Source organism: Actinoplanes sp. CA-030573 (assembly GCF_050951115.1).
In the GTDB taxonomy this organism is placed as follows: domain Bacteria; phylum Actinomycetota; class Actinomycetes; order Mycobacteriales; family Micromonosporaceae; genus Actinoplanes.
In genome coordinates this window covers 4,637,732-4,693,732 of record NZ_CP192038.1, presented here as the reverse complement: position 1 = coordinate 4,693,732, position 56,001 = coordinate 4,637,732, and the positions used below count along the sequence as shown (strand labels likewise).

The following is a 56,001-nucleotide window of genomic DNA, read 5'->3' as shown; positions in this document are numbered from 1 at the left end:
AGAGGCAGGCGTCGGCCCTGCTCACGGTGGTGGCGCGGGATCCGGAGCACAAGGTCGTGGACCGGCCGTTCAGCAATGCCGCGGTGGAGGTGGCGTTGGGGTCGTATCCGGGCTTCTTCGCGACGACGCCGCCGGGGCCGGCGCATCCCTACGGGGTGTTCACGGCCGGGTTCGTGCCGCAGGACGAGCCCGTGCACGAGGTCGTGCACGACGACGGGTCGGTCTCCCGGATCGCGCCGCCGGTTTTCCGAGATCGCTTGGATACTGGTCGTGCCCGGTCCACCCCCACCCTGTTACGGGTGGGGACCAGTAGAGCAACCGGGTACGACAGAAAACCGGAGCCGTCCACAAGGCGGCTGCCACTCGGCACGATCGTGGGGGCGCGCTCCGGGGACAAGGGCGGCGACGCCAACGTCGGGCTGTGGGTGCGCGACCCGGACGCGTACCCCTGGCTGGCGAATTTGATCGTCGCGGAGCGTGTCCGCGAGCTGCTCCCGGAGACGGCGGACCGGCCGATCCGGATCACCGAGCTGCCGAACATCCTGGCCGTCAACGTCGTGATCGAAGGGCTGCTGGGCCAGGGGGTCGCCTACGGTGCCCGCTTCGACCCGCAGGCCAAGGGGCTCGGCGAATGGCTGCGCTCGCGGCACGTCGACATCCCCCTCGAGCTTCTGGAGGCGCCGTGACCGTGCTGCGGTCCACACTGGACACCGGGTCGGCCGAGGCGGTCGCGGCCCGGCAGGCGATGCTCGACGCGCTCGGCGAGATCGCGGCGGAGACGGCCAAGGCCGTGGCGGGCGGCGGCGAACAGGCCGTCGAACGACACCACAGCCGCGGCAAGATGACCGCCCGGGAGCGGATCGAGCTGCTGCTCGACCTCGACTCGCCGTTCCTGGAGCTGGCCGCGCTGGCCGGCTACGGCTCGTCGTTCGCCGTCGGCGGCAGCGTGGTGGCGGGCATCGGCGTGGTCAGCGGCGTCGAGTGCCTGATCGTGGCGAACGACCCGACGGTCAAGGGCGGCGCCAGCAACCCGTGGTCGCTGCGCAAGACGCTGCGCATGCACGAGATCGCGCGGGCCAACCGGCTTCCGCTGATCGTGCTCGTCGAGTCGGGCGGCGCCGACCTGCCGACGCAGAAGGACGTGTTCATCCCGGGTGGAGCGGTGTTCCGGGACCTCACGCGGCTGTCGCGGGAAGGCGTCCCGACCATCGCGCTGGTCTTCGGCAACTCGACGGCCGGCGGCGCGTACCTCCCCGGGATGAGCGACCACGTCGTGATGATCGAGAAACGCTCCAAGGTCTTCCTCGCCGGTCCGCCGCTGGTCAAGGCGGCCACCGGCGAGGAGTCCGACGACGAGTCGCTGGGCGGGGCCGAGATGCACGCGCGGATCTCCGGGCTGGCCGATCATTACGCCGCCGACGAGCAGGACGCGATCCGCATCGGCCGGCGCATCGTAGCGCGGCTGAATCACGAAAAATCCGGACGAAAACCGGCGGAAACCAAGCCGCCCCGGTACGACGCGGAAAGCCTGCTGGACATCGTGCCGAAAGGCCTGAGATCCCCGTTCGACCCTCGCGAGATCATCGCCCGGATCGTCGACGACAGCGATTTCGACGAGGTCAAGCCGCTCTACGGCACGAGCCTGGTCACCGGCTGGGCCCGGCTGCACGGCTACCCGGTCGGCATCCTGGCCAACGCCAACGGCGTCCTGTTCAGTGCGGAGGCGCAGAAGGCGGCCCAGTTCATCCAGCTCGCCAACCGGTCGGACACGCCGCTGCTGTTCCTGCACAACACCACCGGCTACATGGTCGGCAAGGAGTACGAGCAGGGCGGCATCATCAAGCACGGCGCCATGATGATCAACGCGGTGTCGAACTCGGCCGTCCCGCACATCTCGGTGCTCATCGGCAACTCGTACGGCGCCGGGCACTACGGGATGTGCGGGCGCGCGTACGACCCCCGCTTCGTCTTCTCCTGGCCCAGCGCCCGCTCGGCGGTGATGGGCGCGCAGCAGCTCGCCGACGTCACCTATCTGGTGTCGAAGGCGTCGGCGCTGTCCCGGGGCCGCCCGTTCGACGAGAACGGCGCCGAGGTCGTCCGGCAGATGATCGAGCAGCAGATCACCGCCGAGTCGATGCCGCTCGTGCTCTCCGGCATGGTCTACGACGACGGCATCATCGACCCGCGCGACACCCGGGACGTGCTCGGGATCGCCCTCTCCGCCATCCACAGCGCGCCGGTGCGGGGCACCGATGCCTTCGGCGTCTTCCGGATGTGAGGCCTCCCATGATCTCGTCTGTTCTCGTCGCGAACCGGGGTGAGATCGCCCGCCGGGTCTTCGCCACCTGCCGTCGCCGGGGCATCGCCACCGTCGCCGTCTTCTCCGACCCCGACGCGGGCTCGCCCCACGTGCGCGAGGCCGACAGCGCCGTCCGGCTCCCCGGCGAGACCGCAGCCGACACCTACCTGCGCGGTGACCTGATCATCGAGGCGGCGCGGCGGGCGGGCGCCGACGCGGTCCACCCCGGTTACGGCTTCCTGTCGGAAAATGCCCACTTCGCCCGGTCCGTACGCGACGCCGGCCTCACCTGGGTCGGCCCCGGCCCCGAGGCGATCGAGGTGATGGGCTCGAAGATCGAGTCGAAGCGGCGGATGGCCGTGGCCGGCGTGCCCGTGCTCGAGCGGCTCGACGTCGCGACGCTGACCGCGGACGACCTGCCGGTGCTGGTCAAGGCGAGCGCCGGCGGCGGCGGACGCGGCATGCGGATCGTACGCGCGCTGGCCGAGCTGCCCGAGGCGCTGGCGTCGGCCGCGCGCGAGGCCGCGGCCGCGTTCGGCGACCCGACCGTGTTCTGCGAGCGGTACCTCGAGGACGGTCACCACGTCGAGGTGCAGATCATGGCGGACGAGCACGGCACGATCTGGGCGCTCGGCGAACGGGAGTGCTCGCTGCAGCGCCGCCACCAGAAGGTGATCGAGGAGGCGCCGTCGCCGCTGGTCGACCGGCTCGGCGGCGACCTGCGGCAGCGGCTGCTGGCGGCCGGGCGGGCGGCGGCGGCCGCGGTCGGCTACCGCGGGGCCGGGACGGTCGAGTTCCTGGCCGACGAGAAGGGCGGCTTCTGGTTCCTCGAGATGAACACCCGGCTTCAGGTCGAGCACCCGGTGACCGAAGGCGTGACCGGAACCGATCTGGTCGGCCTCCAGCTCGACGTCGCCGCCGGGCGCCCGCTGATCGGCCGGGAGCCGGCGATGTCCGGGCATGCGATCGAGGCGCGCTTGTACGCCGAGGACCCGGCCGCGGACTGGCGGCCGCAAACCGGGACGGTCGTCCTCTTCGACGTGGCCGGCGTGGCGTTCGAGAGCCCCGGCCGCGACGGGATCCGGGTCGACGCCGGCGTGGCCGAGGGCAGCGTGGTCGGCCCGCACTACGACGCGATGCTGGCCAAGGTCGTCTCCTGCGCGCCGGACCGGGAGGCGGCGGCCCGGCAGCTGGCGGCGGCCCTGCGCCGGTCGCGGGTGCACGGCGTGACCACCAATCGCGATCTTCTCGTCGGGAGCCTTCTGCACCCTCAATTCCTTTCCGGTACGGCGAGCACCGCCTTTTACGACGCCCATCCTCCGGCGTCATTGATCGTTTCTTTCCCCCGCCCGGAAATCGGCGCCCTGGCCGCCGCGCTGGCCGATTCCGCCGCCGAACGGGGACCGTTGCTGCCGGGCGTCCGAAGTGGCTTCCGGAACATTTCCGTTGGATACCGCCATCGAGCCTATTTCCACGGTGATGACGAAATTTCCGTGCGTTATCGATTCGCGCGGGGCGGCCGCCTCGAGGTCGACGGCATCGAGGACGTCGCATTCGTCTCGGCCGATCCCGCCCGCGTGGTTCTCGACGTCGAGGGCGTGCGGCGGACGTGGACGGTCGGCCGCTTCCCCGCCGGCCCCGACTTCCCCGCCGGCCCCGACTTCCTTGCCGGCCCCGACACGCCCGCGGACGTGCGGCTGGTCGTGGACGGCCCGCAGGGTTCGCTCGAGCTGCGCCGCAAGCCGCGGTTCACCGACCCGTCGTCCCGCGTCCCGGCCGGCGCGCTGGCCGCTCCGATGCCGGGCACGGTGATCCGGCTGGCGGTGGCGCCGGGCGACCGGGTCGCGGCCGGGCAGCCGCTGGTCTGGCTCGAGGCGATGAAGATGGAGCACGCCGTGCACGCCCCCGCCGCCGGCGTGGTCGCCGAGCTGCCGGTCACCGTCGGTCAGCAGGTCACCCAGGGCACGCCCCTGGCCGTCGTGACGCCCGCCGATGACTGACGTCACCACGCCCAAGCAGGACCGCAGCCGGGCCACGCGGCAGCACCTGCTGGAGACCACGATCCGCTGCCTCGCCCGGCACGGGTGGGAGACGTCCACGGTCGGGTTCATCGCGTCCGAGGCCGGGATCAGCCGGGGCGCCGTCCAGCACCACTACCGGACGCGGGAGGCGCTGATCCTGGGCGCGCTCGAGTTCATGTTCGAGGAGCGGGCCGCGCTGCTCGACGCGCTGCCCGAGCCGCCGGCGGGCGGGCCCGGCCGGGTGCACGCGGTGGTCGCGGGCCTGGTCGACGCGATCGGCGGCGAGCTGTTCCGGGCCGCCCTGCAGGTCTGGACGGTCGCCGCCGCCGACCCGGAGCTGCGCGCGGCCGTGGTGCCCCTGGAACGGCGCTTCGCCCGGGGCGTGCACCGGCGGGCCGTACGCCTGCTCGGCGTCGACGACGCCGACCCGGAGATGCGCGCGCTGATCCAGGCCACACTCGACATGGCCCGCGGGCTCGCGCTCGCCGACGTGCTCACCGACGACTCCCGGCGGCGCGAGCGCGTGGTGCGCGCCTGGTCGGCCCAGCTCGCCGCCGCGCTTGACACGCCCGGCCCGGCCACATAACTTCGCCGACGATGCCCACACCCGCGAGACCGATCATCCGGGCCGCCGCCTCGGCGGCCGCGGCCGCCACGCTGGCGCTCGCCGGCTGTTCGAGCACGCCCACGGCCCAGCCCGCGCCCTCGGCCGCCGTGCCGGTCACCTCCGCGGCGCCGATCACCACCGGCGCGCCGGTCACGCCGACGGCCGAGAGCACGACGACGGCCGGCCCGGCCACCTCCGCCACCACCACGGCTCCGACCAGAGCGGCGGCCACCACCGCGCCGCCCGCCCGCAACCTCGGCGTGGTGCAGATCGTGCGGACCGGCGGCCTGGCCGGCATCACCCAGACGATCACCGTGCTGCCCGACGGGCGCTGGACGGTCAAGACCGACCGGGGTCAGCCGACCCGCACCGGCACGCTCACCGCGGCCCAGCACGCCCAGCTCAAGAAGCTGCTCGCCGACCCCAGGCTGGCCCGGGAGGCCGCCGCCAAGAGCGGCGAGGTCGTCCGCTGCGCCGACGCGTTCACCTACGTGGTGGCGACCGGCCAGGGCGTCGTGCGGTACACGTCGTGCGGCAGCAAGGACAAGCCCGAGGTCACCCTGGCGATCATCACGCTGCTCCAAAGCGCGACAAAAGGGCAGTAGTGATCACGCCGACGGGCGACGCCCAGCCGGGGTGCGTACCATATCGGGCTGCAACACCGGTGACGATGGGAAACCGAGGAGCACGATGCCGCTCACTCCAGCAGACATCCACAACGTGGCGTTCAAGAAGCCACCGATCGGCAAGCGTGGATACGACGAGGAAGAGGTCGACGCGTTCCTCGACGAGGTCGAGCAGGAGCTGATCCGCCTCCTCGAGGAGAACGGCGTGCTGCGCGACCAGATGCAGCGCGGGCCGGGCGGTCCGGCCCCGGCCGGCGGCCCGTCGAACATGGCGCTCAGCGCCGAGCTCAGCGAGCTGACCGCCCAGCTGGAGCGCCTGCAGGAGGCCCGCGCCCGGGCCGAGCAGAACGCGCGGAGCGTGCAGTCGCAGCTCGAGCGGGCCCGCTCGGCCACCCCGTCCGGCGGGTTCAGCCAGGTCGGCGACGACGACCGCAACGCACGGGTGCTGATGATGGCCCAGCGCACGGCCGACGAGCACATGCGCGACGCCCAGCGCGAGACCGAGTCGCTGATCACCACCGCCCGGTCCAAGGCCGAGCAGCTCACCAGCGAGGCGCAGCTGAGCGCGGCCACGATCGAGAGCGACGCCCGGCGCAACCACTCCGAGGCGATGAGCACGATCGGCGCGAAGCGGGCCGCGCTGCTGGAGGAGATCGACCGCCTCGGCCAGCTGGCGCAGAGCTATCACCACGCGCTCAACAACCATGTCACGCAGCAGCTTCAGGAGCTGAACAGCGCACCCGATCAGGGCTGACAAAAAACGATCAAGAGGCCGCCCGATCTATTGAAGATCGGGCGGCCTCTCGCGTACCGGAAAGTGTTGATTCTTTAAAAGCGCAAAGGCAAACAGCGGTGTTGACATTGCTATTCGGCAAATTGTACGGTCGACCCCGCGCTCTTGGTTTCGCCTGAGCAACCATCCGGTTCCGTCCACCCACCAGGCGAGACGTTCCTCACCACGCCCCGGGGTGATGACTCCCCCTCCCCGTGGTCGCCCTCTATCGCACTCTGCCCTGCCACGCACGGGCGTGGCGCCGCTGAGAGAGGCGAGGCACGATGCCCAAGATGTCTTCAGGCCGGGCTGCGGTCCGGTTCGGAGCGGTGCTGCTCATGGTCGGAGGTGTCGGCGTCGTCTCGGCGTCGACCTCGTACGCCGGCGGCACCGCGACCATCACCAAACAGCCCTGGGGCACGACGGCCGGCGGTGTCGCCGTCGACCGCTACACCCTGACCAACAACGGGATGCGCGTCAAGATCCTCACGTACGGCGGCATCCTCCAGTCCATCGAGGTGCCCGACCGCCACGGCCACCGGGCCAACGTCGCGCTCGGGTTCAACAATCTGGCCGACTACGAGACCAAGAGCCCGTACTTCGGCTGCATCATCGGGCGCTACGGCAACCGGATCGCCAAGGGCACGTTCACTCTGGACGGCGTCACCTACCACCTGCCGATCAACAACGACCCGAACAGCCTGCACGGCGGCACGGTCGGCTTCGACAAGCACGTGTGGGCGGCGACCCCGATGCGCACCCGCGACGGCGTCGCGCTGAAGCTCCAGTTCACCAGCCCCGACGGCGACCAGGGCTACCCCGGCGAGCTCAAGACCACGGTCACCTACACGCTGACCCGCAACCACGACATCCTGATGGACTACGTCGCGACCACGAGCAAGCCGACCGTCGTCAACCTCACCAACCACAACTACTGGAACCTCTCCGGTGAGGGCGCGGGCACGATCGACAACACCAAGCTCCAGCTCAACGCCAGCCGCTACACCCCGGTCGACGCCACGCTGATCCCGACCGGCGCGATCGACCCGGTCGCCGGCACGCCGATGGACTTCCGGCACGCCACCGCGATCGGCGCCCGCAACCGCGACAGCTTCGGGCAGTTGGTGATCGGCCGCGGCTACGACCACAACTGGGTGCTCGACCGGCGCGACCCGACCTTCCGGAAACTGGAGCTCGCGGCCAAGGCGACCGACCCGGCCAGCGGGCGGCAGCTGACCATCTACACCACCGAGCCCGGCATCCAGTTCTACGCCGGCAACTTCCTGGACGCGACGCTGGTCGGCACGAGCGGCCACATGTACCGGCAGGGTGACGGCTTCGCGCTGGAGACCCAGCACTACCCGGACTCGCCCAACCACGCCAACTTCCCGTCGACCGTCCTGCGGCCCGGGCAGACGTACCGCACCACCACCATCTACCACCTCGGTGTGGCGCGTCATGCCTGATCTGCCCCGGGTCGTCGAGGAGGCGGCCGAGAAACTGGATCCGCGGGGCACCACCCGCCGCCGGCTGCTGGCCGGCGCCGGCCTGGCCAGCGCGTCGCTGGCGGCGACCGGACTGCTCTCCGCGTGCAGCAAGGACAAGACGACCGCGAGCTCGGACGCGATCGGGAACTTCCCGAAGACGCCGAACTGGAAGTTCGTCTTCGTCAACCACGTCACCACCAACCCGTTCTTCACCCCGACCCAGTACGGCGCCGAGGACGCGTGCAAGCTGCTCGGCTGCTCGTACCAATGGACTGGGTCGCAGAACTCGGTGGTGGCCGAGATGGTCAACGCCACCAACACGGCGATCAGCGGCAAGGCCGACGGGCTCGCCATCGCGGTGGTGGACAAGTCGGCGTTCAAGGCGCCGGTCGACCAGGCCCTCGACGCCGGCATCCCGGTGGTGTCGTACAACGCCGACGGCGCGCGCGACGACGCCGGCACCAACCGGCTCACGTACATCGGCCAGGGTCTCTACGAGTCCGGGTACGCGCTGGGCCAGCGCGCGCTGACCCAGGTGCAGTCGGGCGCCGTGGTGGGCTTCATCGCCACCCCCGGCCAGCTCAACATCCAGCCCCGCATCGACGGCGCCCAGCAGGCGTTCAAGGACGCCGGTGGCGCGGTGCAGTTCACCTCGGTGGCCACCAACGCCGACGTCACCAAGGGCCTGTCCATCATCGACGCGTACGCGCAGGGGCACAGCGGCCTGGCCGGGATGCTCGCCGTGGACGCGGGGTCGACCCAGGCCGTCGGCCAGACGGTGAAGAAGTACAACATGCGCAGCAAGGGCCTGAAGGTGGCCGGGGGCTTCGACCTGATCCCGGAGACGCTCGCCTCGATCAAGTCCGGCGACCTCGACTACACCATCGACCAGCAGCCGTACCTGCAGGGCTTCCTGCCGGTGCTGTACCTGTACCTCTTCAAGATCTCCGGCGGCCTCATCTCGCCGCCGCAGACCAACACCGGGTTGCTCTTCGTCACCAAGGACAACGTCGCTCAGTACCAGAACACCCAGACCCGGTACGAGGGCTCGTCGACCGAGGTGAAGCTGGTCGAGCGCTCCGGACCGATCGCACACGCATGACCGGGACCCTTCCCCGGCAGCAGGAGACGCCGGCCCAGCGTGACCGGCGTCTCCTGACGCTGCTGCGCACCGGCGGCACCGTGCTCGTGCGCTGGCGCGAGGCGAGCGTGCTGATCGTGGCCATCGCCATGGCGATCTACTTCCGGGCGTCCAGCGACGTCTTCCTCACCCACGACAACCTGCGCAACATCGCCCAGGCCACCGCCCCGGCCGCCATCGTCGCGGTCGGCATCGTGCTGCTGCTGGTCTCGGGCGAGATCGACCTGTCGGTCGGCGTGGTGGCGGCGTTCGCGCCGTTCCTCGTGCACTACGCGGTCGACGACTACGGGATCCCGGTCATCCCGGCGTTCCTCATCGCGTTCGCGATCTCGGCGTTCATCGGGTTCTGCAACGGCGTCATCGTCACCAAGTTCAAGGTGCCGTCGCTGGTGGCCACGCTGGGCTCGTACTATCTGCTGCTCGGCATTCTGCTCACCACCTCGCACGCGTACCCGGCGCAGATTCCGGAAGCGGCGCAGGGCAGGATCCAGACGATCTTCGGAGCCGGGGACTGGTCGTCGCTGATCTGGTGCCTCGGCGTGGTCGCGGTCTACCACGTCGTCCTCACGCGTACGCGCTGGGGACTGCACACGATCTCGGTCGGCGGCAACCTGATCGGCGCCACCGAGGCCGGCATCCGGGTCAACCGCATCAAGATCGGCAACTTCATGATGGCGGCCATGCTCGGCGCGCTGGCCGGTCTGCTCGAGGCGTTCCGGATCAACAGCATCGATCCCAACATCGGCGGCGGCACCGCGCTGACCTTCACCGCGATCTCGGCCGCGGTCATCGGCGGCACCGCGCTCGCCGGCGGCTCGGGCACGGTCATCGGCGCGCTGCTGGGCGCGCTGATCCTGGCCGAGCTGCAGAACGGCTTCAACCTGATCGGGATCAGCGCGAACCCGTTCAACATCATCCTCGGCAGCGCGATCCTGCTGTCGATGATCGCCAACCAGTACCTGTCGCGGCTGCGGCGGACCGGAGGCGGCTGATGGACGTCCTGAACGTGGAGCACGTCGCCAAGCGGTTCGGCGCGCTGACCGCGCTGCGCGACGTGAACCTGCGCCTGGCGAAGGGCGAGGTGCTCGGCCTGATCGGGGACAACGGCGCCGGCAAGTCCACCCTGATCAAGGTGATCTGCGGCTTCCATCGGCCGGACTCCGGCCGGCTGCTGGTCAACGGCGAGGAGGTGGTGCTGCGCAGCGTCGACCACGCCCGCGCGCTCGGCATCGACACCGTCTACCAGGGGCTGGCCCTGATCAACGAGCTGTCCGTCTACCACAACATGTTCCTCAACCGGGAGCTGATGCTGGGGCCGCTGCTCAACAACCGGGCCATGCGGCGGCTCGCCCGCGACCACCTCGCCGACATGGGCGTCAACATCCCGAACGTCAACGCCGAGGTCGCCAAGCTCTCCGGTGGGCAGCGACAGGCGGTGGCGGTGGCCCGGGCCGTCTACTCGGACGCGAAGATCCTGCTGCTGGACGAGCCGCTGGCGGCGATGGGCGCCAAGGAGGGCGCCCTGATCCTCGACCTGATCCGCGACCTCAAGACCCGCGGCGAGGTCTCGGTGATCATCATCGCGCACAACTACGCTCAGGTTCTCGACGTCTGCGACCGGGTCAACCTGTTGCAGCACGGCACGATCACGTTCGACAAGCCGACCGCCGAGGTGTCGCTCGACGAGCTGACCGAGCTGGTGGTGGCCGAGTACCGGGCCCGCCGCCGCGGCGGCGGCGCCCACTCCGCGTAGTGAGGACGGGAGTTCGAGGGATGAGCACGCGCGACACGGCCCGGGCCGCCGAGCCGCACCGGGCGCCGGTGACGCTGCGCCGGGCGCGGGCCGCCGACGCCCCGGCGGTCGCGTCGATCTGGGCGGCCGGCTGGCGCGACGGCCACCTCGGCCAGGTGCCCGAGGAGCTGGTCGCCGCCCGTACGCCCGAGTCCTTCGCCGCCCGCGCCGCCGGCCGGGTGGCCGACACCACGGTCGCCGAGCAGGGCGACACGGTGGCCGGCTTCGTCATGGTCCGGGGCGACGAGGTCGAGCAGGTGTACGTCGGGGCCCGGCACCGCGGCTCGGGCGTCGCCGCCGCCCTGCTGGCCGAGGCCGAGCGCCGGGTGGCCGGCTCCGGTCACCCGGTGGCCTGGCTCGCGGTGGTACCCGGCAACGCCCGCGCCCGCCGCTTCTACGAACGGTCGGGCTGGACCGACGACGGCGGTTTCGACTACGTGGCCACCGGCATCCGCGTGCCGTGCCGCCGCTACACCAAGCACGTCGGCGGGTAGCCGTCGGCCGCAGGTGCGGCCGCTGGTGACCGCGCCCGGCCCCCCGTGCGCCGGGCGCGGTGGTCTCAGCTCTTCTCGGCCAGGAAGCTCAGCGTGACGGCCGCCAGCAGCGGCGACGTTCCCATCGAGTAGTGCGTGACGCCGGGCAGGACGGCCAGCGCGTGGCCGCCCTCGGGACGGCCCTCGCCCATCCAGCCGCCGTCCCGCCGGCCGCCGCCGAGCAGGGCGAAGACCTCGGCGAAGTGCGCGACCGGCCACATGTCGCTGTCCCCGGCGACGATCATCGTGGGCACGGTCAGGGCGCGTACCTCCTCGGTGAGGTCGAAGTCCTCGGCCATGTACCGGCCGATCTTGTCGAGCAGGCGCGGGAAGTCCTCGGGGCGGGGCGCGACCCGCTGGTAGAGCTCGTACATCGGCGTCTCCTTGAGGAACTCGGCCGCCGCCGCGTTCACCTGGCCCTGCTGCTCGAGGATCTCCGGGTAGGTGGCGTCGCGGCGGATGCCGGCCGACGCGACGACCAGGCGGCCGACCTTCTCCGGATGACGGAAGGCGAGCTGCAGGGCCACCCCGCCGCCGAGGGAGTAGCCGACCACGTCGGGCCGGTCGAGGCCGAGGTGGTCGATCAGCGCCGCGATGTCGTCGCCCATTGTGCGTACGTCGATCGGGCGGTCGACGTCGGCCGTGCGGCCGTGTCCCTGCAGGTCGGGCAGGATCACCTGGTGGCTCGCGGCCAGCGTGGCCAGGTTCGCGCCGAACATCTCGCCCGAGCCCAGGCCGCCGTGGAGCAGGACCAGCGGGCTGCCGGCGCCGTGGGTCTCGTAGTACAGGTTGATGCCGTTGACCTCGGCGTAGCTCATGACGCGCTCCTCGTTTCGTCGTTGCCGGTACAGACCGGCGGCCGGCCGCGAACTCATCGCCCGGATCTGGCAGTCTTCCCAGGAAACCGGAAAATGTGGAGGCAGGCATGCGGATCGCGGTCACCGGCGGTACCGGCAAGCTCGGCCGGGCCGTGGTCGCCGGGCTCAGGGCGAGCGGCGACGAGGTCGTCAACCTGGATGCGGCGGCGCAGCGGCCGGACATCCGGATCGACCTGACCGACTACGGTCAGACGATCGAGGCGCTCACCGCCATCGACGACCGGTACGACAAGATCGACGCGGTGGTGCACCTGGCCGCCATCCCGGCGCCCGGCATCACCGGCAACGCGGCGACGTTCCAGAACAACATCATCGCCACCTACAACGTCTTCGCCGCGGCCAAGGCCGCCGGCATCACGAACGTGGTGTGGGCGTCCAGCGAGACGGTGCTCGGCCTGCCGTTCGACACCCCGCCGCCGTACATCCCGGTCGACGAGGAGTATCCGGCCCGGCCGGAGTCCCGCTACTCGCTGGCCAAGCACCTCGAGGAGACGATGGCGGCGCAGTTCTGCCGCTGGAACCCCGAGCTGAAGATGATCGGGCTGCGCTTCTCGAACGTGATGGACCCCGAGGACTACGCCGAGTTCCCGTCCTTCGACGCCGACCCGCAGCTGCGCAAGTGGAACCTGTGGGGCTACATCGACGCGCGCGACGGCGCCCAGGCGGTCCGCAAGGCGCTCGACTACCAGGCGACCGGCGTCGAGATCTTCATCATCGCCAACGCCGACACGGTGATGAGCCGTTCCTCGGCGAGCCTGGCGGCCGAGGTCTACCCCGGCGTGGAGGTGCGCAAGGAGCTCGGCGAGCACGAGACCATGCTCTCCATCGACAAGGCCCGGCGGCTGCTGGGGTACGAGCCGCAGCACTCCTGGCGTCAGCACATCTAGCGCGGCACAACCTCGGCCGCCCGCAACGCGGCCATCTCCCGGGCCGGATGAACGGCCCAGGAGACCGCGTTCGACCCATCGGTGTGCCACCCCGCCGGCAGACGGCGCGGCCACAGGTTGCCGACGCCGGAGAGCACCCCCACCAGGGCGCACGCCAGCAGGCAATGCCCGAGCAGAGCCGGCCCCGCCGCGAACGCCCCGCGCGACAACCCGGCCGCGAGGCCCAGGTCCACCACCGGGCCCGCGAGATAGAACGCGACGAACCGCACCGGCAGCGCGGGCCCGTCGAGGCCGGGGCGGACCCGGACGTACGAACGCGGCCGCATCCGCACGCCCGTCACCCGGAGTCTGAGCGCGACCGCCGCCAGGAGATGGCCGCACTCGTGCAGCACCAGGAACAACGGCGCGGCGACCGCCACCGCGAGGACCGGCAGCACGAAACCCCACGGGCCGTCGTCCACACCGGCCAGGCCGACCGGCACGGCCAGGCCGAACAACAGCGCGGCGACCAGCCACGGAAGCAGCCGTTTCACCTCGGCATCGTATCGACGACGGCCACGTTGCGGAGGCACAGCGGCGTCAGCCGCAGATGACGTCGTCCATGAAGCGGCTCGTGCGGCGCTCCACCGCCGCGCTGTCGGCGAGCTCCGTCGTCAGCGACAGCACCGCCACCCGGTCACCGTCCGGGCTGACCGCGTTGGCCGTGCTCATGCCCGGGACGTCGCCGCCGTGGCCCCAGTACCCGCCGCAGCGGTTGGGCAGGAACGTGATGCCCAGGCCGTAGCGGGCGCCGGGCAGTGCGTCCTGGAAGGTCTCGGCCAGGACGGTCGTGTGCATCTGGGCCATCTGGCGCGGCCGCAGCAACTGGCCGCGCTGCAGCGCCTGCCAGAAGCGGGCGAGGTCGGCCGGCGTGGTGACCAGGCTGCCGGCGGCGTCGGCGGCGGTGGTGTTGAACAGTGTCGTGTCGTACAGCGGGCCGTCCGGCGCCCACTGCTGGTAGCCCTCGGCGTGCGGGTTCGGCAGCGTCGCCCGGTCGCCGGGGGCCGAGGTGTCGCGCAGGCCGAGCGGGCGGACGATGCGGTCGCGCACCTCGGTGGCCCACGGGCGGCCGGTCACCCGTTCGATGATCATGCCGGCCAGGATGTAGTTGGTGTTCGAGTAGTCCCAGTGGGTGCCGGGCGCGAAGTTCGGCGGGTGCTTCATGGCCAGTGCCACCAGGTCGGCGGCGTCGTAGTGGTCGAGGCGGTGCCGGAGGTAACCCTCGTAGGACGCCAGGCCGGACAGGTCGTTGGTGTAGCTGTAGAGGCCGCTGGTGTGCTGCAGCAGGTTGCGAACGGTGATGTGCCGGCCGTCGTTGCCGTTGCCGGTGACGACGCCGGGCAGCCAGTGGTCGACGGTGTCCTCGAGGGACAGCCTGCCCTCCCCCACCAGCTGCAGGGCGACGACGGCGACGAAGGTCTTGGTGTTGCTGCCCATCCGGAAGTGGCCGCCGAGCGGGACCGGCGTGCCGCGGGCCAGGTCGCCGACGCCGGCACGGGCCCGGGTCGTCACGCCGTCGATCCGGGTGACTCCCTGGACGCCGGTGATGCCGAGCGCGTGCAGGTCGTCGGCCGCCTGCTGGAGCTGGTGGTGGCGGCCGGGGCCGGTCGCGGCGGCGGCCGGTGCGGCCATGCCGCCGACCAGCGACACGATGACCGCGGCGACCACGAGGTGTCTGCGCATGTCAGGGTTCTCCTCGTCAAAATCGGGAGCCTTGACCGTACGAAGATGGTCGATGCGTTTCGATCCTGCAGCCCCCCGTGGTCAGGGTCGGGTTAACCCCACGCCCGCCCCGCAGAGGCACCGTCGAAGCGGGGTGTGGATGAGGGCCGCCCGCGGGGTACAGGATCGCCATGGCTCCCACCGCGGTGGTCACCGGCTCCGGCAGCGGGCTCGGCCGCCACATCGCATCGTTGCTCGCCGGGAACGGATACCGGGTCGTGATCGCCGATGTGGACGGGCGAGCCGCCGAGGCGTGCGCCCGGGCGATCGGGCCGGCGGCCCGGGCGGTGGCGGCGGACGTGCGCGAACCGGGCGACCTCGACCGGATCGTGACGGCCGCGTGCGAGCTCGGCGATCCGAGCGTCCTGGTCAACAACGCCGGCGGCTGGAGCCCACGCCGGCAGTATCCGGAGGCGCCGGCCGACGAGTGGACGGCGACGCTCGCCCTGAATCTGACCGCGCCGATGCGGCTCGGCCAGCTGATGCTGGAGCCGATGCGCGCGGCCGGCGGCGGGGCGATCGTCAACATTGCCTCCAGCGCGGGCGTCGGCGCCGAACCGTACGGCTCGCCCGAGTACGGCGCGGCCAAGGCCGGCCTGATCCGCTTCACCACGAGCGCGGCCGGCCTCGCGCGAAGCCACGGCGTCCGCGTCATGTGCGTCGTGCCGGGCTGGATCGGGCTCGACCGGGCGCACGCCGAGCAGGCGCGGATGGACCCGGCCGACCGGCTGCCGCTGATCCCGCCGTCCGAGATCGCCGGCGTGGTCCTGGACCTCGTCCGGCGCGGCGCCTCGGGCACGGTCGTCGAGATGCTGGAGCCCTGACCGTCAGTCGCCGGTCAGGGCGAGCGTGGCGGTCAGCGCGCCCGGATCGCCCGACCAGGCGGCGGCCTCGACCGTGACGACGGCCTGCGCCGGGGTGAAGCCCTTGTCGGTCCAGCGCATCAACGGCCGGGTCGATCCGGTCACGGTGACCGTGGCCGAGGCGCCGGCGTCCAGCTCGACGGCGGCGAAGCCGACCAGGACACGCGCCGGGAAGTCGGGGGCGGTCGTCGTCCCGTACAGCTGGACGACGTGCCGCCCGGCGCGCGCGCCGGTGTTGGTCACCCGGACCGTCGCCGTGAACGACTCGCCCTCCACCGGGGACAGGGCGAGATCGGCGAAGGCGAAGCTGGTGTACGAGAGCCCGAAGCCGAGCGGGAACGCGGGCGCGATGCCGTCGCGGTCGAGCAGCCGCTGCCCGTGCCAGCGGTCGTAGGTGATCTGCCGCGCGGTCCGGTCGAAGTACGGCAGGTGCTCCTCGCTGACCGGGATCGAGTACGGCAGCCGGCCGCTCGCGTCGACCCGCCCGAGCAGCACGTCGGCCAGCGCGTGGCCGCCCTCGGCGCCGCTGTACCAGCCGAGCAGCACGGCCGGCACCGCCGAGCGCCACTCCTCGGTGATGACCGCGCCCGCCGTCACGATGACCACGACCGTCCGGGGGTTGACCGCGGCCACCGCCCGGATGATCTCGGCGTCGACCGGCCGCAGCCGCAGCGAGGCCCGGTCGCCGCCGCCGGGGATGCCCAATGTGGACGCCGCCTCGAACACATCGGTGGCGCCCGGCGGCAGCGGCGGGAACAGCGCCCGCAACGCCGGGTCGGCCATCGAGTCGGCACCGAGATACTCACCCTCGTCGACCGCCGTGTAGCCGACCACCACGATCGCGGCGTCCGCGTCCCGCGCGCCTTCCGCGGCGGCTTGCGCGTCGTCCTGGGGCACATGCGTCAGCCGTACGCCGCCAAGTGCCGCCGTGAGACCCGCCAGTGCCGTGACCACCTCCGGGGACCGCACGTCGGACGAGCCATGGTCGCCGGTGTTGGCCACATCGGACAGTCGCCCGATGACCGCGACGTGGGACAGATCGCTCGCGCGCAGCGGCAGCACGCCGCCGTCGTTCTTCAGCAGCACCATCGACGTCCGGGCCACCTCGCGGGCCAGCGCCCGGTGCCCGGGGCTGAACACGACGTCCGGGGCCGGCGCCTCCTCCCGGTCGGAGGCGCAGTGCGCCAGCTGGGTGCGCAGGATCCGGCGGGCCGCCCGGTCCACGTGCTCCCACGAGGTCTCGCCCGACTCCAGCGAGGCGGGCAGGTGCTGGCCGCGCTGCTGGCGGAACGGCTCCTCGACGTCGAGCCCGGCCCGCAGGGAGAGCCCGGCGTCGCGCAGGCCGAAGATGAAGTCCGAGACGGTCACGCCCTCGAAGCCCCACAACGAGCGCAGGATCCCCTCCATGAGGTGCTCGTTCTGGCCGGCCCACTCGCCGTTCACCGAGTTGTACGCGGTCATCACGCCGTCCGCGCCCTCCTCCAGCACCCGGCGGAAGTGCGGCAGGTAGACCTCGTGCAGGGTGGCGTCGTCGGCCGTCACGTCGACGTGGAAGCGGGCGTTCTCCATGCTGTTGAGGGCGTAGTGCTTGACCACGGCCATGGCGTTGCGCCGCACCCCACGGGTCAGGGCCGCGCCGAACTCGCCGAGAAGGACGGGATCCTCGCCGTACGTCTCCTGCACCCGGCCCCACGCCGGATGGCGCGGAAGGTTGACGCAGACGCCGCCGAAGAAGTTCGCGCCCTGGGCGCGCATCTCCCGCCCGATGGCCAGGCCGACGCGCTCCTCGAGGCCGACGTCCCAGGTCGCGCCCCGGGCCATGGAGACCGGGAACGCGGTCGAGCTGCCCATCACGACGCCGCGCGGGCCGTCGCTGAAGCGCAACCCGGGGATGCCGAGCCGGTCGACGGCGCCCATCAGGATCGGCTTCAGGTTGTAGCCGGCCGCCATCTCGGCCATGCCCGGCCAGAAGTCGGCGTCGCCGTCCAGCAGCCAGAGCTTCTCGTCCGGCGTGAGCTGGGCGAGCAGGTCGCCGGCCTCGGCGTCGGTGTCGGCACCCGCTTTGATGCGGTCCACGGCGTCCTGGAAGGCGTTCACGTCCACTTCCTTACTGACACTAGTGTAGGTAGTGCGGAGTCTAGGCTGGTTGATCCGGAGGAGGCAAGGAGGTCCGGTGCCGGGCAAACGCATCCGCCTGACGGCCGAGACGCGTCGGGCGCAACTGGTCGACGAGGCCACGGCGCTGATCGCGCGGATCGGCTACCACCGCTTCTCGATCTCGGCGCTGGCCGAGGCCACCGGGCTGACCCGGGCCGGGGTGCTGCACCACGTCGGCTCCAAGGAGCAGCTGCTGCTGGACGTGCTGGCGCAACGCGACGAGCGGGACAACGCCGCCGTCTTCGATCCCGCGTTCTCCTCGCCCCGCGAGCTGCTGGACGCGCTGGTCCGGCGTAACCTGGCCCAGCCCGAGATCGTGCGGCTCTACACGGTGCTGGCGGCCGAGGCGCTCGACCCGGCGCATCCGGCGCACGGCTACTTCGCGTCGCGGCTGCGGACCGGCACCGCGCGGCTGGCGTCCGTGCTCGGCAGCGTGGAGCTGGCCGTCGCGGTCTACTCGTTCATGGACGGCGTGCAGCTCAACTGGCTGCGCGACCCGGCGATCGACATGTGGGGGCAGTGGTGCCGGTTCGCCGACGCGCTGCTGCCGGAGAGGACTGCCCATGCGGGCTGACGTCGCGGTCGTCGGGGCCGGCATGGCCGGGGTCTCGGTGGCGTACGAGCTGGCGGCCGGCCACACGGTGCTGCTGCTCGAGCGGGAGTCCCAGCCCGCGTACCACACGACCGGCCGCTCGGCCGCGATGTTCCTGGAGAGCTACGGCAGCCCCGACGTCCGGCGGCTGACCGCGGAGAGCCGTGCGGTGCTCGAGCGGACCGGCACGCTGCAGGCCCCGCGGCCGATGCTGTGGGTGGCCCCGCCCGCCCAGATGCCCCGGCTCGAGGCGATGGCGGCGGCGCAGCCGGCGCTGGCCCGGGTGACCGCCGCGGAACACTACTCCGCGCTGCGCCCCGGCTGGTGCGCGGGCGCGCTGCTGGAGACCGGCGCCCGCGAGATCGACGTGCTCGGCCTGCACCAGCACTATCTGGGCGGCGCCCGCCGCCGCGGCGCCGAGGTCCGCACCAACGCCGTGGTGTCGGCCGGGAAGTTCGACGGCGAGCGCTGGGAGCTGGCCACCTCGGCCGGCCCGGTGACGGCGACCTCGGTGGTGAACGCGGCCGGCGCCTGGGCCGACGAGGTCGCGGTCGCGCTCGGCGTGCCGCCGGTGGGCCTGCGCCCGCTGCGCCGCACGGCCGCGGTGGCCCGCTGCGAGGGCGTCGACCGGGCCTGGCCGATCGTCGCCGACGTGGGCGAGACGTTCTACTTCCGTCCCGAGGGCGCCGGCGTGCTGGTCTCGCCGGCCGACGAGACCCCGAGCGAGCCGTGCGACGCCCGTCCCGCCGAGCTCGACGTGGCGCTGGCGATCGACCGGGTGAACGAGGCGACCACGCTGGGGCTGCGCTCGGTGCAGACGGCCTGGGCCGGGCTGCGCACGTTCGCCCCCGACCGCGAGCCGGTGGTCGGCGCCGACCCGGCCGCGCCCCGGCTGTTCTGGCTGGCCGGCCAGGGCGGCTTCGGCATCCAGGCGGCGCCGGCCCTGGGCCGCCTGGCCGCCGCCACCGTGACCGGGAGCGAGGAGCCGGCGCCCGCGGTTTCGGTGGCCCGCTTCCGCTGACGCCGCCTGTCTTTCGCCGCCTGCCGCTCGCCTTTCGCCGCCCGCGTTTCACCGCCCGCCTTTCACCGCCTGCCGCCCGTCTTTTCGCCGCCCGTTGCCCCCGGTCGGGCACGATGACGGCGTGACGACCGGACGCTGGCTCACCGCCGAGGGCGCCGCCCTGGCCCGCCAGGTGCTCCGCCGGCTCGCCGACGACGGCGACCTCGCCGGGCTCGCGCTGCCCGTGGTCGAGGGGCGGCCCGACCTGCGCGAGCTGCCCGGCGGCGGCCTGATCACCGGCGACGCCCGGCTCGCCGGGCTCGACCTGCGGCGGGCGTGGCTGTTCCAGGCGCTGATCGAGCACACCGAGCTGACCGGCTGCCGGCTCGACGGGGCCGACCTCTCGGGCACCGTCCTGGCCGGCGGGTCGGTGACCGGTTGCTCGATGACCGGCGCCAAGGCGAACGACCTGCTCATCGCCGACGGCCACTGGGAGGGCGTCGACCTGACCGGCGCGCGGGCGAACCACGTCACCGCCGAGCGCACGACGTTCGTCCGCTGCACCTTTCCCCGTCTCGCGAAGGCGGAGTTCCGGGCCTGCTCGTTCGAGGAGTGCCGCTTCACCGGGCCGGTGCGCGACTGCCAGTTCCTGGCCGCGCCCCGGGACGTCTTCCGCGACGAGGAGCGCGCGCCGGGCGACCGCGGCGCGGCCCTCCGCGAGTTCGCGCCGGGCGAGCGCGGCGACGCCTTCCGCGACGTGGAGTTCGCCTCGGACGATCTGCGGGACACGGAGTTCCACGGCATGGACTTCGAGTCCGTACGCTTCCCGGAAAGCGACCGCCTCATCGTCATCCCCCGCGCCTTCCGGGCGGTGGCGCGCCGGGCCGACCGCCGGTCGGCGAGCCGCACCGACGAGATCGGGCGCGAGTTCCGGCGCTTCCTCTCGTCGCAGTCGCTGCAGCGGCCGGAGAAGAGCGAGACCGCCGGCTGGGCCATCGACCGCCGCGGCCTGGGCGACATCGCCGGCTTCGCGGCCGAGACCCTCTACGTCGCCCAGAACGAGCTGCGGGCCGAGCTTGTGGACAGCCCGCCGGAAAATGTCGTAGGCGGGCCGTAAAGTCACCCCACCCAGTGAACGGGGTGGGGTGGAGCAGGCGCGATCGACGCCGGCCGCGAGCAGACACCGGCCCGCGCGGACGCGACGGCCGGCACCGTGACGGCCCGCGCGGACGCGACGGCCGGCACCGTGACGGCCCGCGCGGACGCGACGGCCGGCACCCGTGACGCGGATGCCGGCCCTCGCGACGAGACCCTAGGACGCCGGGAACGGGGCGAGGTCCTGGGCACAGCGGGTGCCGGCCGGTGGCAGGGCGCCCCGCAGCAGGTACCTGCTGTACCAGCCGGTGATGCACGCGCTGTAGCGGGTGGTGTGGCCGTAGCCGTCCAGCGTGAGCAGGCGCGCGTTGCCCAGCTCGCGGGTCATCCGCACGGCGAAGTCGTAGCGGGTGGCCGGGTCGTAGGTCGGGTTGACCACCAGCACGGTCCGGGCCGTCCGGTTGTTCCACGGCCCGTGGTAGCGCTCGGCGATGCGCGGCCAGTTGGCGCACGCCACCTCGCTGAACGCCTCGGCCCGGCCGAACGTGGGATGCGCCTTCTCGAAGGCGGCGCCGATCGCCGGGTACAGCGCGGGGTTGCGCGGCAGCGGGGCGTCGGCGCAGTTCACGGCCAGGAACGAGTCGTTGCCGTTGTACGAGTACGCGTCCGGCGACCAACCCGGGCCGGGCCTGGACTTGGGCAGCTCACGGGCGGCCAGGGTGGACGCGGTCGCGCCGCCGAAGATGGTGTCGTAGGCGATCCGGAGCACGGCCGCCGTGTCCGGCCACTGGGCGACGTCGTACATGCTGCCGGTGATGAAGTTGGTCAGGTCGTCGATCGTCACCGTGCCGCCGAGGTCGGGCACCTCGGCCGGGCCCTGCCGGAGCCGGTCGCGCAGCCGGTCGAACCTGGCCCGGGCGTGGCCGGCGAAGGCGCAGCTGGTGGCGGCCTTGTCGCACTCGCGCAGGAAGGCCGACAGGACGAGCTCGAAGCCGCCGGCCCGCTCGAACTTGTTGGCGAGCCGGTGGTTGGTGCGCTGGTCGGGATCGACGTTGCCATCGATGATCACCGCACGGACCTTCGACGGGAACAGGTTGGCGTAGGTGGCGCCGATCAATGTCCCGTACGAGTAACCGATGTAGTTGAGCTTGGCATCGCCGACGCCCTGGCGCAGCCGGTCGAGGTCCTTGGCGACGTTCAGCGTGCTCATGTGCTCGAGCAGCGGGCCGGCGTGGGCGACGCAGCCCTTCGTGTACTCGAGGTTGGCCCGGATCGTGCTCCACACGTCGGTCTTGCTGATCGGGACGATCTTCATCCGGGCGTAGAGCGCCTCGGCCTCGGCGTCGGTGGCGAAGCACTCGACCGGGTCGCTGGCGCCGATGCCGCGCGGGTCGAAGCCGACGATGTCGAAGCGGGCCAGCACGTCGGGCGCGACGATCTGGTCGGCGACGGTCACCATGCCGCGGCCGGGACCGCCCGGGCCGCCGGGGTTGACGAAGATGGTGCCGATCTTGTGGGCCGGGTCGCCGGCCGGGCGCCGCGCGAGCGCGATCGTGGTGGTCGGGCCGTGCGGCTTGTCGTAGTCGAGCGGCACCTCGTAGGTGGCGCAGCCGAACCCGGTGAGCTCTTCTTCGGTGCAGGGCGACCACGAGACCCGGGCGGCGGAGCCGGAGGCGGCGGCCGGGGCGGCGACGAGGGCGGTGAGCAGGAGCGCGGCGCCACCGATGGCGGCGAGGCGGCGTACGGTCATGTCTCATCCTTCCGGAAATCGAACGGTGTGGATGCAGGACCAGCCGTCATGGTGCCATGTATCGATGGTGATCGTGGTCCCGCGCTAAGCCGGCCGCGGACGCCGGACGATATTCCGGACATGGGAGCAGGAAGCTGGGTAAGGGACCGCAAGGTGTCCTGGAAGATCCTCGCCGTCGCGGGCGTGGCGATCGCGGGCACGCTGGTCACCGGGACGCTCGCGCTGGCCGGCATCGCCGGGATGCGCGCCACACGCAACACCGAGATCCGTCAAGGCGTTCCGTACATCACCAGCCTCAACACGGCCGCGCTGACCGCGAAGGCGGCCGCCAACGACGAGCGCGGCTTCCTGATCGACGGCGACACCAAGTTCCGGGACGAGGCGCTCGGCCGGCAGAAGAAGGTCGACGACAGCCTGGCCGCGGCCCGGGCGCTGGGCAACCCGGCCGAGCAGGCGGCGATCGACAAGATCAAGAGCGCTACGGACGCCTGGTTCGCGGCGCTCGACACCGAGTTCACGACGTACAAGACGAACCCCAAGGCGGCGGTCGACGCCGCCATGAACGCCAACCGGGACCTGCGCAAGACGTACGAGACGGCGATCGGCAACGAGATCGACCGGGCCAACCGGGCGCTGATGGACGGGCCGAGCTTCGACGCGACGGTCCGGCACACCCGCGCGATGGTGGTCGTCGCGCTGGCCATCGCGCTCGCGCTGGGGATCGGCCTGGCCCTGGTCGTGGCCCGCATGATCGTCGTGCCGCTGCACCGGATCTCGGCCGTGCTCGACGCGATGGCCGACGGCGACCTCACCCACTCCGCCGACGTCAGCCAGCGGGACGAGCTCGGCCGGATGGCCGACGGCCTGCGGCGCGCGACCACCACGCTGCGGACGACGGTCGGCGACCTGGCCCACCACGCCACCGAGCTGAGCGCCGCGGCCGGCTCGCTCGCCGACACCAGCCGGGACAGCACGCGCAGCGCCGAGACCGGCGCGGCCCAGGCCGCCACCGTCGCCGACTCGGCGTCGATCATGTCGGCGAACATCGAGACGGTGGCGGCCGGGGCCGAGGAGATGGGTGCGTCGATCCGGGAGATCAGCCACAGCGCCACCCAGGCCGCCCAGGTCGCGGCCCGGGCCGTCGATGTCACCTCGACCACGAACGCGGTGATGGGCAAGCTCGGCGACTCGTCGGCCGAGGTCGGCAACGTGATCAAGGTGATCACCGCGATCGCCGAGCAGACCAACCTGCTGGCGCTGAACGCGACCATCGAGGCGGCCCGCGCCGGCGAGATGGGCAAGGGCTTCGCGGTGGTCGCCTCCGAGGTCAAGGACCTGGCTCAGGAGACGGCGAAGGCGACCGAGGACATCGGGCAGCGGATCGCGGCGATCCAGGCCGACACGGCCGGCGCGGTGGCCGCGATCGACGAGATCAGCGAGATCATCCGGCAGATCAACGACTTCCAGACCACGATCGCGTCGGCGGTCGAGGAGCAGACGGTGACCACCAACGAGATGAGCCGCAACGTGGCCGAGGCGGCCACGGCCGGGCGTGAGGTCGCCTCGACGATCACCGACGTGGCGTCGTCGGTGCAGCTCACGACCGTCGGCGTGGGCGAGGCGAACCGGGCCGCGGGCCGGCTCGCGGAGATGTCCGGCGACCTGCGCGCGATCGTCGGGCGGTTCACGGTCTAGATCACGGTGTGGCCGGCACCGACACCGATCCGACGGCGGCCGCGGTCGTCACGTCGTACCGCCGCTTGGCCTTCTTCCACCCGCTCGGGGTGAGGGTCGTGCCCGGCTCGACCTTGCGCCGGGTCCGGGCGGCGGTGACCGCGACGTCGGCGCCCTTGCCCAGCGTGAGCCGGACCGGCGCGGTGGTGAGCAGGCGCAGCTCGCTGACCGCGCCGGTGACCGCGACCTTGACCGTGCCCTCGGGCACCGGCAGACGCAGCGCGGCGCGGGCGGTGGGGCCGGCCAGCTGGATGCCGGCCAGGCCGCCGGCGGTCATGTCGACGTCCTGGTCGGAGGCGCCGGCGGTGAGCCGGATCGTCCAGGCGACCTTGGTCGACAGCCGGATCTCGGCGCCGGCGCGGTCGAGGTCGAGGCGCGGGCCCCGCCCGGTGTCGGTGACGCGGGGCGCGATGGTGGGGTCGGTCGAGACGATCGAGTAGAGCTGGGCCCCGAGGTCGGCGGCGGCGATGTGCACGACCGACGCCCGGCCGGCGACCTCGAAGGTCAGCGCCTTGGCGGTGCCGAGGGGGGCGGTGACCGGGCCGGCCACGACCGGCGCCGGCAGGGACGGCGTGGCCGGCGTGGCCGGTGCGGGGACCACCGCGGCCTGGGCGGTCGAGCCCCGGTAGACCGGCTGGAACGCCTCGGCCTGGCCGAGCACGACGCCGATCGTCAGCGCCACCAGGACGGCGGTGAACGCCCACAGCCGCCACGGCTTGCGCGGCGACTGCTCGTAGACCAGGACGGCGCGGGCCGCGACCCGGGTCGGCGGAGCCCAGACGATGTGCATCTTCTGGGTCGGCTCGTCGATCACGGGCGGGGGCGCGGCGGCGTCCGGCGGGACCTCCGGCCCGCTTCGGGAATGCAGCCTGTCCGGCATCGCGGCACCTCCGCCCAGCGTTCTCACCCGGGATACGGATCGGAAGCGCCAATGGATCGACGATCTTCGGTGCATTCTCCGGAGCGTACGCTCTTCGGGCGTGCAGCAGAGGTCGATCGGACCAGTGCTCTAGACCGCCGCCGCGAAGTGGTGGGCCAGGGCCTCCGGGGTGACCAGCGGCAACGTCGAGCCGTCACCGAAGGACAGGTGGATGCGGCCGCCGTGGAGGGAGGCGGCGATCAGGGCGCGACGTGGGCACTCCCAGCGGGGGGCGAGCGGCCCGAGCGGCTCGTCGTTCGGGCGGTTCTTCGCGAAATCGGCGGCCTTCTGGAGCAGGGACCGGCGCGGGCGGATCACGGCCGTCTTCTCGAAGGCGATCAGGCGGGAGTCGGTCAGGGCCAGCGCGCGGGCGATGGTGGGCTGGCTGACGAAGGCGTCGAGCTGGGCGGCGAGGCTGCCGGGCCGCGGACCGCGATCCTCGCCGTACGAGTCGGGGCCGGTGGACGCCTGCTCGATGCCGACCGCCTCGCCCGCGATCGACTCCAGCAGCTGCCGGGGGCCGAGCTCACGCCGGGCGACCTCGCCGGCCGACGGGCGTGACGTGGCGCGGGTGACCCAGATGGCGGCCGCGAACGCCTCCCCGGGCCGCAGGTGCTCGCCGATGCGAGCCCGGAGCTCGGCGTACTTGCGGGCGACGGGATCGGTCATGGCACGCGGTCCGCGATCGGGTCGACCACGCCGCTGAGCGCGTCACGGAAGCGGCTCCGGTCGCCGTCGTCGCCGGTGCGGCGATCGTCGTACTCGTCGGCGGCCGCGTCCATCACCAGGTCGGTGGCGTCCTGCCGGGTCTCGCCGAAGATCGAGCCGTCGAGGCCGGTGGTGGCCTCGATACCCATCTTGATCCAGTGCTTGGGGCCGAACATCTTGTTCAGCGTCCAGGCCGCCAGCTTGCCCATCGTGCCGAGGGCCTTGAGCGCCTCCATGAACGCCTTGTACGCTTCGAGCGCCCGGTGCAGCTGGGCGAGCAGGCGGGTGGCGCGGGTGACCGCGATGCCGGTCTCGGCGGCCGAGGCGGCGGCGGCCGCGGCCTCGGAGGCGCCGGCCGTGACGATCGCCAGCGCCTGCGCCGCCAGCCAGGTGATGACCAGCCACTCGACCAGCTCGCGGACGATCGTCTTGATCATCTCTTCGACGTTGCGCAGGTCCATGGCGCTGTCGCCGAGGCTGTCGGCGGTCTTGGCCATCTCCTCCGCCGCGTCCTCGAGACCCCGGGCCAAACCCAGGATCCGGGCCGCGTACGCCTCGGCCGCCGCCCCGTGCCACTGCCCCATCAGCGAGTCGAGGTCGGCCCGCTGCGCCGCCGCCACGTCACGCAGCGCCCGGGCGGTCGCGTTCCAGGTGCCGGCGTGGTGGTCGAGCTGGTCGGGGTCGCCGACGGCCTGCTCGAACAGCTGCAGCAACGGCCAGACGATCGGCGTCAGCAGCCAGTCGAGGCCGTTGTTCATGGCCTCGCCCATCGGGCTCAGGACCGCGCCGGCCGTGTCCCGCACGTTCTGGTAGCCGCTGACGACGCTGCTGCCGCTCACGAGCCGCTCCGGTACGACCTGGTGACGCGCTCGGCCGCGACCGAGTCGACCCCGTCGTAGTCGTCGGCGGTGAACGACAGCGCGTCGCCGAGGTCGGTGAGCATGCGGGTCAGCTCCTCCATCGAGCTCGCCTCCCCGTCCACCCAGGTCAGATAGGACGACTCGAGGCCCGCCATCTGCCCGACCTTGCCGAACGCGTTGCCGACCGTGGCCGCCGTGCGCACCTGGCACGCCAGCTCCGAGACCTTCGCCGCCTGCTCCTGCTGGAAGGCCCGGCTCTGCCGCAGCCGCTCGGCCTGGACGTGGAGCTCGTCGCTCATCGGGTCGTCTCCTCGACCATCCAACCGCCCCGCCCACCAGCCCCGGAGATGTCCGATGGCTCATCGCCGGACACGTCGCGCAGCGTGCGAGTGTCCAAACGCCGCTCGACCAGCGACGAGACGTCGAACGCGCGCCCGGTGGCCTCGTCGACCGCCGCCGCGTACCGCCGGTTGGCCTCGGTCGTGCCCTCGCGCTGGGCCCGCACGATGATCGCGGCGAGCTCGGCCGGGTCGAGCCGCATCGCGGACGGTGCCAGCGACAGATCGACCAGGCTGCCGCCGGGCGCCATCGTGACCGTCACGCCGTCCCGCTCGATCCGGCAGCGGAACCGGTCCGGCTCGTCCTGCAGCCGGGCCAGGTCGCCGAACCGTTGCTGCGTGTCGCGGACCAGGCCCCGGAACCACTCCTGCGTCGCCTCACTGACCATCGCTTCCTCCCCCGTTCGTTCTCCAGGGGGCACCCTAGCCGAGAAGATCCAGCACCGCGGCCCGGCTCGGGGCCCGCCCCGGGCGGCCGGCGGCATCGTGGGGCGCGCGGCAGACGCGGGAACAGGACGCGGTGCGGCACCGAACACCGGGCGAAGGGTCATCGTTCGCGCACCGGACGGCCGACGGTCCGCGCGCACGCGGGCGACTAGCGTCCCAGCATGATCGTCCCGCCGGGCTCGACCCCCGCGACCTGATTCGGCACCACATGCGGCGCCATGCCCCGGCAGTGCGGGACCGGGGCATGGCGCCGCAGCACCGTCCCTATCCGCGGTGGCGCCACCAGCGGCGCTTGCGGGCCGGCTGCCCGGCCCCGCCCTCACCGTCGCCCGCACCCTCGTCATCGGCGTCCGGCTCCGGCTCGGCGGCGCGGGCGGCCCGGGCCAGCACCGACGAGGCGGCGGCGTGGTCGTCGGCCGTGCACCCGGGCGTGACCAGCATGAGCCGGGCCAGCGACTCCTCGATGGTCACCAGCCGGGGCGCGCTCATCGCCGCGTCGAGGCGGGCGCGGACCAGGGCCCGCACCTCCTCGCGCTGGTCGGGTTCGCGGTAGGCCGTGGTCACCAGGGCGAACAGGGCCGCGTCGCAGACCCAGTCCTCGACGCCGAAGGCCAGGTCCATCAGCACCTCGCGCCGGGTCGAGACCAGCCACGGCTCGAACGCGTTGTGGTGCAGGATGCCCAGGCACACCCACGGCTGCATCAGGCGGTACCAGTAGGTCGGCGTGGTCGTGGCCAGGTGCTGCCAGCGCGGCGTGGCCGGCGGCGCGGGCAGGTGCGCCAGCAGGCCGAGCAGGTCGCTGAGCGGCAGCTCGCCCAGCGGCGCCGCCTGGACGTAGCCGGAGAGCGGCGACGGCCAGGGCTCGCCGGCGACCTCGTGCAGCGTCTGGATGGCGGCGCCGGACGGGGCCGGGACGGCGGCCACCGGCTCGGTGCCGTCGTAGCGCCACACCCCGTACCGCACCTCGCGCACCGGCAGCCGGATGTCGGGGGCCGGGAACATGTTGATGTCGACGGCGAGCGGGCCGATCACCCGGCGGCAGGCGACCATCGCGCTGGGCGGCTCCGCCGTGGACAGGCCGAGGCGGGTGACGTCGAGCTGCTCACCCTTCGCCCGGCGGCGGGCGACCTCGTCGGCGACGTTGGCGATCGCCTCGCTCGGCATCGGCACCCAGTTGAGCCAGGGCCGCTGGGAGCCGGCCATCGCGAAGATGACGTCGGTCATGCCGCAGGGATGCGCGTCGTCCTGGACCGCGACCAGGTCGGCCACGGCGCCCTCGGCGCGGAAGCGGACGGCGTGCTGCGCCGTCTCGCGGTGCGGGAAGCGGGGGTCACCCGCCATCTTCGCCAGGTCGGCGTCCACGTCGTCGGAGAACACGGCGGCAGCGTAGTGGATCGGCTCCACCGCCACGCGAGCTCACCGCTCCCGGCCGGCCACGCCCGTTCCGGATCGACGAAGATCGCGGTAACGTGCGCCGGGCGTACAAACTCTTGCCGGAGCCCGCAGGGAGCGCACCATGCGTCGGATCCTCGCCGCCGTCGCCGTGCTGGCGACGCTGTCCGCGGCCGCGGCCTGCTCGTCGGACGACAAGGCGGACAAGCCCGCCGGGACGAAGGTGGACGTCGGCGTCATCGCCATCATCGACGTCGCGCCGATCTATCTGGGCAAGGCGAAGGGCTTCTTCCGCAAGCGCGGCATCGACCTCGACCTCGTGCCGGAGCAGGGCGGCGCGCCGATCGTCAAGGGCGTGCTGGCCGGCCGGTACCAGTTCGGCTTCAGCAACGTGACCTCGCTGATGGCGGCGCAGGCCGACGGGGCCCCGCTCAAGGCGGTGGCGAGCGGGGTCGCGTCGACCGGCCGCGCAGGCCGCGACTTCTCGGCCATCGTGGTCCGCGACGACGGGCGGATCCGGACGGCCAAGGACCTGACCGGCAAGACGATCGCGGTGAACACCCTCAAGAACCTGGGCGACACGACCGTACGGCAATCGGTGCGCAAAGCCGGCGGCGATCCGGCCCGGCTGAAGTTCGCGGCGATGCCGTTCCCCACCATGCCGGGCGCGCTGCAGTCCAAGAAGGTCGACGCCATCTGGGTGGTCGAGCCCCAGCTGTCGCAGGCGATGACGATGGGCCTCGCGGTGCTCTCGTCCAACTTCGTCGACACCGCGCCCGACCTGACCGTGGCGCTCTACTTCACCAGCAAGGACACCATCGCCAAGAGCCCGGGGCTGGTCACCGGCTTCACCGAGGCGATCAAGGAATCGCTGGCCTACGCCGACGACCACCCCGAGGAGGTACGGGACGTGGTCGGCACGTACACGCCGATCAACGACACGGTCCGGATCGGCATGATCCTCCCGAACTGGCCGCAGGACATCAACCGGTCCTCGCTCGACCAGGTGGCCCGCCTCGGCGAACAGGACGGCATCTTCAAGCGGCAGCCGGCCCTGGACGACCTGCTGCCCTAGAGGATCGGCTGCCCTAAAGGATCGCGCCGAGGCCGTCGGCGCGGGGGTCGCTGCCGGCGGCCAGCTCGCCGCCGGCCAGGCGGCACACCTGCACATGCCCGGCGCGGTCGTGCGGCCCCGCGGTCACCCTCGCCCCGCCGAGCGACAGGCCCGGCTCGGCCAGCACCGCCGGACCGTCGAAGATCCAGCGCGGGCGGGCGAGCACGGCGTCGAGGTCGGGAGCGGTCAGGACGTCCCCGGCCACCTGGGCGAGGATCCACGGCTGGTTGCCGCCGCCCTGGCAGCCCAGCGCCACGACGGTGCCGCCGGCGAGCGCCAGCGTCGGGCAGAGCGTGTGCGGCGGGCGGCTGCCGGGGTGGAGGCGGCCGGGATGGTCCGGTTCCAGGCGGAACGACGATCCCCGGTTGTGCAGCACGACGCCGGTGGCCGGGTCGAGCAGGCCGGCGCCGAAGCTCTCGAAGACGCTCTGGATGAGGGTGACGGCGTTGCCCGCGTCGTCGACCGCGGTGACCGCGACGGTGTCGCCCTTCGGCTGAGGACGATCCCGCCGGGCGGCACCGGCCGGCTGGGCCGCACCGGCCGGCTGGGCCGCACCGGCCGGCTGGGCGGCACCGGCCGGCTGGGCGGCACCGGCCGGCTGGGCGGCGCCGGCGGCGGCGGGCGGCCCGGTACGCGGATCGCCGAGCGTCGCGTCGCGCACCAGCCGGGCCTCGCGGGACGCGGCGAGCAGATCGGGCGCGCCCACCACGGCGAGGAACGCCGGCCCCTGCACCGGCGGCGGCGCGGCATGCCAGCGGGCGCCGCCGGCCTCGCGGACCAGCGGATCGGCGAGCTCGGCCCGGTGGGCGGCGAAGTCGGCGGCGGACAGCGGGCTGCCGAGCGCCCGGACGCCGGTCACGAGCAGGTCGGTCTCGTAAAACGCGCGCCAGTCGGCGGCCACCGTGGCGAGCGTCGTGGCCAGGGCGGGCTGCACGAGGCGGTCACCGGCGCCGAGCAGCAACGCGGACAGGCCGGGATCGGCCCGGATCGCCGCCATCCGCCCGGACATCGCGCGCCGGAGGCCGGGACTGAACGGAACGCCGTCGCGCGCCAGCCGGATCGCGGGCGCCAGCAGGGCGGTCAGCGGCAGCCGGGCGCCCAGCGCGGCGACGGCGGCCCACCCCGCGACCACGCCGGGCACGGTCACGGTCTGCGGCCCCTCGCCGGGCATGGCGTCACCGGCCGCCCGCAGGGCATCGATGTCGGCGGCCGCGGCCGCCGCGCCGATCGACAGCACCGCCCGGGGCTCGCCGCCGGCCGGCCGCACGATGGCGACCAGGTCCCCGCCGATCGAGCACTGATGCGGGTAGACCACCGTCAGCGCGCCGGCCGCCGCCAGGACCGCGTCGAGCGCGTTGCCCCCGGCCGCGACCGCCTCGCGGGCGGCGTCGACGGCGGCGGCGTGCGGCGCGGCGACCGCCACCGCCATCAGCGGCTCACCTGCAGGATGCGCTGCAGCTCATCGGCCAGCACCCAGATCGCGCTGATCCGGCCCTCGTCGTCGATGGTGAGCACGTCGATGCCGAGCCCGGTGACTGTCCCGCCGGTCGGCGGGAGGTCGCCCAGCGGCGTCCGCCACACGCCGGTGTGCCGGGCCGTGTGCCGGAACGCGACGGTGAGCTTCCCCGGCGCCTCGACCCGGTCGACCACCTCGATGGTGTGCCCGGTGAACGCCTCGTGCAGCGCCGCCGCCCGCTCGACCAGGCCGGTGACCGCCATCGGGACACCGTTGATGATCACCGGGTCGGCGTAGAGCCGGGCGAACGCCGCGACCGGGTCGCCGTGCACGTCCGGCGGCACCCGCCACAGGTCGAAGAGCTGATCGTCGATAGCCACCCACGAGACGCTACGCCGCCCGGGGCCGGGTGCGCCCGGGGCGTTCGCGGTGTGGGCGGCCGGCGGCTGGTGGTACCGCCGGGGGCGGCCCTAAGCTGCACCGATGGCGCACATCGACCTCGGGGTGGACGAGAACGCGTTCCCCGGCATCCAGGGCCTGCTGCAGTACCGGCCGGAGACGGCGAAGCCGCTGATGATGCTGGCCGACGTGCTGCTGCGCGGGCCGGGCACGTTGTCGCGGGGCGAGCGGGAGCTGATCGCGGCCTACGTCTCGGACCTCAACGACTGCGCCTACTGCACGGCCTCGCACGGCGCGTTCGCGGCCGCGCAGCTGCCGGAGGGGGTCCGGCTGGTCGACGAGGTGCGCGCGGACCTGGAGACGGCCCCGATAACGCCCAAGCTCCGTGCGTTGTTGAGGATCGCGGCGGCCGTACGCGAGGACGGCCGCGCCGTGACCCCCGGGCTCGTCGGCGATGCCCGCGCCGAAGGCGCCACCGACCTCGAGGTGCACGACACGGTCCTGATCGCGGCGGCGTTCAGCATGTTCAACCGCTACGTCGACGGGCTGGCCACGCTCGCCCCCGACGACCCGGACGCCTACCTGCGCGGCGTCGACCGGGTCGTCAACGGCGGCTACCTCGCCGGCCGCTCGCCGGCCGGATAGGCGCGGCGGAACGCTCCGGGAGCGGACACCGTCGGGCGGCCGCAACCTTTGCCGTCGTGGGTCTTGCGCGGGACCCGGGCGATCGCGAAGCTGCTCGATATGACGGACACCGACGTCACCGGCCGGGACAGCCGATGGCCCGATGTGGACACTGTGCCCCGCGCGCCGCTGCGGGGCGCGGCCGCCGCGGGGGTGCTGCGGTTCGTCGCCGGCCGGGTGCCGCTGCGCGTCGTCACCCACGACCGGCCGATGCCGCCCGGGCCGCCGGTGCTGCGGCTGCGCCGGCCCGGGGCCTTCCACCGGCGGATCGGCGCCACCGGGCTGATCGGGCTGGGCGAGGGCTACCAGGCCGGCGACTGGTACGCCGACGACCTGGCCGGGCTGCTCAGCGCGACCGCCGCGGCCATGAGCGGCCCGCTCGGCGGCTTCCGCCGGCTGGCCAGGGTCCGGCATGTGCCCTGGCTGCGGTCGCTGCACGGCGCCGCGCCCCGGGCCGACGAGGAGAACACGGTCGACGGCGCCCGGCGCAACATCCAGCGCCACTACGACCTGTCGAACGAGATGTTCGCGCTGTTCCTGGACGAGACCATGACGTACTCGTCGGGCGTCTTCACCGGCCCCGACGACACCGACCTCGCCGCCGCCCAGCGCCGGAAGATCGACCGCCTGCTCGACCTGACCGGCGTCGGCGACGGCGCCCGGGTCCTCGAGATCGGCACCGGCTGGGGCGAGCTGTCCATCCGCGCCGCCCGCCGCGGCGCCCACGTGCACACCGTCACCATCTCCACCGAACAGGCGGCGCTCGCCCAGCAGCGGGTCGTTGACGCGGGGGTGGCCGACCGCGTCACCATCGAGCTGCGCGACTACCGCCACATCGACGACGAGCGGGGCTACGACGCGATCGTCAGCGTCGAGATGATCGAGGCGGTCGGCCGCGAGTACTGGCCGGCCTACTTCGGCACGATCGACCGGCTGCTCGCACCCGGCGGCCGGGCGGGCATCCAGGCGATCACCCTGCCCGATCGCCGTCTGCCGTACGCCGAGACGTACACCTGGATACAGAAGTACATCTTCCCCGGCGGGGTCCTGCTGTCCGTCGAGGAGGTCGAGCGGCAGCTGGCGGCCGGGACCGGCTTGCGGCTGGCCGAGAAGCGGGCGTTCGGCTCCAGCTACGCCCAGACGCTGCGGCAGTGGCGGCGGAACTTCCTGGCGAACGCCGACCGGGTCGCGGCGCTCGGCTTCGACGACATCTTCCGCCGTACGTGGGAGTACTACCTGGCGTACTGCGAGGCGGGCTTCGTCTCCGGCGAGATCGACGTCTACCAGCTCATCCTCGACCGCCGTCGGTGAGGGCCTCCCGCACGATCGCCGCGTAGACCGCGGCGCTGGCTTTCGGCGTACGGGCGAAGGTGTTCCGATCCACCGCGTGCAGGCCGAGCTTGGGCCCGTAGCCGAAGACCCACTCGAAGTTGTCCATCAGGGTCCAATGGAAGTAGCCCAGCACCGGCACGCCCTCGGCGACCACCTCGGCCAGGCCGTCCAGCGACTGCCCGATGAACGCGGCCCGGCGCGCGTCGTCCTCGCTGGCGATGCCGTGCTCGGTCACCAGCACGGGCACCCCGGTTACCTCGTGCACGTAGCGGACCGCGCCGGCGAGCGAGCGCGGGTCCACGCCGGCGAGCGGGCCCTGCTCCCCCACCGGGCCGTTCCCGTCGTAGTAGTGCCGCTCGTAGTTCTGCACGCCGATGTAGTCGTCCTCGCCGGCCAGGTCGAGCCAGCGCCGGTAGACCTCGGCCCGCTTGCGGTCGCGCACCGACGGGTCGTCGCCGGCCACCTGGTCGTCGACCACGGCCAGGGAGAAGCCGACCGGCAGATCGGGGCGGCGGGCCTTGATGGCGGCCCGGGCGGCCCGGTGCCCGGCGGTCATGCCGTCGCCCATGGCGTCCATGTCCTCGGGCAGGATGACGTTGGCCAGCCGGTAGCGGGGCACCCCGGCCGCCTCGGCGGCGGCTTCGAGGGTGGCGCGCTCCAGCTCCCGTACGGCATCGGGAATCGCCGCCCACCTCAGCAGGCGCGGCAGGTTGGGCTCGTTGAGGGTGACCGCCACCGCGATCCGGTCGCCGAAGGCGGCCATCACCCGGTCGCAGTAGCGGGCGAACAACGCCGGGGCCTCCGGGTCGAGCCAGCCGCCGCGGGCCGCGAACCAGTGCGGCGAGGTCATGTGGTTGAACGTCACCACCGGCGCCATGCCGCGCTCGCGGGCCCGGTCCACGATCGCCTCGTAGTGGGCCAGCTCGTCGTCCCGGAAGTCGCCCGCGCGCGGCTCGACCCGCGCCCACTCGACCGAGAACCGGTAGGCGGTCAGGCCCATGCCCGCGGCCAGGTCGACGTCCTCGCGCCAGCGCCGGTAGCCGTCGCAGGCCGGGCCGGACGGCTCGCGGAACACCGTCGGCGTGACGTGCTCGGCGTACCAGGTGTCGCTGGTCGTGTTGCCGCCCTCGGTCTGGTGCCCGGCGCTCGCGACGCCCCAGAGGAAGCCGGCCGGGAAGATCCGCGCCATCCGACCATTCCGCCAGCTGCACGCGGCCGGGTCAAGGGCCGGGTCGCATCACACCGGGTCGCATCACACCGGGTCGCATCACACCGGGACGCCGGGCCGCCGGGCGGGTGGGGACGACGGGGCGGCGTGACGCGCTCCGAGGCCGGGCTCGGCGACCGGCCGGCCGGCCGAAGTGGTAGCCCTGCAGCAGGGTGTAGCCGAGCCGATGGAGCGCGTCGGCCGGCTCGGCGGTCTCGACGCCCTCGGCGACCGCGGTCATGCCCAGCCCGGTGCTCACCTGGATGAGCGCCTCCGCGATTACGCTGTGCCGACCGGCCTTCGTGACGTTGTCGACGAACGACTTGTCGACCTTGAGGATGTCGACCGGCACCGTCTGCAACAGGCCGAGCGACGAGTGCCCGGTGCCGAAGTCGTCCAGCGCGATCCACACCCCGAGCTTGCGCAGGTCGTGCAGCGTCGTCGGCGTCTCGCCCACCGCGTACCTGCGTCAGGTCCGCCTCGACCGCGCCCACGAGGAGCTCCGGCGGGCGGACCCCGGCCAGACGTCGGTGGCCGAGGTCGCGCGCCGCTGGGATTCCCCCATCCCGGTCGTTTCGCGGGCGCCTACCGCGCCCGGCACGGCGTGTCGCCGTCCCGGACGCTCCACGCCGGCGTCAGGGCTTGAGGACCACCTTCTCGCAGTTGTCCTGCTTGTTCTTGAACATCTCGAAGCCGCGTTCGGCCTCGTCCAGCGGCAGCCGGTGGGTGATGATCCGGGTCGGGTCGATCTCGCCGCGCTCGATGCGCCGCAGCAGCGGCTCCATGTAGCGCTGGACGTGGCATTGGCCGGTGCGCAGGGTCAGCGCCCGGTTCATCCAGGCGCCGGCCGGGAACTTGTCCAGCAGACCGCCGTACACGCCGATCACCGAGACCACGCCGCCGCTGCGGCACGACAGGATCGCCTGGCGCAGGGCGTGCGGGCGTTCGGTCTCCGACCGCACGGCCTGCTTGATCCGGTCGTACGCGGCGATGTGCGCGCTGCCGTGGGTGGCTTCCAGGCCGACCGCGTCGATGCACTTGTCCGGTCCGCGCCCGCCGGTCAGTTCCAGCAGCCTCGACCGCACGTCGACCTCATCGAAGTTCACCGGGATGTGGCCGGCCTCCTCGGCCATCCGCAGCCGGTACGGCTCCTTGTCGATGGCGATGACCTTCGCGGCGCCGAGTACGCGGGCGCTGTCCATGGCGAACTGGCCGACCGGGCCGGCGCCCCAGACCGCCACCACGTCACTGGGCTGGATGTCGCACATCTCGGCGCCCATGTAGCCGGTGGGCAGGATGTCGGACAGGAACAGCACCTGCTCGTCGGTCAGGTCGGACTCGATCTTCAGCGGGCCGACGTCGGCGAACGGCACCCGTGCGTACTGGGCCTGCCCGCCCGCGAACCCGCCGGTCAGATGCGAGTAGCCGAAGATGCCGGCGACCGGGTGGCCGAACATCTTCTCCGCGATGCCGGCGTTCGGATTGGTGTTCTCGCAGCAGGAGTACAGCTCGTTGGCGCACGCCGCGCACGCGCCGCAGGCGATCGGGAACGGCACGACCACCCGGTCCCCGACCCGCAGCTTGTCCGCGGACACCCCGGATCCGACCTCGATCACCTCGCCCATGAACTCGTGGCCCATGACGTCGCCGTCCTGCATCGTCGGGACGTACCCATCGACCAGGTGCAGGTCCGAGCCGCAGATCGCGGTGGAGGTGATCCGTACGATGGCGTCGCGCTTGTTCAGGATCTTCGGATCCGGCACGTCGCGGACCTCGACCTTGTTGCGGCCCGCCCAGGTGTTCGCCCTCACGCGTCCGCTCCCTTCGCCAGCTCGTCGTCCGACAGCGGCTGCGCCGGACGCTGCGGGAACTCCTTGCGGGCCCGCTTGCCCCACGGGGCGCCGTCGGAGCGGACCACCTCGCCGGTCTCCAGCACCTGCTTGAGCCGGCGCAGGTCGTCGTCGAGCTGCTGGTGCGGCTCCTCGCCGAAGTACTTCGCGACGGCCTTGCCGATCGCGCCGCCCGGGATGTCGTACACCAGAGCGACGTACACCTCGGTGCTGACGCCGTCCGGGGCGGGCACGAACTGGATCGTTCCGGCGTTGGGCACGTCGGCGTCACCGGTCGAACGCCACGCGATCTTCTCGGCCGGCGTCTCGTCGGTGATCTCGGCGTCCCACTCGACGTCCTTGCCGAACGGGGCGGCGGCCACCCAGTGGCTCGTCCGGTCACCGGTGGCGCGGACCTGCTCCAGATGCGCCATGAACGTGGGCAGGTTCTCCAGGTCGCGCCAGAACGCGTACACCTCTGGGGCGGGTTTGCGGATGGTTGTCGTGGCGGTCAATTCCATCGATACTCCTCTGCCTGCTTCGGCGCGGCCGGTTCTCTCCCATGCACGTGACGAAGGCGCGGCTACCCGCCGCGATGTCGGCTAAACCGGCAATCGGCCACTACGGTGAGATTTCGGCACGGTGCGGTCAGGCACCCGCTGCGGCCATCGCCGGGTGCAGGACGACCTTGGTCCAGCCCTCGTCCCGGTTGTCGAAATGCTCGTAGGCCTCCGGCGCCTGTTCCAACGGCAGCTCGTGGCTGACGGGCCGACGTGATGCGCACCAGCACATCGGTCGGCCGCTCGATCCGCGCATCCGGCACATCCTCGACCGCACCGGGCCGGTATCGGGATCGCGGTGAAGAACGGGACCGGCCGACATGTATCGCGGAAATGGGGGTACGCCGCGAGCCATGACCACCAGTGACCAGCGCCGGTCGGAGATCGTCGTCGGACTGGTGGCGACCCCGCCGGACTACCCGGCCCAGGTGGTCGCGCGGCTCGCCGCCGAGCTGGCCGAACGGCTCGCCGAGCGGGTGCACGCGGAGGTGTCGTGGACGGTGCGGGAAGGCTGGGGTGAACTGGCGCCGCGCCGCGACGGCGGTGTCGAGGCACTCCTCGACGACCTGGCGAGCCGTTGCGCCGAAGCCCGGTGGGACGTGGCCGTCTGCCTGACCGACCTGCCGCTGCACGACGAGCGCGTACCGCTGGTCGCGTGCGTGTCGGCCCGGCGCCGGGTCGCGATGGTGTCCCTGCCGGCGCTGGGGTTGCGCCAGCTGCCGGCGGTCCGCGCGGCCGTCCCGGACCTGGTGAGCCGGCTGCTCACCGACACCTCCGACGACCGGGTGCCGCCGGCCGGCTGGGCACCGGCCGAGCTGGCCCGGCGGATCGCCGCCATCCGCCGGGTGGCCGGCGGGACCGACGCCGGTGAGCTGCGCTACGTCGCCTCGCGCCTAACCGGCCGGATGCGGCTGCTGACCGGGATGGTCCGGGCCAACCAGCCGGGGCGCGCCCTGCTGGGCCTGTCCAAGCTGCTCGTCGGCGCCTTCGGGACGGCGGCGATCGCGCTCACCACCAACACCATCTGGCAGATCGGCGACGCGCTCGGCGGGATCCGCCTCACCGTGATCATGCTGCTCGGACTGACCGCGCTGGTGGCCTGGCTGATCGTCGCGCACGATCTGTGGGAGAGGCGGGACCCGCAGACACCGGCCGAGCTCACCCGGCTGTTCAACCTGGGCACGGTCCTCACGCTCTCCCTCGCCACCGCGGTGTCCTATCTGGTGCTGTTCACCGGAACGGCGCTGGCCGCGGCCCTGCTGATCGACACCTCCGTGCTGCAGCAGACCCTGCAGCGGCCGGTCGGCGTGACCGACTACCTGACCCTCGCCTGGATCATCAGCTCGCTGGCGACCGTCGGCGGGGCGATCGGCTCGGGCCTCGAGGACGAGGACACGGTGCGGGCCGCCGCGTACGGCTACCACCCCGACCCCGGCGGCTGGCGGGACGAGAAGGACGGGTAGCGCGCCGGCCCGAGGCCGCCGCCAATCCGGCGCAGGCGCGTTCTCGTCCGGGCCGGTCGGCGGGCGTATCGTCGGGCGATGCCGATCGACGACCGTCTCAGCACACTCGACGCTCTCTGGGCGGCGTGGGCCGCCACCGGCAAGGCGCTGACCGACGAGGACTGGGCGCGGCCGACCCGGCTCGACGGCTGGGACGTGCGGGCCCTCTGGGCCCATGCGGCCGGCTGGCCGTTCGGGTTCTCGATCCTGGTCGGCCGGGTGACCGGCGAGCACGTCACGCACGAGTCGGCCGCCGCGCTGCTGGCCGAGTTCAACCATCCGACCGGCATCGCCAACACCATGCGCGACCGGGTGGCCGACTCCGGCCGGGAGGACGCGCGCAAGTACTCCCTCGATCAGCTCACCGACCAGTTCACCAGCGCCGGGCCGGCCGCGATCGCGGTGGCGCGGAAGCTGGGCGAGGTGACCGTCGACTACTTCGGCCGGGCGGTGCTGCCGCTGGCCGAGGCGGTCAGCATCGGCATCACCGAGGCCGTCATCCACCTGCTCGACCTGCAGCGGGCGCTCGGCCTCGAGCCGGAGGTGCCGGCCGCGGGGCTGGCACACACCGCGGTGGTGCTGGCCCGGATCGCCCCGCCGATCGACTTCATCGAGGCCGCCACCGGCCGCGCCTCGACCGATCTCTTCCCCGTGCTGTCCTGACGCGAGGGCGGCCGGAGTAGCCGAAAGGACCATGCAAAGAGGACACACACCGGCCGCGAAGAGCGTACTGTGCCTGCGTGCCTTCGCCGTGGAGGTTGTTTCTCACCTACGCCGGGGCCAGTCTGATCCCGGTGGCGCTGCTCGGTCTCGTGCTCTCGACGGCCCTGTCGGCCGAGGCCCGTGACCGCGGCGTCCGGGAGGGGCAGGCGCAGGCCACGCTCGTCGCCCGCACCGCCGTCGAGCCGCACCTCGACGGGCGGCCGCTGACCCGGCCGTTGTCGGCCGGCGAGCTCGACGGCCTGCGCCGGCTGACCGACCGCGTGATCGGCACGGGCTCGGCCGTACGGCTGCGGGTGCGTGACACCGGCGGCCGCGTGGTGTTCTCCGACGACGGCTCCGGCTTCGGCGACGAGCCCGAGGACACCGAGGACGACGCGATGCGGGCCGCCCGCGGCGCGACGGTCGCGCGCCTGACCCGCCTCAACACCGACCGCAACGACACCGGGCCGGCCGGGCAGCGCGTGGTCGAGGTCTACCTGCCGATCAGCACGGGCGGGCCGGTCCTCGGGGTCCTCGAGGTCTACCTGCCGTACGCGCCGATCGCCCGCGACGTCAGCTCGGGTCTGCGCACGCTCTCGGTGGTGCTGGGCGCCGGGCTGGTGACGCTGTGGGCGATCCTGGCCGCGATCTCGGCCTCGACGATCCGCCGGATGACCCACCAGGCCGGGCACGACGCGCTGACCAGCCTGCCCAACCGGGCCCTGTTCCAGCGGCGGGCGGCCGCGGCGATCAGCGCCGCCCGGCGCGACGGCGGCACGGTCGCGGTCGTGCTGGCCGATGTCGACCGGTTCAAGGAGGTCAACGACACGCTCGGCCACCGCAACGGTGACGCGCTGCTGCGGGAGCTGGGCGCGCGGCTGGCGGCGGCGGTCCGCCCGGACGACACCGTGGCCCGGCTCGGCGGCGACGAGTTCGGCATGGTGCTGCCGGCGGTCCGCGAGGACGAGATCCCGCCGCTGCTCGACCGCATGCGGGCGGTGCTCGAGGCCGAGATCGTGGTCGGCACGCTGCCGCTGTCGCCCGAGGCCAGCTTCGGCTACGCGCTGGCGCCGGCCGACGGCACCGACGTCGACACCCTGCTGCGCCGCGCCGACATGGCGATGTACCTGGCCAAGGGCAGCCGCAGCGGCACCGCCCGGTACGACCGGCGCCGCGACCACTTCGACCCGGCGCAGCTGGCCCTGGTCGCCGAGCTGCGGCGGGCGGTCGAGACCGGCGAGCTGGTGCTGCACTACCAGCCCAAGGCCGAGCTGCGGACCGGCCGGGTCGGCGCGGTCGAGGCCCTTCTCCGCTGGCGGCATCCGGAGCGCGGCACGGTGCTGCCCGACGCGTTCCTGCCGGTGGCCGAGCAGACCGGGCTGATCGACGCGCTGACCCGCTGGGTGCTGGCCGTCGCCCTGGCCCAGGTCGTCGAGTGGGGTGGCGCGTTCGACCGGCTGACCATGGCCGTCAACGTCTCGGCCCGCAACCTCGCCCGGCCCGACTTCGCCGACACCGTGCTGACCGCCCTGGCCACCGCGGGCGTGTCGCCCGGCCGGCTGATCCTGGAGATCACCGAGACCGCCCTGATGACCGATCCGGAGACGGCCGCCGACGTGCTGGGCCGGCTGTCCGGGGCCGGCGTCCGGATCAGCGTCGACGACTTCGGGCAGGGCCAGACCTCGCTGAGCTACCTGGCCACGCTCCCCCTGCACGAGCTGAAGATCGACAAGAGCTTCGTCGGCGATCTGCCCGGCAACGCGGCCCACGCCGCGATCGTCCGCTCGGTGATCGATCTCGGCCACAACCTCGGCCTGCAGGTGGTGGCCGAGGGGGTGGAGACGCGCGAGGTCACCGCGCTGCTGACGGCGGCCGGGTGCGACATCATCCAGGGCTATCTGCTCGCCCGGCCGATGCCGGGCGAGGACCTGCCGTCGTGGCTGGACGGCCACCGATCGGGAGCGCTGGCGGTCGACCGCTGAGCCCGCGGCGATGAAGGGCAACGACCACGATGGCGTACGCCGTGAGCAGCACCGCGTCGACAGCGGCGTACGGCCAGGGCATGTCGGCGGCGGTCTCGTCCACCGAGAGGTCACCGAAGGCGGCGGCCAGCCCGCCGGCGATCACGTTGTTGGTCGCGTGCCGTCGGACGGCCGGCCGGCGATCACGGCCGCGATGCCCATCACATCGCGAAGACGCAGGCGCCCGCGAACCCGGCGGCGACGATGGCGAGGGTGGCCAGCACGGTGCGGCGGGCGGGCACGCCGGCGGCGAGCCGGTGATAGGCGACGTCCTGCATGGCGACGATGGTGGCCGATGAGCGCACCCGGCCCGGCTACGCCGAGCTCAGGTCGGAGCCGTGCCAGGAGCGCCACAGGGCGGCGTACTCGCCGTCCGCGGCGACCAGGGCGTCGTGGGTGCCGAGCTCGGTGATGCGGCCGTCGCGCATGACCGCCACCTCGTCGGCGTCGTGGGCGGTCTGCAGGCGGTGGGCGATGGCGATGACCGTGCGCGAGTGCAGCACGGCGGCCAGCGCCCGCTCGGCCGTGCGCGCCGCGGTCGGGTCCAGCAGCGCGGTCGCCTCGTCGAGGATGACCGTGTGCGGGTCGGCCAGCACGACCCGGGCCAGCGCCAGCTGCTGCGCCTGCGCGCCGTCCAGCGGCTCGGCGCCCAGGTCCCGGTCCAGGTCGGTGGCCCAGTCGGCCCCGACCGTACGCAGGGCACGCCGCAGCTGTTCGTCGCTCGCGGCGACCATCAGGTTCTCGCGCAGCGTCTCGCGGAAGACGTGGTGCTCCTGGGTGACCAGCACGACCTGGCGGCGCAGCTGGTCGGGCGGCAGGTCGGCGATCGGCACGCCGCCGACGGTCACCGAGCCGCTCGAGGGCCGGTCGACGCCCGCGAGGAGCCGCCCCAGCGTCGACTTCCCGGCCCCGGAGAGGCCGACGATCGCCAGCCGCTCGCCGGGCCGGACGGTCAGCGTGACGTCGTGCAGGACATCCTTCCCCCGGTCGTACGCGTACCGCACGTCCCGCACCTCGATCCGGTCGTCGGACGGGGTGGCCGGCACGAACACCGGCGCCGGGATCGCGGTCAGCCCCTCGAGACGGGCGAAGGACGCGCTGCTGGACTGCAGTTGCTCGATCCAGATGAGCAGGGTGTCCAGCGGGCCGACCAGCTGCCGCAGGTAGAGCACGGCCGCGCCGACGGTGCCGAGGCTTATGTGGTCGCCGAGGTAGAGCAGGCCGCCGAGGGTCAGCACGAGCACGGCCGGCACCGCGTAGGAGGTCTCGACGGCCGGGAAGAAGACGCTGCGCAGGGCCAGCGTCGCCATCCGGGTGCGGCGGGTCTCGGCGATCGCCTCGTGCCCGGCGTCGAGCCGCCGCTGCCCCAGGTCGAGGGCCTCGACCGTGCGGGCGCCCTCGGTGGTGGCGGCCAGCTCGTCGGCGAGCCGGGAGTTCGCCGCGCCCTCGGCCAGGTAGGCGGTGCGGGCGCGCCGCAGGTACCACCTGGTGGCGAACCAGATGCCGGAGAGGCCGAGCACGCCGACGCCGCCGAGCAGCGGGTCGAGCAGCAGGACGGCGGCGATGATGAAGATCATCTGAACGAAGCCGATGAGGAGGTTCGGCAGGATGTCGCGCAGCGTGGTGGCGACGGCGTCGACGTCGGTGGTGCCGCGGGCGGCCAGGTCGCCGGCCGGCACCCGCTCGATCACGGCGGCGGGCAGGGCGAGGGCCCGGCGCAGGTAGTTCTCCCGGATGCGGGCGGCGGTGCGCTCGCCGAAGCGGTAGGCGATGGCCAGCGCGTACCGGGACAGGATCATCTGGGCGATCGCGCAGGCGAGCACGCCGGCCGCGAGCTTGTCGATGTCGCCGGGCCGGCCGCCGGTGACCGCGTCGATGACCCGGCCGAGCAGCCAGGGACCGCCGAGGGCGGCGAGCGCCGCGAACGCGTTGAGGACGGTCATGGCGACGATCGCGGGGCGGTCGGCGGCGACGAGCCGGAGCGCCGCCCGGCCGACGGCCCGCTGGTCGGCGACCGGGAGGGAGCTGGTCACTCGTCCTCCCCGAAGGCCCGGCTGACCAGGTCGCGATATCCCGGCCGGCTTGCCAGCAGATCCTGATGTGATCCGCTTGCCTGGACCCGGCCGTCGACCAGGTAGTACACGATGTCCGCCCGGTCCAGCAGCACGGGCGAGGTGGTGACCACGACCGTGGCCCGGCCGGCGCGAGCCTCGGCCAGCCGGGACGCGATCGCCGACTCGGTGTGCGCGTCCACAGCGGAGGTGGGCTCGAGCGCGAGCAGCACCTCCGGGTCGGCGTAGACCGCCCGGGCCAGACGGACCCGCTGGCGCTGGCCGCCGGAGAGGTTGCGGCCGCGCCATGCGATCTCCCGGTCGAGGTCGGTGGCCACGTCGTGCGCCACCGCGGTCGCGATGGCGTCGCGGACCCGGGAGTCGTCGGCCGCCAGCGACCCGGCCACCACCGACCGCAGCGGGCCGGCGAACAGGTCGGCGTCCTGCTGGGCGACCAGGATGCGGCCGCGGACCTGAGGCGGGGCGATCTCGGCCAGCGGCACCCCACCCCAGGTCGCGTCCGTCGGGCCGTAGGCGCCGAGCCGGTCGACGACGGCCGCGAGGTCGCCCGAGCCGGCCAGCGCGGTGAACCGGCCGGGCCGCACCACCACCCCGGACGCGGGGTCGGCGAGCTCGGCCGGCCCCCGCGGCGCGTCGAGCCCGGACGGGGAGTCGAGCGGGATGCGCAGGAAGTCGGTGACCCGGCGGGCGGCGACCAGCCCGTGCGCCACGTCGAACCCGCAGAAGATGAGCACGTTGGCCGGGATCACCAGCATGGCCGTGTAGCCGTAGACGGCGATGAGCTGGCCCACGGAGATCTCGCCGGTGGCGGCGAGCCGCGCGGCCAGCCAGACCACGACCGCGAGGAAGACGACCGGCAGGCCGTCACCGAGCGCGCCGATCCAGCTGGACGGGCCGCCGACCCGGTAGCCCTGGTCACGCAGGGCCGCCGACTGGAGCTCGTACCGGCGCTGATGGGTCTGTTTGCCGCCCAGGCCGTTGAGGATGCGCAGGCCGCCGAGCACGTCGACGAGACGGGCGTTGAGCTCACCCTGCCGTTCCCGGTAGCGCGATCCCGCCTTCTGGGTGCGCCGCAGCAGCGGGCCGACGGTCAGCGCGAGCACCGGCGCGCCGATCACCACGACGGCGGCGAGCGTGGGCGAGGTGCGGTCGAGCAGCACCGCGATGACGATGAAGGCCAGGGTGGCCGCCACACCGACGCCGCCGACGTTCATCGCCCGGCCGATCGTCCACACGTCGGAGATGCCGATGGTGACCACCTCGCCCGCGGTGACCCGGCGGGGCAGCGCCGAGCCGAGCCGGGTCGCGTGGGTCATCACCAGGTCGGCGGTCTGCAGGGCGGCGGCCAGCCGCAGCTTGGTCATGCTGCGGTGGCGCATGATGCCGAGGAAGGCGCTGGCGATGCCGGTGACCAGCACCGCGGCCGACCAGAAAAGGAGCGGTTCGAGCTGGTGGGGACGCAGGCCGCGGTCGATCGCCTGGGAGATGAGGTACGGCGTGAAGGCGAGGCTGATGAACCACACCGACCCGAACATGGCGCCCAGCCCGACCCGCCTCCCGTTCGCCCGCGCCAGCCACCACAGATATCGAACCGGTCCCCGTGTCATGCGGCAATGCTGCCAAATCACCCCGCGCCGCCGTCACCCGATTTCCGGGCGTGCGCCCCGCCCGGCCGGACGCGACGGTCAGCCCCGGACCCGGCAGTAGAGGGCGTCAGGAGTGCGTGACCTGCCGATCCGTCCGGTGTAGGCGACGCCGGCGGCGTACTCGCCTGGGTCGCATTGGCCCTTGTAGGTGCCGGTGGCGAAGTCGCCGCCCGGGTCGCCGGCCGGGCGGTTGTCGCCGCGGTCGAACCAGACCGTCCGGCCCGCGCCGCCCCGCCGCGCCGCAGCCGCGACCAGACCTCGGCCTTCCAGCCCTCGGCCGTGCTCCGGTTCCCGGCGCGGTCCCGGAACAGCAGCGCCCAGTCGTTGCCGGCCCGGGTCTCGCCCCAGCCGACCACCGGCCAATAGGCGAAGTCGGCGTCCTGCCGGATGAGGTAGTCGGCGAAGTTGACGAACCAGTCCCGCTGCCGGGAGCCGGCCGGGGACGACCCGTCGATGCCGAACTCGCTGATCCAGACCGGCGCGGTGAAGTGCCGGCCGCCGTCCTCGGCGAAGAACGCGTCCCGGTGGAGCACGTCCAACAGCTCGGCCCGGCTGAGGTCGCGGTAGCGCGGGTCGCTGGTCTCGCCGACGCCGGTGGCGCCGCTGTGGTTCGGGCCGGTGTAGTCGTAGAAGTGGGCCGAGTAGACCAGCTTGTCCGAGGCGACCAGGGTGTGCGACAGGGTGCGGGCCGGGGTGAGCGTCGGCCGGCCGTGCGGGAGGCCGTCGACCGGGATCCCGGCGACGCCGCGAACCAGTCGTGCTCGTCGCCGCCGCCCCAGTTCGGGTCGTCCCACACGTCGCGGCGCACCTCGTTGTACAGATCGGCGCCGACCACACGCGGGTTGTCCCGTAGCGGCGGACCATGAACAGCCAGTTCTCCTCCCACTGCGACGCCGTCCGGCCGGCGTTCCAGCGCTCGTTGCCGTCGACGCCACAGCACCAGCGGGTCGTGTTCGTGTGGTTGTTCAGGATAACGGCGAGGCCCTGGGCGGTGAGTTCGGCGACCACCCCGTCGTACACCTGAAGCGGGGTCCTGCCCTGGAACTGGGGGTTGGCCGCGACCGCGTCACCGGTGACCGGGACGGGGTCGGTGAGCATCTCGCCGGAGAACGGCAGGCGGACGCTGTTCAGGCCGATCTCGCGGAAGCCGGCGACGATGCTGCTCACCGGTGCGCGGTCGAGACCGAGCGGGATCCGGTGGGAGTTCTCCCCGGCGTGGTGATTCGCATCGATGCTCGCGTCGCCGTCGCCGTTCCAGGTGCCGCCGGCGCCGTGCCAGTTGCCCGACCTGAGCTTGAACCGGTTGCCGTTGGCGTCGCCTCCGCCCATATTTAAGCGCAACCGCTAGGGTGAACGCGTGGACGCGCGCGAGGCGGTGGCGGCGAACCTCCCCGGCTATCGCGTCGATCGCGTGTCGGTGATCGGCGAGGGTCTGGAGCATCGGGCTTTCGAGATCAACGGCGAGCTGGTCGTACGGGTGAGCAGGTCCCCCGATCCGGCCGGGCTCGCGCGCGAGGCCCGTCTGCTGGCGTTCGTCGCGCCGGTCGTGCCGGTTCCGGTGCCGGCGCCGGTGTTCGTGGACCTCGAGCGAGGCTGCCTCGCCTATCCCCGGCTGCCCGGGACGCCCCTGCTCGACCTGCCGTCCCCGCGGCCGGCCGCCTCCATCGCCCCGGTCCTCGGCGAGATGCTGGCCGCGCTGCACGCCGTGCCCGCGGCCCGGGTCCGCGATCTGGCCGAGGTCGACGACCAGCCGCCGGAGGAGTGGCTGTCGGAGGCCGCTTCGCACTACGCCACGGTCGCCGGCCGCATCCCGCCGGCCACCCGCCCGCGTGTCGCCTCGTTCCTCGCGGCCCCTCCCCCGCCGCGCGGCGAGACGCTGGTGTTCTCCCACAACGACCTGGGCATCGAGCACGTCCTGGCCGACCCGGCGTCGTGGGCGGTGACCGGCGTGATCGACTGGTCCGACGCGGCCCTGGTCGATCCCGCCTGCGACTTCGGGCTGATCCTGCGCGACCTCGGTCCCGCGGCGTTCGACGTCGCCGCCGGTGAGCGGGGCGACTCCCTGCGCGAACGTGCGCTCTTCTACGCCCGGTGCGCCGCGCTGGAGGATCTCGCGTACGGCGTCGACAAGTACGTCCGCAACGCCCTCGCCGCGATCGAGCGGCTCTTCTAGCGGGGCGGCGGCGGCAGCTCGGCGAGCACCTTCTCCAGGGCCTTCGCCACCGTGCGGCTCTCGGCCGCGGTCATCCGTTCGGTGAAGTGCCGCCGGATGCCGGCCAGATAGGTGGGCGCCGCCGCCCGCAGCCGCGCGCGGCCGGCCTCGGTGAGCACCGCGTAGGCGGAACGGCGGTCCTGCGGGTTGCTCTCCCGGGTCACCAGCCCCTCCGCGGCCAGGTGGTCGACGACCCGGCTGACCCGGGTGCGGCTCACCACCGCCACCTGCCCGAGCTCGCCCATGCTGAGGCGCCGCCCGGGCGCCTCGTTCAGCTCGAGCAGGACGTCGTACCAGGTGAGCGGCAGCCCGCAGGCCGCCTGCAGCTCGCGGTCGAGCAGCGGGACCAGTGCCGCGTGCACCCGGAGCAGGGCGGCCCAGGCGGCCGTGCCGGTGTCGCTCATCACGCCATCGTAGCGAACTCTTGTGCGTGCGCACGCATCTGGCTAACAATGTGCGTGCGCACGCATTCTTCCCGCTCTCCTGGAGGAGCCGTCATGCTTCTGCACATCTCCGCCTCCCCGCGCGGCCCGCGCTCCGAGTCGCTCGCGCTGGCCGCCACCTTCCTCGACGCCGTACGCGAGACCGACCCTCAGCTGCCGATCGCCGAGTACGACCTGTGGGACGGCACGCTGCCCGCCTTCGGCCCGGACGCCGCGGCCGCCAAGATGGCCGTCTTCGCCGGCGAGGAGCCGTCCGGCGCCGCCGCCACCGCGTGGCAGGCCGCCACCGACACCTTCCGGCGCTTCGACCAGGCGGACCGCTATCTGTTCAGCGTCCCGATGTGGAACGCCGGGGTCCCGTACATCCTCAAGCAGTTCATCGACGTGATCAGCCAGCCCGGCCTGGTCTTCGGCTTCGACCCGGCCGCCGGATACACCGGCTTGCTGCGCCACAAGCGCGCCGCGATCATCTACACCAGCGCCGTGTACGGCCCGGACCGCGGCCCGGCGTTCGGCGACGACTTCCAGGCCCCGTTCCTCGAGAGCTGGCTGCGCTGGGCCGGCGTGACCGACATCAGCACCGTCCACTTCCGCCCCAACCTGGCCACCGCCGACGCCGACACGGCCCGCCGCCGGGCCCGCGCCGAGGCCCGCGACCAGGCGAAGCTTTTCGTCGCCTGAGCCGGCCCGCCCGCCGTCCGCCGCGCACCGGCCGCTCACGGCAGCCCGCCGCACACCGGCCGCCCGCGGCAGCCCGCCGCTCACCGGCCACCCGCGGCAGGCCCGCCGCACACCGGCCACCCGCGGCAGGCCCGCCGCACACCGGCCACCCGCGGCGGGCTGCCGGTTACCGATTTCCGCGGACCGCCCGACCGCCACCCATCAGCGCCCGGGCGGTCCGGCCTCTCACCAACCGCCCACGGCGGGCTGCCGACCACGGGCTCCCGCGAACCGCCCCACCTTCCTCCGTCCAGCCCACCCCGGCCGCACTCCACTTCGCTCCCATCCGCCTCGTTGCCGGCCCGCCTCGCTCCGCCCCGGCCGGCATCTCAGCTCGCGGCCGGAACGTGCTTCCCCAGAAACGCCCTCATCAACTCCGCCACCTCGCCGGCCGCCGTCTCCAGCAGGAAATGCCCGCCGTCCAGCAGATGGATCTCGGCGTCCGGCAGATCGCCGGCAAAGGCCTCCGCCCCCGCCGGACCGAAGATCTGATCCCCTCGCCCCCACACCGCGAGCAACGGCACCCGACTGGCCCGGAAGTACTCGTGCAACCGCGGATACAGCGGTGGATTCGTCGCATAGTCCGCAAACAGATCGAGCTGAACCGCGTCGTTTCCGGGCCGCGACACCAGCGCATGGTCGTGCCACCACGTCGTCGGATCGACCAAGCTCTCGTCCGGGACGCCGGTCAGGTACTGCCATCGGATCGACTGCAGCGACAAGGCCTCGCGCATGGCGGCCTCCGTCGTCCGGTTGCGATTGCGGTGGTACGCCCAGACGCCCGCCCAGAACTCGGGCACGAAACCGGCCTGATAACCGTTCCCGTTCTGCGTCACGACGGCGGTGATCGCGCCCGGGTCACGCAGCGCCAGCCGCCAGCCGACCGGCGCGCCGTAGTCCTGCACGTAGATCGCGTAACGCGCCACCCCGAGCTGATCGAGCAGGCCGGCGGTGATCTCGGTGAGCGCATCGAAGGTGTACGCGAACTCGTCCGCACCCGGCGCATCCGACAGCCCGAAGCCGAGATGGTCGGGCGCGATCACGTGGTAGTCGCCGGCCAGGAGCGGAATCAGGTTCCGGAACATGAACGAGCTCGTCGGAAACCCGTGCAGGAGCACCAGCGCCGGCCGTGACGGATCGCCCGCCTCGCGGTAGAAGATCCGCCGCCCGCCGACCGTCGCGTACCGGTGATGAACCTCAGTCATGACCTAACTTCCTTGAGCTATTTTGATGGTTAGAATCCTGGCGTGCGATCCTATAACCTGTCAAGCGAGCTTTGGAGGTTAGGCATGATCGACGAGGCAACCTTGCTGGCGTTGCTGAACAGCGCACCCGTGATCGACGGCGTGCGCACCGACGAGCTCGCCGATCCGGATCGGGCCGAGCGCTGGCTGCGGGCCAACAAGATCCCGGCCCGCGCCGAGGACGCCGCGATCCTGCGCGAGGCCCGCGATCTGCTGCAGGCCGTGATCCGCGGAGACCGCCGGCCGTCCGCGCTGAAGCCGCTGCTGGAGGGTGTCGTCTCCCGCCCGGCGATCACCGCCGGCGGGCGGCTGACCTGGACGGTCGACCTGTCCGGCGCCCGCGCTTTCGCGGTCGACGCGATGATCGCCTGGGACGAGCTGAACCGCACCCGCCCGGGCCGCCTGCGCGCGTGCGCCAACGACGAGTGCGCCCTGTTCCTGCTCGACCGCAGCAAGTCGAACAGCGCCCGCTGGTGCTCGATGTCGACGTGCGGCAACAAGCTGAAGGCTCGGCGCCACTACCAGCGCGCCCGGACGGTCGAGAACTGACGGCCCCACTCTTCGCGGGGAACGACGGGGCGCGCGGCCGGGCGAACAGCGCGGCCGGGCGAACCGCGCCGCCGGGCGAATAGCACCGCCGGGCCGGACGCTGACCGGGCGACAAGACGAAGCGGCCCGGTCGCTCCGGGCGGGGAGCGACCGGACCGCGGCTCTCGTGTGCGGAATCCCTCTTGCCCGCCGAGCGTGGCGGCAAACCGGCGAACGGCTCCGCGGCCTGATCAGGCGTCCGGCGCGGAGGACGAGCGCGACGGCGGTGGTGTGCGGTCGGCCGCATCCGGGGAAGCGGCGGCCGTGGCCAGGGCGCCGCCCTCAGCGGGGCCGGACGGACCGGCCGCGCCGTCCGGGGCGGGGGCGGACGGGCCGGCCGCGCCGTCCGGGCCGGGGGCCGACGGGCCGGCCGCGCCGTCCGGGGCGGGGGTCGACGGGCCGGCCGCGTCGTCGTCGAGCATGGTGGACTCGTCGAAGGGGAAGTCGCCGGCCAGGACCGCGGTCACGCGTACCCGGTCGATCTCGCGGGTCCAGGTGCCGATCACCACCGTGGCCACCGCGTTTCCGGCGAAGTTGGTCAATGCTCGCGCCTCGGACATGAAGCGGTCGATGCCGACGATCAGGCCTACGCCGTCCACCAGCTCGGGCCGGTGGCTCTGCAGGCCGCCGGCCAAGGTGGCCAGGCCGGCGCCGGTGATGCCGGCGGCGCCCTTCGAGGCGATGACCATGAAGACCAGCAGCGAGATCTGCTCGCCGATCGACAGCGGGTCGCCCATCGCCTCGGCGATGAACAGCGACGCCATCGTCAGGTAGATGGCCGTGCCGTCCAGGTTGAACGAGTACCCGGTCGGCACCGTGATGCCGACGACCGGCTTGCTGACCCCCAGGTGCTCCATCTTCGCGATCAGCCGCGGCAGCGCCGACTCCGACGACGACGTCGAGAGGATGAGCAGGAACTCCCGGGCCAGGTAGCGCAGCAGCAGGAGGATGTTCACCCGGGCCACCAGCCACAGGATCGTGGCCAGCACGACGAAGACGAAGATCGCGCAGGTGACGTAGAAGCCGAGCATGATCTGGGCCAGGCTCTTCAGCGCGTCCACGCCGGTGGCGCCGACCACCGCCGAGATGGCGCCGAACGCGCCGATCGGGGCCAGCCACATGATCATGGCGAGGATGCGGAAGACGATCCGCTGGGTGAGCTCGATGGCGCGCAGCGCCGGCTCGCCGCGGCGGCCGAGGGCCTGCACCGCGAAGCCGACCAGCAGCGCGACCAGCACCGCCTGCAGGGTGTCGTTACTGGTCAGCGACGAGAACAGGGTGTCGGGGATGATGCCGAGGAAGTACTCGCTCGCGCCCTCCTTGGCGGTCGCGCCGACCTGCTTCTGGCCGGCGGCGGCGATCGCGTCGTTCAGGTGCAGGCCGGCGCCGGGGTGGATGATGTTGCCGACCAGCAGGCCGATCGCGAGCGCGACCGTCGACATGACCAGGAAGTACCCGAGCGCGAGGCCGCCGACCCGGCCGACCTTCGCGGCCTGCCGGATCGAGCCGATGCCGAGCACGATCGTGCAGAAGATGACGGGGGCGATCATCATCTTGATCAGCTTGACGAAGCCGTCGCCGATCGGCTTCAGCTGGACGGCGACGTCGGGGAAGAGCAGACCGACGGCGATGCCGGCCGCGACGGCGGCGATCACCGCCAGGTAGAGGTAGTGCGTGCGGTCCCGCCGGACCCGCGGGGATGGCGTCTGGGTCTCCATGACGCAGAATGTGTCCTACGTCTCACCGAGAGGGCACCATTGCGTTCATTCTGGTCACCGAAAGGCACCCGCTGGAGCATCGCCCGGCAACTCTTCGTGCTCCAGGTGCTGGTCGTGACGATCCTGGTGGCGATCGGCACGACGGGCGCCGTCCTGCTGGCCCGCGGCGACGCCGAACAGGCCGCGATCGACCAGGTCACCGGCATCGCCGAGGCGGTCGCCCGCGCCCCGACGGTGATCGCCGCGGTGCGCACGCCGAACCCGACGGCGGTGCTCCAGCCGTACGTGGAATCGATCCGCAAGGCGACCCGCACCGACTTCATCGTGGTGATGGCGACCGATCGCACCCGCTGGACCCATCCGACGGCCGGTCTCATCGGGCAGCCGTTCATCGGGTCGATCGACGAAGCGCTGGCGGGCGGCCGCGTCGTCGAACACCACATGGGCACTCTGGGCGAATCGGTGCGGACGGTCCTTCCCGTACGCGATGAAGCAGGCGCCGTGATCGCGCTGGTCTCGGTGGGGATCACCACCGACGCCATCAACGAGCGCCTGCTGAGCCGGGCGCCGGCCGTCGTCGTACCGACCGTGCTCGCCCTGCTGCTGGCCGCCGCCGGATCCTGGCTGCTCAGCCGTCGCCTGCGCCGCCAGACGCACGGCCTCGGCCCGGCCGAGATGACCAAAATGTACGAGTACCACGACGCCGTGCTGCACTCGGTGCGCGAGGGCCTGCTCGTCGTCGACCGCGCGGGCCGCGTCACGCTGGTCAACGACGAGGCCCGCAAGCTGCTCGGCCTCAGCGCCGCCGACGGTGGGAAGGCCGACGGCGGCGCGGCCGAGAGCGGGGACGGCGCGGACGACGAGGCGGGACTGCCGCCGGAGATCCGCCGGCTGCTCGCCTCGGGAGCGGTCGTCGCCGACGAGCCGGTGCTGGCCGGCGACCGGGTGCTGGTCGCCAACCAGCGGGTGATCCGCTCCGAGGGCCAGCGGATCGGCGCCGTGCTCACCCTGCGCGACCACACCGAGCTGCGTGCGCTGACCGGGGAGCTGGACTCGGTGCGCGGCCTGACCGAGGCGCTCCGGGCGCAGGCGCACGAGGCCGCCAACCGGCTGCACACCGTGCTCACGCTGGTCGAGCTGGGCCGCGCCGACGAGGCCGTCCGGCTCGCGACCGCCGAGCTCGCCGTCGCCCAGCAGCTCACCGACCAGGTCGTCGGCGCCGTCGCCGAGCCCGCCCTGGCCGCCCTGCTGCTCGGCAAGTCGGCCCAGGCCGCCGAGCGCGGCGTCCAGCTGGTCGTCGACGACGCGTCCCACCTGGACGGCGCCCCGCTGCCGAGCCGCGACCTGCTCACCGTGGTCGGCAACCTGGTCGACAACGCGCTGGAGGCGGTCGCGGCCGCCGAGCCACCCCGGGTCGTCCGCGTGCTGGTCGCCGAGGAGAACGGCGAGGTGCGCATCCGGGTCAGCGACAACGGCCCGGGCATCGCCGACGCCGGCGCCGCCTTCGGCCGGGGCTGGACGACCAAGCAGGACGGCCGCGGGGTGGGGCTGTCGCTGGTGCGCCAGGTCGCCGACCGGCACGGCGGCAGCTACGCGGTGACGGCCGCGGCCGGCGGCGGCGCCGAGGTCTCGGTCCGGCTGCCGGTGCCGTCGTGAGCGCCATCCGGGTGCTCGTCGTCGAGGACGACCGGCTGATCGCGGAGGCGCACGCGGCGTACACGGGAAGGGTTGAAGGTTTTGCGGTCTCCGGCGTCGCGCACACCGGCCGGCGTGCGATGGCGTCGCTGCGGGAGACGCCGGTCGACCTGGTGCTGCTCGACCTGCACCTGCCGGACATGAACGGGCTCGAGCTGTGCCGGGCGCTGCGGGCGGCGGGGATCGCGACCGACGTCCTGGTCGTGACATCGGCGCGTGATCTGGCCGTGGTGCGCGCGGCGGTCTCGCTCGGGGTGACGCATTATCTGCTGAAGCCGTTCACGTTCGCGACGTTCCGGGAGAAGCTGCTGGGCTACGCCCGGTACCGCCGCCAGGTGCTGGGCGCCGAACCGGTCGCCGCGCAGTACGAGATCGACCGGGCGTTCGCGGCGTTGCGGGGGGCTTCGCCGGACTCGCTGCCCAAGGGGCTGGACCAGTGCACGCTGGATCTGGTGCTGGGCGTGCTGCGGGCGTCGCCGGAGGCAGGGTTGTCGGCGGCCGAGGTCGGCGCGCGGATGGGCGCGTCGCGGGTGACGGCGCGGCGCTATCTGGAGCATCTGGCCGAGACGGGTCAGGTGGTTCGGAGCCCACGGTACGGAGGCCCGGGCCGTCCCGAGGTGGAGTATCGGCGCATGTGAGAGGCGGCTCCGCCGTTGGGGCATCCTAGGAGGCTAGGCTGAAAGGGGTGGCGAGTCGGTCCGGCGCGCGTATCGGTGAGCAGAGCAAGGGCGCGGAAGCGAAGGCCCGCGAGCGCGCGAAGCGGGACGTGGCGCTCCTCACACGGACGAAGCGCGCGGGCGCCGGGAAGGACGAGAATCGGCCAGGTGGCCAAGGGGGGCGGCGGCGCGGGCCTGATCGGGCGGGACGACGAGTGCCGGGCACTCGACGCCCTTGTGGAGGACGTCGTCTCGGGCGCGAGCCGGGTGCTGGTCCTGCGCGGCGAACCGGGCACCGGCAAGAGCGCGCTGCTCGCGCATCTGCAGGGGCGCGTCGACGGGTGGCGGAAGACCACGGCGGTCGGGGTCGAGTCCGAGATGGAGCTGGCGTACAGCGGCCTCCATCAGCTCTGCGCCCCGCTGCTCGAGTCTCTCGACCGCCTGCCGCCGCCGCAGCGCGACGCGCTCGCCATCGTCTTCGGGCTGGCCGGCGGGGCCGCGCCGGACCGGCTGATGGTCGGCCTCGCCACCCTCTCGCTGCTCGCCGAGGCGGCCGAGAAAGGGCCGCTGGCCTGCGTCGTCGACGACGCGCAATGGCTCGACCAGGCCTCGGCCCAGGTTCTCGCGTTCGTCGCCCGGCGCCTGCTGGCCGAGCGGGTCGCGCTGGTCTGCGCCGCCCGGACCGGCAGCGGCGACGGCTTCCTGCCCGGCGCCGACTCGCTGACGATCGAGGGGCTCGCCGAGGGTGACGCCCGCGCGCTGCTGCTGGCCCGGATGCACGGGCCGGTCGACGCCGCGGTCACCGACCAGATCGTGATGGAGAGCCACGGCAACCCGCTCGCCCTGCTCGAGCTGCCGCGCACGTGGTCGGCGGGCGACCTGGCAGGCGGTTTCGGGATTCCGGGCAGTCACCACGTGGCGGGCAAGATCGAGCAGAGTTACGTACGCCGGTTGGCCCGCCTCCCCGACGGGACCAGGCTCCTGGTGCTGGCCGCCGCGGCCGAGCCGGTCGGCGACCCGGTCCTGCTCCACCGGGCCGCGGGCGCTCTCGGTGTGGACATGGCCGAGGCCGCCCCGGCCGTGGACGCCGGCCTGCTGCGGCTGCGCGGGCGGGTTGAGTTCGCCCACCCGCTGGTCCGCTCGGCCGCCTACCGGGCCGCCGGCACCGCCGAGCGGTACCGGGTGCACGCCGCCCTGGCCGCGGCCACCGACGAGCGGACCGACCCCGACCGGTACGCCTGGCACCTCGCCCACGCCACCGCCGGCCTTGACGAGCGGGTCGCCGCCGAGCTCGAGCGGTCGGCCGGCCGGGCCCAGTCCCGGGGCGGGCCGGCGGCCGCCGCCGCCTTCCTCACCCGGGCCACCGAGCTGACCCCGAGCCCGCCGGCCCGGGTCCGGCGCGCCATCGACGCCGCGTTCGCCGACGTGCGGGCCGGCGCGTTCGACGCGGCTCGCGACATGCTGGCGGTGGCCCGCGGCGGCCCGCTCGGCGAGCGCGACCGGGCCCGCACCGAGCTGGTCCGCGCCCAGCTCGCGTTCGCC

At 73.0% G+C, this 56,001-nt stretch carries 51 protein-coding genes and 2 pseudogenes (2 of these 53 only partly in view); 29 read left to right on the top strand and 24 right to left on the bottom strand.

What is annotated here, in order from left to right:
- The 11 genes from ACQP2F_RS21775 to ACQP2F_RS21725 form a co-directional block, all read left to right on the top strand.
- Positions 1-686, top strand: partial view of an acyclic terpene utilization AtuA family protein gene (locus ACQP2F_RS21775; protein WP_433307582.1) — the final stretch only. The gene continues 958 nt to the left of window position 1, outside the view; the window shows 686 of its 1,644 coding nt (coding positions 959-1,644); the start codon falls outside the window, past its left edge; the stop codon is at positions 684-686.
- On the top strand, positions 683-2,278 hold the full coding sequence (locus ACQP2F_RS21770; protein ID WP_433306800.1) for an acyl-CoA carboxylase subunit beta: 1,596 nt from the start codon (positions 683-685) through the stop codon (positions 2,276-2,278). Before ACQP2F_RS21775 ends, ACQP2F_RS21770 begins: the two co-directional genes overlap by 4 nt.
- Positions 2,279-2,286: 8 nt before the next feature.
- Complete coding sequence (locus ACQP2F_RS21765; protein WP_433306798.1) at positions 2,287-4,299, top strand: biotin carboxylase N-terminal domain-containing protein; 2,013 nt, start codon at positions 2,287-2,289, stop codon at positions 4,297-4,299.
- Positions 4,292-4,906: a TetR/AcrR family transcriptional regulator gene (locus ACQP2F_RS21760; protein ID WP_433306796.1), complete on the top strand. Its 615-nt coding sequence runs from the start codon at positions 4,292-4,294 to the stop codon at positions 4,904-4,906. The genes ACQP2F_RS21765 and ACQP2F_RS21760 overlap by 8 nt, the downstream gene beginning before the upstream one ends.
- Before the next feature lie 11 nt (positions 4,907-4,917).
- Positions 4,918-5,532, top strand: a complete 615-nt coding sequence (locus ACQP2F_RS21755) for a hypothetical protein (protein ID WP_433306794.1) — start codon at positions 4,918-4,920, stop codon at positions 5,530-5,532.
- A gap of 85 nt (positions 5,533-5,617) precedes the next feature.
- Entirely contained in the window at positions 5,618-6,307 is a 690-nt protein-coding gene (locus ACQP2F_RS21750; protein ID WP_433306792.1) for a DivIVA domain-containing protein, read from the top strand.
- A gap of 311 nt (positions 6,308-6,618) precedes the next feature.
- Complete coding sequence (locus ACQP2F_RS21745) at positions 6,619-7,791, top strand: aldose epimerase family protein (protein WP_433306790.1); 1,173 nt, start codon at positions 6,619-6,621, stop codon at positions 7,789-7,791.
- On the top strand, positions 7,784-8,914 hold the full coding sequence (locus ACQP2F_RS21740) for a sugar ABC transporter substrate-binding protein (protein ID WP_433306788.1): 1,131 nt from the start codon (positions 7,784-7,786) through the stop codon (positions 8,912-8,914). Before ACQP2F_RS21745 ends, ACQP2F_RS21740 begins: the two co-directional genes overlap by 8 nt.
- Positions 8,911-9,945 carry an ABC transporter permease gene (locus ACQP2F_RS21735; RefSeq protein ID WP_433306786.1) on the top strand — a complete coding sequence of 345 codons (1,035 nt, stop codon included), beginning with the start codon at positions 8,911-8,913 and terminating at the stop codon, positions 9,943-9,945. The genes ACQP2F_RS21740 and ACQP2F_RS21735 overlap by 4 nt, the downstream gene beginning before the upstream one ends.
- Positions 9,945-10,706: an ATP-binding cassette domain-containing protein gene (locus ACQP2F_RS21730; RefSeq protein ID WP_433306784.1), complete on the top strand. Its 762-nt coding sequence runs from the start codon at positions 9,945-9,947 to the stop codon at positions 10,704-10,706. The genes ACQP2F_RS21735 and ACQP2F_RS21730 overlap by 1 nt, the downstream gene beginning before the upstream one ends.
- A gap of 20 nt (positions 10,707-10,726) precedes the next feature.
- Positions 10,727-11,239, top strand: coding sequence for a GNAT family N-acetyltransferase (locus ACQP2F_RS21725; RefSeq protein WP_433306782.1), 513 nt, complete (start codon positions 10,727-10,729; stop codon positions 11,237-11,239).
- Positions 11,240-11,304: 65 nt separating this feature from the next.
- Here the strand turns inward: ACQP2F_RS21725 and ACQP2F_RS21720 are convergent, their stop codons facing one another.
- Entirely contained in the window at positions 11,305-12,096 is a 792-nt protein-coding gene (locus ACQP2F_RS21720; protein ID WP_433306780.1) for an alpha/beta fold hydrolase, read from the bottom strand.
- Positions 12,097-12,203: 107 nt separating this feature from the next.
- Between ACQP2F_RS21720 and ACQP2F_RS21715 the strand changes: the two genes are divergently transcribed.
- Positions 12,204-13,043, top strand: a complete 840-nt coding sequence (locus ACQP2F_RS21715) for an NAD-dependent epimerase/dehydratase family protein (RefSeq protein ID WP_433306778.1) — start codon at positions 12,204-12,206, stop codon at positions 13,041-13,043.
- Here the strand turns inward: ACQP2F_RS21715 and ACQP2F_RS21710 are convergent.
- Both ACQP2F_RS21710 and ACQP2F_RS21705 read right to left on the bottom strand, forming a co-directional pair.
- Positions 13,040-13,576, bottom strand: a complete 537-nt coding sequence (locus ACQP2F_RS21710) for a hypothetical protein (RefSeq protein ID WP_433306776.1) — start codon at positions 13,574-13,576, stop codon at positions 13,040-13,042. The genes ACQP2F_RS21715 and ACQP2F_RS21710 overlap by 4 nt on opposite strands.
- 46 nt (positions 13,577-13,622) lie before the next feature.
- Positions 13,623-14,765, bottom strand: coding sequence for a serine hydrolase domain-containing protein (locus tag ACQP2F_RS21705; protein WP_433306774.1), 1,143 nt, complete (start codon positions 14,763-14,765; stop codon positions 13,623-13,625).
- A gap of 170 nt (positions 14,766-14,935) precedes the next feature.
- Between ACQP2F_RS21705 and ACQP2F_RS21700 the strand changes: the two genes are divergently transcribed.
- A complete protein-coding gene (locus ACQP2F_RS21700) occupies positions 14,936-15,628 on the top strand; it encodes an SDR family NAD(P)-dependent oxidoreductase (RefSeq protein ID WP_433306772.1) in 693 nt (230 codons plus the stop codon).
- A 3-nt stretch (positions 15,629-15,631) separates the two neighbouring features.
- Here the strand turns inward: ACQP2F_RS21700 and ACQP2F_RS21695 are convergent, their stop codons facing one another.
- Positions 15,632-17,764, bottom strand: a complete 2,133-nt coding sequence (locus tag ACQP2F_RS21695) for a glycoside hydrolase family 3 C-terminal domain-containing protein (RefSeq protein ID WP_433306769.1) — start codon at positions 17,762-17,764, stop codon at positions 15,632-15,634.
- A gap of 76 nt (positions 17,765-17,840) precedes the next feature.
- Here ACQP2F_RS21695 and ACQP2F_RS21690 point away from each other — a divergent pair, with 76 nt between their 5' ends.
- The 3 genes from ACQP2F_RS21690 (at position 17,841) to ACQP2F_RS21680 (ending at position 20,533) form a co-directional block, all read left to right on the top strand.
- Positions 17,841-18,398 (top strand): TetR/AcrR family transcriptional regulator, encoded by a 558-nt coding sequence (locus tag ACQP2F_RS21690; protein WP_433306767.1) that lies wholly within the window; start codon positions 17,841-17,843, stop codon positions 18,396-18,398.
- Positions 18,388-19,437 carry an NAD(P)/FAD-dependent oxidoreductase gene (locus ACQP2F_RS21685; protein ID WP_433306765.1) on the top strand — a complete coding sequence of 350 codons (1,050 nt, stop codon included), beginning with the start codon at positions 18,388-18,390 and terminating at the stop codon, positions 19,435-19,437. The genes ACQP2F_RS21690 and ACQP2F_RS21685 overlap by 11 nt, the downstream gene beginning before the upstream one ends.
- 121 nt (positions 19,438-19,558) lie before the next feature.
- Entirely contained in the window at positions 19,559-20,533 is a 975-nt protein-coding gene (locus tag ACQP2F_RS21680) for a pentapeptide repeat-containing protein (protein ID WP_433306763.1), read from the top strand.
- Between the two features lie 195 nt (positions 20,534-20,728).
- On the opposite strand, the gene ACQP2F_RS21675 is transcribed toward ACQP2F_RS21680, so the two are convergent.
- On the bottom strand, positions 20,729-22,261 hold the full coding sequence (locus tag ACQP2F_RS21675) for an alpha/beta hydrolase (RefSeq protein WP_433306761.1): 1,533 nt from the start codon (positions 22,259-22,261) through the stop codon (positions 20,729-20,731).
- Between the two features lie 153 nt (positions 22,262-22,414).
- Here ACQP2F_RS21675 and ACQP2F_RS21670 point away from each other — a divergent pair, with 153 nt between their 5' ends.
- Positions 22,415-23,956 carry a methyl-accepting chemotaxis protein gene (locus ACQP2F_RS21670; protein ID WP_433306759.1) on the top strand — a complete coding sequence of 514 codons (1,542 nt, stop codon included), beginning with the start codon at positions 22,415-22,417 and terminating at the stop codon, positions 23,954-23,956.
- 1 nt (position 23,957) lies between these two features.
- Here the strand turns inward: ACQP2F_RS21670 and ACQP2F_RS21665 are convergent, their stop codons facing one another.
- The 6 genes from ACQP2F_RS21665 to ACQP2F_RS21640 form a co-directional block, all read right to left on the bottom strand.
- Positions 23,958-24,875: a hypothetical protein gene (locus tag ACQP2F_RS21665; RefSeq protein ID WP_433306758.1), complete on the bottom strand. Its 918-nt coding sequence runs from the start codon at positions 24,873-24,875 to the stop codon at positions 23,958-23,960.
- A 129-nt stretch (positions 24,876-25,004) separates the two neighbouring features.
- Positions 25,005-25,583, bottom strand: a complete 579-nt coding sequence (locus ACQP2F_RS21660; protein ID WP_433306756.1) for a hypothetical protein — start codon at positions 25,581-25,583, stop codon at positions 25,005-25,007.
- Complete coding sequence (locus ACQP2F_RS21655) at positions 25,580-26,461, bottom strand: WXG100 family type VII secretion target (RefSeq protein ID WP_433306754.1); 882 nt, start codon at positions 26,459-26,461, stop codon at positions 25,580-25,582. Before ACQP2F_RS21655 ends, ACQP2F_RS21660 begins: the two co-directional genes overlap by 4 nt.
- Positions 26,458-26,781: a type VII secretion target gene (locus ACQP2F_RS21650; protein ID WP_433306752.1), complete on the bottom strand. Its 324-nt coding sequence runs from the start codon at positions 26,779-26,781 to the stop codon at positions 26,458-26,460. The genes ACQP2F_RS21655 and ACQP2F_RS21650 overlap by 4 nt, the downstream gene beginning before the upstream one ends.
- A complete protein-coding gene (locus tag ACQP2F_RS21645) occupies positions 26,778-27,209 on the bottom strand; it encodes a YbaB/EbfC family nucleoid-associated protein (RefSeq protein WP_433306751.1) in 432 nt (143 codons plus the stop codon). Before ACQP2F_RS21645 ends, ACQP2F_RS21650 begins: the two co-directional genes overlap by 4 nt.
- Before the next feature lie 322 nt (positions 27,210-27,531).
- Positions 27,532-28,644 carry a hypothetical protein gene (locus ACQP2F_RS21640; protein ID WP_433306749.1) on the bottom strand — a complete coding sequence of 371 codons (1,113 nt, stop codon included), beginning with the start codon at positions 28,642-28,644 and terminating at the stop codon, positions 27,532-27,534.
- A gap of 139 nt (positions 28,645-28,783) precedes the next feature.
- Between ACQP2F_RS21640 and ACQP2F_RS21635 the strand changes: the two genes are divergently transcribed.
- On the top strand, positions 28,784-29,734 hold the full coding sequence (locus tag ACQP2F_RS21635; RefSeq protein ID WP_433306747.1) for an ABC transporter substrate-binding protein: 951 nt from the start codon (positions 28,784-28,786) through the stop codon (positions 29,732-29,734).
- Positions 29,735-29,747: 13 nt separating this feature from the next.
- Here the strand turns inward: ACQP2F_RS21635 and ACQP2F_RS21630 are convergent, their stop codons facing one another.
- Positions 29,748-31,202, bottom strand: a complete 1,455-nt coding sequence (locus ACQP2F_RS21630) for a gamma-glutamyltransferase (RefSeq protein ID WP_433306745.1) — start codon at positions 31,200-31,202, stop codon at positions 29,748-29,750.
- Complete coding sequence (locus tag ACQP2F_RS21625) at positions 31,202-31,609, bottom strand: ester cyclase (protein ID WP_433306743.1); 408 nt, start codon at positions 31,607-31,609, stop codon at positions 31,202-31,204. The genes ACQP2F_RS21630 and ACQP2F_RS21625 overlap by 1 nt, the downstream gene beginning before the upstream one ends.
- Positions 31,610-31,712: 103 nt before the next feature.
- Here ACQP2F_RS21625 and ACQP2F_RS21620 point away from each other — a divergent pair, with 103 nt between their 5' ends.
- Positions 31,713-32,273, top strand: coding sequence for a carboxymuconolactone decarboxylase family protein (locus tag ACQP2F_RS21620; protein ID WP_433306741.1), 561 nt, complete (start codon positions 31,713-31,715; stop codon positions 32,271-32,273).
- A 99-nt stretch (positions 32,274-32,372) separates the two neighbouring features.
- Positions 32,373-33,623, top strand: coding sequence for a class I SAM-dependent methyltransferase (locus ACQP2F_RS21615; protein ID WP_433306740.1), 1,251 nt, complete (start codon positions 32,373-32,375; stop codon positions 33,621-33,623).
- On the opposite strand, the gene ACQP2F_RS21610 is transcribed toward ACQP2F_RS21615, so the two are convergent.
- The 4 genes and pseudogenes from ACQP2F_RS21610 to ACQP2F_RS21595 form a co-directional block, all read right to left on the bottom strand.
- Positions 33,601-34,833: a family 1 glycosylhydrolase gene (locus ACQP2F_RS21610; RefSeq protein ID WP_433306738.1), complete on the bottom strand. Its 1,233-nt coding sequence runs from the start codon at positions 34,831-34,833 to the stop codon at positions 33,601-33,603. The genes ACQP2F_RS21615 and ACQP2F_RS21610 overlap by 23 nt on opposite strands.
- Positions 34,834-34,864: 31 nt before the next feature.
- Positions 34,865-35,290, bottom strand: a pseudogene (locus ACQP2F_RS21605) (EAL domain-containing protein); the annotation flags it as partial.
- 196 nt (positions 35,291-35,486) lie between these two features.
- A complete protein-coding gene (locus ACQP2F_RS21600) occupies positions 35,487-36,662 on the bottom strand; it encodes a zinc-dependent alcohol dehydrogenase (protein WP_433306736.1) in 1,176 nt (391 codons plus the stop codon).
- A complete protein-coding gene (locus ACQP2F_RS21595) occupies positions 36,659-37,201 on the bottom strand; it encodes an SRPBCC family protein (protein ID WP_433306734.1) in 543 nt (180 codons plus the stop codon). The genes ACQP2F_RS21600 and ACQP2F_RS21595 overlap by 4 nt, the downstream gene beginning before the upstream one ends.
- A 392-nt stretch (positions 37,202-37,593) precedes the next feature.
- On the opposite strand from ACQP2F_RS21595, the gene ACQP2F_RS21590 reads away from it, so the two are divergent.
- The 3 genes from ACQP2F_RS21590 (at position 37,594) to ACQP2F_RS21580 (ending at position 41,426) form a co-directional block, all read left to right on the top strand.
- Positions 37,594-38,703, top strand: a complete 1,110-nt coding sequence (locus tag ACQP2F_RS21590; protein ID WP_433306732.1) for a hypothetical protein — start codon at positions 37,594-37,596, stop codon at positions 38,701-38,703.
- A 78-nt stretch (positions 38,704-38,781) separates the two neighbouring features.
- Positions 38,782-39,405, top strand: coding sequence for a maleylpyruvate isomerase N-terminal domain-containing protein (locus ACQP2F_RS21585; RefSeq protein ID WP_433306730.1), 624 nt, complete (start codon positions 38,782-38,784; stop codon positions 39,403-39,405).
- A gap of 77 nt (positions 39,406-39,482) precedes the next feature.
- Positions 39,483-41,426, top strand: coding sequence for a putative bifunctional diguanylate cyclase/phosphodiesterase (locus ACQP2F_RS21580; protein ID WP_433306728.1), 1,944 nt, complete (start codon positions 39,483-39,485; stop codon positions 41,424-41,426).
- Between the two features lie 353 nt (positions 41,427-41,779).
- Here the strand turns inward: ACQP2F_RS21580 and ACQP2F_RS21575 are convergent, their stop codons facing one another.
- From ACQP2F_RS21575 to ACQP2F_RS21560, 4 genes and pseudogenes are all read right to left on the bottom strand, one after another.
- Positions 41,780-43,498, bottom strand: coding sequence for an ABC transporter ATP-binding protein (locus ACQP2F_RS21575; RefSeq protein ID WP_433306726.1), 1,719 nt, complete (start codon positions 43,496-43,498; stop codon positions 41,780-41,782).
- Positions 43,495-45,072 (bottom strand): ABC transporter ATP-binding protein, encoded by a 1,578-nt coding sequence (locus ACQP2F_RS21570; RefSeq protein WP_433307581.1) that lies wholly within the window; start codon positions 45,070-45,072, stop codon positions 43,495-43,497. The genes ACQP2F_RS21575 and ACQP2F_RS21570 overlap by 4 nt, the downstream gene beginning before the upstream one ends.
- Positions 45,073-45,161: 89 nt before the next feature.
- Positions 45,162-45,977, bottom strand: a complete 816-nt coding sequence (locus ACQP2F_RS21565) for a hypothetical protein (RefSeq protein ID WP_433306724.1) — start codon at positions 45,975-45,977, stop codon at positions 45,162-45,164.
- A 109-nt stretch (positions 45,978-46,086) separates the two neighbouring features.
- Positions 46,087-46,512, bottom strand: a pseudogene (locus tag ACQP2F_RS21560) (cellulase family glycosylhydrolase); the annotation flags it as partial.
- 28 nt (positions 46,513-46,540) lie between these two features.
- On the opposite strand from ACQP2F_RS21560, the gene ACQP2F_RS21555 reads away from it, so the two are divergent.
- Complete coding sequence (locus ACQP2F_RS21555; RefSeq protein WP_433306722.1) at positions 46,541-47,356, top strand: phosphotransferase family protein; 816 nt, start codon at positions 46,541-46,543, stop codon at positions 47,354-47,356.
- On the opposite strand, the gene ACQP2F_RS21550 is transcribed toward ACQP2F_RS21555, so the two are convergent.
- Entirely contained in the window at positions 47,353-47,799 is a 447-nt protein-coding gene (locus tag ACQP2F_RS21550; RefSeq protein ID WP_433306720.1) for a MarR family winged helix-turn-helix transcriptional regulator, read from the bottom strand. The two genes, ACQP2F_RS21555 and ACQP2F_RS21550, sit on opposite strands and share 4 nt — an antisense overlap.
- 93 nt (positions 47,800-47,892) lie before the next feature.
- On the opposite strand from ACQP2F_RS21550, the gene ACQP2F_RS21545 reads away from it, so the two are divergent.
- On the top strand, positions 47,893-48,519 hold the full coding sequence (locus ACQP2F_RS21545; RefSeq protein ID WP_433306718.1) for an FMN-dependent NADH-azoreductase: 627 nt from the start codon (positions 47,893-47,895) through the stop codon (positions 48,517-48,519).
- Positions 48,520-48,887: 368 nt separating this feature from the next.
- On the opposite strand, the gene ACQP2F_RS21540 is transcribed toward ACQP2F_RS21545, so the two are convergent.
- On the bottom strand, positions 48,888-49,763 hold the full coding sequence (locus ACQP2F_RS21540; RefSeq protein ID WP_433306717.1) for an alpha/beta fold hydrolase: 876 nt from the start codon (positions 49,761-49,763) through the stop codon (positions 48,888-48,890).
- An 84-nt stretch (positions 49,764-49,847) separates the two neighbouring features.
- Between ACQP2F_RS21540 and ACQP2F_RS21535 the strand changes: the two genes are divergently transcribed.
- Entirely contained in the window at positions 49,848-50,351 is a 504-nt protein-coding gene (locus ACQP2F_RS21535) for a CGNR zinc finger domain-containing protein (RefSeq protein ID WP_433306715.1), read from the top strand.
- 230 nt (positions 50,352-50,581) lie between these two features.
- On the opposite strand, the gene ACQP2F_RS21530 is transcribed toward ACQP2F_RS21535, so the two are convergent.
- A complete protein-coding gene (locus ACQP2F_RS21530; RefSeq protein ID WP_433306713.1) occupies positions 50,582-52,108 on the bottom strand; it encodes a cation:dicarboxylate symporter family transporter in 1,527 nt (508 codons plus the stop codon).
- 39 nt (positions 52,109-52,147) lie between these two features.
- On the opposite strand from ACQP2F_RS21530, the gene ACQP2F_RS21525 reads away from it, so the two are divergent.
- The 3 genes from ACQP2F_RS21525 to ACQP2F_RS21515 all read left to right on the top strand — a co-directional run.
- Complete coding sequence (locus ACQP2F_RS21525) at positions 52,148-53,764, top strand: ATP-binding protein (RefSeq protein WP_433306711.1); 1,617 nt, start codon at positions 52,148-52,150, stop codon at positions 53,762-53,764.
- Entirely contained in the window at positions 53,761-54,441 is a 681-nt protein-coding gene (locus ACQP2F_RS21520; RefSeq protein ID WP_433306709.1) for a response regulator, read from the top strand. The genes ACQP2F_RS21525 and ACQP2F_RS21520 overlap by 4 nt, the downstream gene beginning before the upstream one ends.
- A 186-nt stretch (positions 54,442-54,627) precedes the next feature.
- Positions 54,628-56,001: the 5' portion of an ATP-binding protein gene (locus ACQP2F_RS21515; RefSeq protein ID WP_433306707.1), read on the top strand. It continues 1,368 nt past the right edge of the window; 1,374 of the gene's 2,742 nt are visible here — the first part of the coding sequence; its start codon is at positions 54,628-54,630; its stop codon lies beyond the right edge, outside the window.

Coding starts and splice junctions, on each gene's coding strand:
- ACQP2F_RS21765 (WP_433306798.1), top strand. CDS start 2,287: ATGATCTCGTCTGTTCTCGTCGCGAACCGGGGTGAGATCGCCCGCCGG.
- ACQP2F_RS21760 (WP_433306796.1), top strand. CDS start 4,292: ATGACTGACGTCACCACGCCCAAGCAGGACCGCAGCCGGGCCACGCGG.
- ACQP2F_RS21755 (WP_433306794.1), top strand. CDS start 4,918: ATGCCCACACCCGCGAGACCGATCATCCGGGCCGCCGCCTCGGCGGCC.
- ACQP2F_RS21750 (WP_433306792.1), top strand. CDS start 5,618: ATGCCGCTCACTCCAGCAGACATCCACAACGTGGCGTTCAAGAAGCCA.
- ACQP2F_RS21745 (WP_433306790.1), top strand. CDS start 6,619: ATGTCTTCAGGCCGGGCTGCGGTCCGGTTCGGAGCGGTGCTGCTCATG.
- ACQP2F_RS21740 (WP_433306788.1), top strand. CDS start 7,784: ATGCCTGATCTGCCCCGGGTCGTCGAGGAGGCGGCCGAGAAACTGGAT.
- ACQP2F_RS21735 (WP_433306786.1), top strand. CDS start 8,911: ATGACCGGGACCCTTCCCCGGCAGCAGGAGACGCCGGCCCAGCGTGAC.
- ACQP2F_RS21730 (WP_433306784.1), top strand. CDS start 9,945: ATGGACGTCCTGAACGTGGAGCACGTCGCCAAGCGGTTCGGCGCGCTG.
- ACQP2F_RS21725 (WP_433306782.1), top strand. CDS start 10,727: ATGAGCACGCGCGACACGGCCCGGGCCGCCGAGCCGCACCGGGCGCCG.
- ACQP2F_RS21720 (WP_433306780.1), bottom strand. CDS start 12,096: ATGAGCTACGCCGAGGTCAACGGCATCAACCTGTACTACGAGACCCAC.
- ACQP2F_RS21715 (WP_433306778.1), top strand. CDS start 12,204: ATGCGGATCGCGGTCACCGGCGGTACCGGCAAGCTCGGCCGGGCCGTG.
- ACQP2F_RS21705 (WP_433306774.1), bottom strand. CDS start 14,765: ATGCGCAGACACCTCGTGGTCGCCGCGGTCATCGTGTCGCTGGTCGGC.
- ACQP2F_RS21700 (WP_433306772.1), top strand. CDS start 14,936: ATGGCTCCCACCGCGGTGGTCACCGGCTCCGGCAGCGGGCTCGGCCGC.
- ACQP2F_RS21685 (WP_433306765.1), top strand. CDS start 18,388: ATGCGGGCTGACGTCGCGGTCGTCGGGGCCGGCATGGCCGGGGTCTCG.
- ACQP2F_RS21675 (WP_433306761.1), bottom strand. CDS start 22,261: ATGACCGTACGCCGCCTCGCCGCCATCGGTGGCGCCGCGCTCCTGCTC.
- ACQP2F_RS21665 (WP_433306758.1), bottom strand. CDS start 24,875: ATGCCGGACAGGCTGCATTCCCGAAGCGGGCCGGAGGTCCCGCCGGAC.
- ACQP2F_RS21660 (WP_433306756.1), bottom strand. CDS start 25,583: ATGACCGATCCCGTCGCCCGCAAGTACGCCGAGCTCCGGGCTCGCATC.
- ACQP2F_RS21650 (WP_433306752.1), bottom strand. CDS start 26,781: ATGAGCGACGAGCTCCACGTCCAGGCCGAGCGGCTGCGGCAGAGCCGG.
- ACQP2F_RS21645 (WP_433306751.1), bottom strand. CDS start 27,209: ATGGTCAGTGAGGCGACGCAGGAGTGGTTCCGGGGCCTGGTCCGCGAC.
- ACQP2F_RS21635 (WP_433306747.1), top strand. CDS start 28,784: ATGCGTCGGATCCTCGCCGCCGTCGCCGTGCTGGCGACGCTGTCCGCG.
- ACQP2F_RS21630 (WP_433306745.1), bottom strand. CDS start 31,202: ATGGCGGTGGCGGTCGCCGCGCCGCACGCCGCCGCCGTCGACGCCGCC.
- ACQP2F_RS21620 (WP_433306741.1), top strand. CDS start 31,713: ATGGCGCACATCGACCTCGGGGTGGACGAGAACGCGTTCCCCGGCATC.
- ACQP2F_RS21615 (WP_433306740.1), top strand. CDS start 32,373: ATGACGGACACCGACGTCACCGGCCGGGACAGCCGATGGCCCGATGTG.
- ACQP2F_RS21610 (WP_433306738.1), bottom strand. CDS start 34,833: ATGGCGCGGATCTTCCCGGCCGGCTTCCTCTGGGGCGTCGCGAGCGCC.
- ACQP2F_RS21595 (WP_433306734.1), bottom strand. CDS start 37,201: ATGGAATTGACCGCCACGACAACCATCCGCAAACCCGCCCCAGAGGTG.
- ACQP2F_RS21590 (WP_433306732.1), top strand. CDS start 37,594: ATGACCACCAGTGACCAGCGCCGGTCGGAGATCGTCGTCGGACTGGTG.
- ACQP2F_RS21585 (WP_433306730.1), top strand. CDS start 38,782: ATGCCGATCGACGACCGTCTCAGCACACTCGACGCTCTCTGGGCGGCG.
- ACQP2F_RS21570 (WP_433307581.1), bottom strand. CDS start 45,072: ATGTTCGGGTCGGTGTGGTTCATCAGCCTCGCCTTCACGCCGTACCTC.
- ACQP2F_RS21550 (WP_433306720.1), bottom strand. CDS start 47,799: ATGAGCGACACCGGCACGGCCGCCTGGGCCGCCCTGCTCCGGGTGCAC.
- ACQP2F_RS21545 (WP_433306718.1), top strand. CDS start 47,893: ATGCTTCTGCACATCTCCGCCTCCCCGCGCGGCCCGCGCTCCGAGTCG.
- ACQP2F_RS21540 (WP_433306717.1), bottom strand. CDS start 49,763: ATGACTGAGGTTCATCACCGGTACGCGACGGTCGGCGGGCGGCGGATC.
- ACQP2F_RS21535 (WP_433306715.1), top strand. CDS start 49,848: ATGATCGACGAGGCAACCTTGCTGGCGTTGCTGAACAGCGCACCCGTG.
- ACQP2F_RS21530 (WP_433306713.1), bottom strand. CDS start 52,108: ATGGAGACCCAGACGCCATCCCCGCGGGTCCGGCGGGACCGCACGCAC.